The following is a 57671-nucleotide window of genomic DNA, read 5'->3' as shown; positions in this document are numbered from 1 at the left end:
GATCGGTCGCCTTGCTGAGGCCAGCGAAGCTCATCGCCGTGCCCGGCACCGCCGCGCTCGGCTTGGTCAGGAAGTGATCGAGTTCCTCCGGCGTCCAGGTGCCGCCATGGCCGGCCATCGGCGCCGAATAGCCGAAATCGCCGATCGAGGCGACCTGACGGCCCACCACGCCGTAAAGCGACGGACCGGTGGCATTCGCGCCCGGTTCGATCTTGTGGCAGGCTTGGCATTTCTTGAAGATCTTGGCGCCCTTGCCGACATCGGCCGAAGCCAGCATCTCCTCGAAGCTCATTTCCGGGGCGGCTTCGGCGGGCTCGTTGGACGCCGTTTCGATCACATAGGAGGCAGCACCATGCGCTTCCGTGTGATAGATCCCCTCGGCCCCCCATTTCGCCAGCAGAAGCACCAGAAAGGCCCCGAGAACACCGGCAGCGGCTTTGGTCACTGTCATTGTGTCAAACATGTTCTCTTGTCCAATCTAGCTGTTGTTCTAGCTGCACCGATTTGTCTAAGGCTTCCCCTGCCCTCTGGCAAGGTATAGGACACGCCTCCAAAGACCCAAATTATTCGATGTTGCAGGGAAACCAAGCCATGACAAACCGCATCGCCTTCCAGGGGGAGCCCGGCGCCTATAGCCACGAAGCCTGCCGAAAGGCCCGGCCCGACATGGAGGCCCTGCCCTGCCGCACCTTCGAAGACGCGATCGAGGCGGTGAAGTCGGGCCAGGCAGATCTGGCGATGCTGCCGGTCGAGAACTCCACCTATGGCCGGGTGGCGGATATCCACACGCTGCTGCCGCAATCGGGGCTGAAGATCATCGAAGAGGCCTTTGTGCGGGTGCATATCAACCTGCTGGGCCTGCCGGGCACGCAGCTCGCGGACATCACCCATGCGATGAGCCACACGGTGCTGCTGGGCCAGTGCAAGGAATTCCTGCACGCCCATAACATCCGCCGCATCACCGGCGCCGATACCGCCGGGTCGGCCCGGCAGGTGTCCGAGGACGGCAAGCGCACCACCGCGGCGCTGGCCAGCGAACTGGCGGGTGAGATCTACGGGCTCGACGTGCTGGCGCGCCATATCGAGGATCAGTCGAACAACACCACCCGCTTCCTGCTGATGTCGCCCGAGGCCGATTTCTCGCGGCGTGGCAAGCACGGGATGATCACCAGCTTCGTGTTCCAGGTGCGCAACATCCCCGCCGCGCTCTACAAGGCGCTCGGAGGCTTCGCCACCAACGGGATCAACATGACCAAGCTGGAAAGCTATATGGTCGCCGGCTCCTTCACCGCGACGCAGTTCTATGCCGACATCGAGGGCCACCCGGAGGATCCGATGGTCAAGCTGGCGCTGGACGAACTGGCCTATTTCACCAACAACGTGACCATCCTGGGCGTCTACCCCGCGGCGGCCGAGCGCGCCTGAACCGGTCGCAAGACAGGAAAAGCTGAAAAATCCGGCACGATTTTATCGTTTTTCCTGAAGGACTTTCAAAGCCGCCGGCAGGCCCGTCACCGGTCCCGGCGGCCAAAGGCTTTGAATTTTCACACTCCCGCCCCCACCGCACCGGTTTCGCACGATACGGTGCTGCGACGGCAGGCCGCAGTTTTCCTTGCCTAATGAACCGGGCTGTCCGTAACCTGAAGGCCAGGGAAAACAAGGCCCGCCTGTCCTTCTACGTCGCATCGAAGGGGGCATTTCAGGGCGCAACGGGGTAAGGCGACCGGTTTCATGTATGACGATCAGGTTTCTTCTGAACGGAGAGACTGTTGAGCTGTCGGATGTCGCACCGACGCTCACTCTGCTGGAGTGGCTGCGCGAGACGCGCGGGCTGACGGGCACCAAGGAGGGCTGCAACGAGGGCGATTGCGGCGCCTGCACGGTGATGGTGCGCGACGGCGATGGTGCCAGGGCGCTGAACGCCTGCATCCTGTTCCTGCCGCAGCTCGACGGCAAGGCGGTGCGCACGGTCGAGGGGCTTGCCGGCCCCGACGGTCAGTTGCACCCGGTGCAACAGGCGATGGTGGATCACCACGGCAGCCAATGCGGGTTCTGCACGCCCGGCTTCGTGATGTCGATGGCGGTGGCGCATCTGAACGGAGAGCGCGACCATGCCACGGCGCTCGCCGGCAACCTCTGCCGCTGCACCGGCTACGCCCCGATCCTGCGCGCAGCCGAGGCGGCGGCGGGCCTGCCCGCACCTGACTGGCTCGACGATGACGCGCCCGCCCCCGCGGGCGACGCCTTTCGCCCCGGCAGCGCCGATGAGCTGGCGCAGCTCTATGCCGCCCACCCCGAAGCCACGCTGGTGGCCGGCGCCACCGATGTGGGCCTCTGGGTGACGAAAGCCCTGCGCGACCTTGATCCGGTGATCTTCCTGGCCGGTTGCGACGATCTGAAACGGGTTGAAGTCGGCGCCGACGACATCCGGATTGGCGCGATGACCGACATGAACGCGGTGCGCGCGGCGCTCGCGCCGCATTTCGCCTCCTATGCCGAGATGATCCGCCGCTATGCCTCGGCCCAGGTGCGGGCGGCGGCGACGATCGGCGGCAATATCGCCAATGGTTCCCCCATCGGGGACAACCCGCCGGCGCTGATCGCGCTGGGAGCGACATTGCATCTGAGAAAGGGCGACGCGCGGCGCAGCCTGCCGATCGAGGATTTCTTCGTCGACTACGGCAAGCAGGACCGCGCCGCCGGCGAATTCGTCGAGGCCGTCAGCATCCCGCGCCAGCCCGACCGGCTGAAATGCTACAAGCTGTCGAAACGCTTCGATCAGGATATCTCGGCCGTCTGCGGCTGTTTCAACATCACCGTCGAGGACGGGGTCGTCACCACCGCGCGGATCGCCTTCGGCGGCATGGCGGGCATCCCGAAACGCGCCCGCCATGTGGAAAGCGCGCTTGTGGGGCACCCCTGGGAGGCTGGCACCATCCGCTTGGCCGAGACCGGCTTCGACGCCGATTTCGCCCCCCTTTCCGACATGCGCGCCAGCGCCGCCTATCGGCTGGAGACCGCGCGGGCGATGCTGGAGCGCTATTTCGCCGAGGATCAGGGCGAGACCGGCACCGTGCTGGAGGTGAGCGCATGAGCGTCACCAGCCCCCTGCCCCATGATGCCGCCCGCCTGCATGTGACCGGCGCCGCGCGCTATATCGACGACATCCCGACGCCGCGCGGCACGCTGCATCTGGCCTTTGGCCTGAGCCCGGTGGCCCGCGGCGCGCTTGAGGCGATGGATCTGACCGCCGTGCACGCCGCCCCCGGCGTCGTCGCGGTGCTGACGGCCACCGATCTGCCCTTTGCCAACGATGTCTCTCCCTCGGTCCATGACGAGCCGCTGCTGGCCACCGACCGGGTCAACTACCTCGGCCAGCCGCTGTTCCTGGTGGTGGCCGAAACCCATATGGCGGCGCGCAAGGCGGCGAAGCTGGGCGACATCCGGATCACCGAGGAGACGCCGATCCTGACCATCGACCAGGCGCTGGCCGCGAACAGCCGGTTCGAAGGCGGCCCGGTGATCTGGCAGAAGGGCGATGCCGCCACCGCCATCGCCAAGGCCGCGCATATCGTCGAGGGCAGCTTCGAGATGGGCGGACAGGAGCATTTCTATCTGGAAGGCCAGGCCGCGCTTGCCCTGCCGCAGGAAGGCGGCGACATGGTGGTCCAGTCCTCCACCCAGCATCCGACGGAAATCCAGCACAAGGTGGCCGAGGCGCTCGGCCTGCCGATGCATGGCGTCCGGGTCGAGGTGCGGCGGATGGGCGGCGGTTTCGGCGGCAAGGAAAGCCAGGGCAATGCGCTGGCGGTCTCCTGCGCGGTGGCGGCGCGTCTGACGGGGCGGCCCTGCAAGATGCGCTATGACCGCGACGACGACATGATCATCACCGGAAAGCGGCACGATTTCCGGATCGTCTATCGCGCCGGTTTCGATGAGGACGGCCGGATCGAGGGGGTGGAGGTCATCCAATATGCCCGCTGCGGCTGGGCGATGGATCTGTCGCTGCCGGTCGCCGACCGCGCCATGTTGCATGCCGACAGCGCCTATCTGCTGCCCCATGCCCGGATCGAAAGCCACCGGCTGAAGACCAATACCCAAAGCGCCACCGCCTTTCGCGGCTTTGGCGGGCCGCAGGGCATGCTGGGGATGGAACGGCTGATGGATCACGCAGCCCATCAACTGGGGCTAGAGCCGGTCGAGTTGCGGTGGCGGAATTACTACGCCGAAGCGCCGGGGGGCTCTGCCCCCCGCACCCCCCGGGATATTTCCAGCCAGGAAAAAGGGGGGCGCGGCGCCCTGCCCCAGACCACGCCTTACGGGATGGAGGTGGAGGATTTCGAACTGCACGGGATCACCGCCGCGCTGCTGGAAAGTTGCGACTACGCGGCGCGACGGGCGTCGGTGGCGGAATGGAACGCGCAGGGCGGCGCGATCCGCAAGGGGATCGCCTTTTCCCCGGTGAAGTTCGGGATTTCCTTCACGCTCACCCATCTCAATCAGGCGGGGGCATTGGTGCATGTCTATCAGGACGGCTCGATCCACCTGAACCATGGCGGCACCGAGATGGGGCAAGGTCTGTTCCAGAAGGTGGCGCAGGTGGCGGCGAGCCGCTTTGGCGTCGGGCTGGAGGCGGTGAAGATCACCGCGACGGATACCGGCAAGGTGCCCAATACCTCGGCCACGGCGGCGTCGTCGGGGTCTGATCTGAACGGGATGGCGGTGAAGCTCGCCTGCGACGAGCTGCGCGGGCGGATGGCGGAGTATCTCGCCGAACAACATCAGGCGGCGCCGGAAGAGGTGCGGTTCGAAGCCGGCGAGGTGCGAATCGGCGGTGCGGTGCTGAGCTTCGCCGAGGCCGCCCAGCGTTGTTACCAAGGGCGCGTGGGCCTCTCGGCCACCGGCTTCTACAAGACCCCCAAGGTGTCCTGGGACAGGGTCAAGGGACAGGGGCGGCCGTTCTATTACTTCGCCTATGGCGCGGCGGTGACCGAGGTGGCGGTGGATACCCGCACCGGCGAATACCGCATCCTGCGCGCCGATATCCTGCATGACGCCGGCACCAGCCTGAACCCGGCGCTGGACAAGGGCCAGGTCGAGGGCGGCTATGTCCAGGGCGCGGGCTGGCTGACGACCGAGGAACTGGTCTGGGATGACAGGGGGCGTTTGCGCACCCATGCGCCCTCGACCTACAAGATCCCGGCGTTTTCCGATCAGCCTGACATCTTCAATGTCGCGCTCTGGGACGGGCGCAACCGGGAGGAGACGATCTATCGCTCGAAAGCAGTGGGGGAGCCGCCCTTCATGCTGGGGATTTCCGCCTTTCTGGCGCTGAGCGATGCGGTGGCCTCCTGCGGCGGCGCCTATCCGGCGATGGATGCGCCGGCGACGCCCGAACGGGTCTGGGCGGCGGTGCGGAGGGTGCGGGGATGAGCTTCGCGCTCGACGCGCTGACGGCCGCCGTGACGGCCCATGGTCGCGTCACCCGGGTGGTGATCGCGAGCCTCAGCGGCTCGTCCCCGCGCGAGGTGGGGGCGGCGATGCTGGTCTGGGGCGATGAGGCGAGCGGCGGACAGTCGGGTACCATCGGCGGCGGGGCGCTGGAATATGCCGCAGTGCAAGCGGCGCGAGGCCAGCAGGTGGCGCGGCGTCTGACCCGCCATGCGCTGGGGCCGGAGCTGGGGCAATGCTGCGGCGGGTCGGTCACGCTGCTGTCGGAAATCTATGACGCGGCAGCCCTCGCGACGCTGGAGGGCGAGGTGATCGCCCGGCCGGTGAGCGGGGATGGCGCCCTGCCGCTGAGCGTTCGGCGTTTGCTCGACCGCGCCCGGGCGCGCGGCGAACGGCCCGAACCGCAGCTGATCGACGGCTGGATGATCGAGCCGGTCAGCCGCCCCACTCGGCAGCTCTGGATCTGGGGCGCCGGCCATGTCGGGCGCGCGCTGGTGTCGGTTCTGGCGCCGCTGCCCGATCTGGCGATCACCTGGGTCGACACCGGGGCGGAGCGATTTCCGCGAGAGATTCCAGCCGGTGTCACGCCCCTGCCTGCCGCACAGCCGGCCGATCTGGTCCGCTATGCCCCCTCCGACGCCGAACATCTGGTGCTAACATATTCGCACGCCCTGGATTTTGAGGTGTGTCACCGGCTACTTTCCCACCGGTTCAGCTTTGCGGGGCTGATCGGATCGGCTACGAAATGGGCGCGATTCCGATCGCGGCTGGCGGCGCTGGGGCATGGGCCCGAGGTCATCGCCCGCATCACCTGCCCGATCGGAGAGCCCGGCCTGGGCAAACACCCGCAACAGATCGCCATCGGCGTCGCGACGCAGCTTTTGCACCGCGCCGCCACGGCCGCAACGGAAACGAGGGAACGCGCGTGAGCCAGCCGCTGTTGAGCTTGAAGGGGCTGACTAAAGCCTATCCCGGCGTGATCGCCAACAACGACATCTCCTTCGACATCGGCGAGGGAGAAGTGCACGCGCTTTTGGGCGAGAACGGCGCCGGGAAATCGACGCTGGTCAAGATGATCTACGGGCTGGTGAAGCCCGACAGCGGCAGCATGACCCTGCGCGGCGCAGCTTACGCACCGACGGAGCCGCGCGCCGCAAGGGCCGACGGCATCGCCATGGTGTTCCAGCACTTTTCCCTGTTCGACGCGCTGAACGTGGCCGAGAATATCGCGCTGGGGATGGAAAACCCGCCGGCCCTGCGCGATCTGGCCAGCCGCATCCGCGAGGTGTCGGAAACCTATGGCCTGCCGCTCGACCCCTTCCGCACGGTGGGCGATCTCTCGGCCGGCGAACGCCAGCGGGTCGAGATCATCCGCTGCCTTTTGCAGGATCCGAAGCTTCTGATCATGGACGAGCCGACCAGCGTGCTGACGCCGCAGGAGGTCGAAATCCTGTTCAAGACGCTGCAGAAGCTGAGGGCCGAGGGCACTTCGATCCTCTATATCTCGCACAAGCTTGAGGAAATCCGCACGCTCTGCGACACCGCCACCATCCTGCGGCTGGGTCAGGTGGTGGGCGGCTGCATCCCGCGCGAGACCACGGCGCGGCAGATGGCCGAGCTGATGGTAGGCACCAGCCTGAAGACACCGGAGCGCAGCGGGCGCAACCTGGGGCCGGTGGCGCTGGATATCACCGGACTGTCGGTGGCCTCTCCGGCGGAATTCGGCACTGCGCTGAAGAACGTGCATCTGATCGTGCGGGAGGGCGAGATCCTCGGCATCGGCGGGGTGGCCGGCAACGGGCAGGAAGAGCTTCTGGGGGTTCTCTCCGGCGAAATCCTGACCGAGGCCGGGGCGGTGAAGATGACCGGCCAGCCGATCGGGAGGATGGGCCCCACGGCGCGGCGCGCGCTGGGGTTGCTGACGGCGCCCGAGGAGCGATTGGGCCATGCCGCCGCCCCCGACATGAGCCTGACTGAAAACGCGTTGCTGACCGGCGTGGTGCGCGAGAAACTGGAAAGCCACGGCTTTCTGAAATGGGGCGCGGCGCGGGACTTCGCCGAAAGGATCATCCAGGCCTTCGACGTGCGCACCCCGGGGCCGGAGAATGTGGCACGGTCGCTGTCGGGCGGCAACCTGCAGAAATTCGTCATCGGGCGCGAGGTGTTGCAGGATCCGAAGGTGCTGGTGGTGAACCAGCCGACCTGGGGCGTCGATGCCGCCGCCGCCGCCGCGATCCGGCAGGCGCTGCTGGATCTGGCCGCCGGCGGCGCGGCGGTGATCTGCATCAGCCAGGATCTGGACGAGTTGATGGAGATCGCCGACAACTTCGCCGCGCTGAACGAGGGCCGACTGAGCGAACCGCGTCCGACGGACGGGCTGAGCGTCGACGAGATCGGGCTGATGATGGGCGGCGCCCACGGGATGGAGGTGGCCCATGTCTGAGACCTGGCACCGAAGTCCGCCTCCGGCGGCCGTATTTGAAACGAGAAGAAGCCCGACGGGAGCATGCGCATGATCCGGCTGGAGAAGAGACCGCAGCCGTCGCGTGCCTGGTCGCTGGCAACGCCGCTGCTGGCCGTGGCGGCGACGATGATCTTCGGCGGGCTGCTGTTCGCCGCGCTCGGCAAGAACCCCTTCGTCTCGATCGAGACGATCTTCTGGGAACCGCTGTTCGGCGAATTCTCGTTCTACTACCGGCCGCAATTGCTGGTGAAGGGGGCCCCGCTGGTGCTGATCGCCATCGGCCTGTCGCTGGGTTTCCGCGCCGGCATCTGGAACATCGGGGCGGAAGGCCAGTACATCATGGGGGCGCTCACCGGCGCGGGGGTCGGGCTGGCCTTCTATCCGCTCGAGGCCTGGTATGTCTTTCCGCTGATGGTGATCGCCGGCGCGCTTGGCGGCTGGGCCTGGGCGATGATCCCGGCGCTGCTGAAGGTGAAATTCGGCACCAATGAAATCCTCGTCTCGCTGATGCTGGTCTATGTCGCCGAGGAGCTGCTGGCCTCGATGTCGCTGGGGCTTTTGAAGAACCCCGAGGGCTTCGGCTTTCCCGGCAGCCGCAACCTGAACGATTATGCCGCCGGCAATAGCTGGATCCAGCAGGACATCGGCCTGCATTGGGGCGTCGCCGCCGCGCTGATCGCGGTGATCTTCGCCTATATCCTGCTGAACCGTCACATGCTGGGGTTTCAGATCCGGCTGAGTGGGGAGGCGCCGCGCGCCGCGCGCTTTGCCGGCGTCAACCCGGCGCGGCTGATCCTGCTCTGCCTCGGGCTGGCCGGGGCGCTGGCCGGCATGGCGGGGCTGTTCGAGGTCGCGGGCCCGGCGGGGCAGGTCAGCATCGACTTCAACGTGGGCTATGGCTTCACCGCGATCATCGTGGCCTTTCTGGGCCGGCTGCATCCCTTGGGCATCCTGCTGGCCGCGGCGCTGATGGCGCTGACCTATATCGGCGGCGAGATCGCCCAGGGCAATCTGGGCCTGCCCGCCGCCGCCATCCAGGTGTTCCAGGGGATGCTGCTGTTCTTCCTGCTGGCGCTTGATCTTCTGACCAACTACCGGCTGCGCCTGACCGTGCGAGAGGGGAACTGAGATGGATTTGAGCGGTATCAACCCGGTCCTTCTGATCGCCTCGCTGATGGTGGCGGCCACCCCCCTGCTGCTGGCGGCGATCGGCGAGCTTGTCGCCGAGAAGGCCGGCGTCCTGAACCTCGGGGTCGAGGGGATGATGATCGTCGGCGCGATCAGCGGCTTCGCCGTTGCGGTCGAGACCGGATCGCCCTGGCTGGGCTTTCTGGCGGCGGCGGCCGGTGGCGCGCTGTTGTCGGCGCTTTTCGCCATCCTGACCCAGGCGGCGCTGGCCAACCATGTGGCAAGCGGCCTGGCGCTGACCCTGTTCGGGCTCGGCCTCAGCGCCTTGATCGGGCAGAGCTATGGCGGTCAGAAGCCCCCCGCCGTGGCCAAGGTCGATCTCGGCCCGCTGACCGATCTGCCGGTGGTGGGACCGATCCTCTTCGGTCACGACCCGATCCTCTATCTCGGCCTGGCGCTGGTGGTCGCGGTCTGGGCGGTGCTGAAATACTCGCGCATGGGTCTGGTCCTGCGGGCGGTGGGCGAAAACCACGACGCGGCCCATGCGCTGGGATACAAGGTGGTGCGCATAAGGGTTCTGGCGATCCTCTTCGGCGGCGCCTGCTCGGGCCTGGGCGGCGCCTACATCAGCCTGATCCGGGTGCCGCAATGGACCGACGGGATGACCGCCGGGGTTGGCTGGATCGCCCTGGCGCTGGTGGTCTTCGCCAGCTGGAAACCCTGGCGGGTGCTGGCCGGCGCTTACCTCTTCGGCGGCGTCACCGTGCTGCAGCTCAACCTGCAGGCGGCAGGGATTGCCATTCCTGTCGAATACCTTTCCATGTCGCCCTATGTGATCACCATCATCGTTCTGGTTCTCCTGTCCCGGGACAAATCCAGCGCGCCGGGGTCTCTGGGTCGGATTTTCCATGCCTCGTCCTGATGACGGGCCAATAGCAACGATACGAACGAAGGGAGCCTTTTCGTATGAAACTTAGCAAACTGCTTGCCGGCGCTGCGCTGGCGATCGGCCTGGCCTCGACCGCCATGGCCGAGGAGAAGACCAAGGTCGGCTTTATCTATGTCGGCCCGATCAACGACGGCGGCTGGAGCCAGCACCACCACGAATCCGCCAAGAAGATGGCGGAGCATTTCGGCGACAAGGTCGAGATGGTCTATCAGGAAAGCGTGCCGGAAGGCGCCGATGCGGAACGCGCGATCACCCAGATGGCGCTGCAGGGGGCGGATATCATCTTTACCACCTCCTTCGGCTATATGGACGCGACGCTGAACGTGGCCAAGAAATTCCCCAAGGTGAAATTCGAACACGCCACCGGCTATAAGACCGCGCCGAACATGTCGGCCTATTCCGCCCGCTTCTATGAAGGCCGCGCGGTTACCGGCTTCATCGCCGGCAAGATGACCAAGACCAACAAGATCGGCTACATCGGCTCCTTCCCGATCCCGGAAGTGATCCGCGGCATCAACTCCACCTATATCCACGCCAAGAAGGCCAACCCGGACGTCAAGATCTCGGTGATCTGGCTGAACACCTGGTTCGACCCGGCGAAAGAGGCCGACGCCACCCAGGCGCTGATCGACCAGGGCGTCGACGTGGTGCTGGCCCATACCGATTCGACCGCGCCGCTGGCGGTGCTGGAAAAGAACGGCGGCTATGGCTTCGGTCAGGCGGCCGACATGATCGAATTCGCGCCGAAACCGCGGCTGTCCTCGATCATCGACAACTGGGCGCCCTATTACATCCAGGAAGTCCAGGCGGTGATCGACGGCAGCTGGACCAGCCATAACGCCTGGGACGGCATCAGCACCGGCATGGTCGGCATTGGCGAGATCACCGACGCGGTCCCCGCCGATGTGAAGGCCGAAGCCGAAGCGCTGAAAGCCTCGATCGCCAAGGGCGAATACCATCCCTTCACCGGCCCGCTGAACAAGCAGGACGGCACGCCGTGGCTGGCCGCGGGCGAAGTGGCCGACGACGGCACGCTCGCCGGCATGAACTTCTATGTCGAAGGCGTCGACGGCACCATCCCGCAGTAAGCCGGGCTGACGCGACACGCATCAGGCCCCGGGCGGTTGCCACCGCCCGGGGCCTTCGTCTTTCTCGGGCCTTCTTCTTGGGTTTGGCAGGACGGCGGGGCTTTTCCCGACGGCGGTCCCGTGCCAGTCTCTCGCTCATGACCGATATGAAAACCGATATCCTGATCGTTGGCGGCGGCATCGCCGGGCTCTCTGCCGGGGCGCGGCTCGCCCCCCATGCCAATGTCACCCTGCTGGAGGCGGAATCCGCCACCGGCTATCATAGCTCGGGCCGGTCCGCCGCGCTTTACGAGGCGAGCTATGGCAAGCCCGCCATCATGGCGCTGGCCCGCGCCAGTGGCGAGTTCTTCCTGAACCAGAGCGATTATCTCAGCCCGCGTGGGCTGATGCTGGCCGGCCGCGCCGATCAGGCCGAGGACTTTGCCACCGAATGCGCCGAAATGGGGATGCAGCGGCTGAGCCCCGCCGAGGCGCTGGAGCGGCTGCCGATCCTGAACCCCGCGGTCGCCCCCCTGGTCGGCTACAGCCCCGAGGCCTGGGATATCGACACCGACCGGTTGATGCAGGATTGTGCCAAAACCATCCGCGCCCATGGCGGCCGCATCCTGACCAAGTCGCCGGTCACCGCCATCACCCCTGGACCTCGCTGGCGGGTGACCACCCCCGAGGCCATCCACGAGGCCGATCTGGTGATCAACGCCGCCGGCGCCTGGGCCGACCAACTGGCCCAGATGGCCGGCGTCGCCCCCATCGGCCTCACCCCCATGCGCCGGTCGATGGCGCGGGTCGCCGCCCCCGAGGGACTGGATCCCGCCCCCTGGCCGATGGTCTTCGGCGTGCACGAGGAATGGTACATGAAACCCGATGCCGGCGCGCTTCTGGTATCTCCGGCGGATGAGGAGCCGACCACCCCGCACGACGCCTGGGCCGACGACATGGTACTGGCCGAAGGTATCGCGCAATACGAGGCCTTCGTGACCCGACCGGTGACGCGGATGATCTCGAACTGGGCGGGGCTGCGCAGCTTCGCCCCCGACCGCACCCTGGTGATCGGCGCCGATCCGACGGCGCAGGGGTTCTTCTGGCTGGCCGGACAGGGCGGCTATGGCTTTCTGACCAGCCCCGCGGCCAGCCAACTGGCCGCCGATCTGATCCTGGGCCGGGCGCCGCAGTTGGAGGCCGATATCTGCGCCGCACTCAGCCCGGAAAGGTTCGCCAGATGACCGGGCGTCTGACCCTGCCCGACACCGCCAGCATCGCCAACCAGACTGAGGGCGGCAAGCTGGTCGCCCCCTCGGCCAGCCGCAACCTGGAACCGATCGCGGCGCTCTTGGCGAAAGAGGCCCCCAGCCGCGGCCGCGCGTTGGAGATCGCCAGCGGCACCGGCCAGCATGTCGCGGCCTTCGCCGCACGCCTGCCCGGGCTGCATTGGCAGCCGAGCGATCCCGACCCCGTCCGCCGCGCCAGCATCGACGCCTATGCCACCGAAAGCGGCCTGAGCAATATCGCCGCCGCGCTCGATCTCGACGCCGCCGCTCCGGGCTGGGGCGCGCGACTGGCCGGGCAGAACTTGATCCTGCTGGTCAACCTGCTCCACCTGATCCCGATGGACTGGGTCAAGGTGCTGATCGCCGAGGCTGCCCATGCCCTCGCCCCCGGTGGGCGCTTCATCCTCTATGGGCCATTCCTGCGCGACGGCAGCCTGACCAGCGACGGCGACCGCGCCTTTCATGCCAGCCTGATCGCCCAGGATCCCCGCATCGGCTATAAGGAGATCGCCGATATCCTGGCGCTGCTGCGCGCTGCGGGCCTGTCGGTCATCGACTTGCAGGAGATGCCCGCCAACAATCTGGCTGTCGTCGCGGAAAGACCGGCTTTCTGATCAAGATCAATGTTCCACCGGCTCCGCCATGATCAATGGGGCAAAACCTAACTGTGAAAGGCATCAAAATGAGCTGGAAAGACAAGATCGCCGAAACCCGCAACGGGCTGCGCAACTTCAATGGCGCCAATCCCGAGGTGATGCGCGGCTTTGGCGCGCTTGGCAAGGCGGTCAAGGAAGGCGGCGTGCTGGAGTTCAAGGTGAAGGAATTCATCGCGCTCGGCATCGCCGTCGCCGATCGTTGCGATGCCTGCATTGGTTTGCATGTCGAAGCGCTGGTCAAGGCCGGCGCCACCCGGGAAGAGGTGGCCGACGTGCTGGGCATGTGCATCCAGATGGGTGGCGGCCCGGCGATGATGTACGCGGCCAAGGCGCTCGAATGCTATGACGAGCTGAGCGCCGCCGCCTGACCCGGGCTTGCCGGCCCCGGCTTTCGGGCGCCACTGCGCCCGAAGTTCCCGGCGGGCTGGCGCACCGAAGTCACCTCGAAACCGCTCTCCGCTTGCCGGCACCTCAGGTGTCGGAACGCGCGACGGATCTGAGCGTCCCCCAGCAGGCGCCCAGAATCAACAGGGGCAGCACGAAGAGCTTGAAGACGAAGATGGCGAGAATGGCAACGAAACTGCCGACCATCTCGTCGGCGCGGGTGTAGAGGTTGCGCGCCAGTTCCTGATACCGTTCGATCTCTCCCAGGGCAGACCGCAGACCGGCGCCCAAGCCGCCGGCCTCGACCGCTCCGCTCGCCGGATCGTCGACCTGCGCGGTGATGTCCTCGATCACCGCCATGTTGCGATCCCAGGCCGCCTGCGTCATCGGATCGGCGATCAGCCCCGAAAGGACGAAGGCCAGCGGCAGCATCACCGCAAGGGCACCGCCGTACCATCCCAGACGCCGCGCCGGGCCCCGCAGCGCCCCCCGCCCCAGCGCCGCCAGCCCGCACCCCAGCGCCAGCAGGCCGAAGCCCACCGCGCCGACCGGGGCCATCGCCACCGACAGAACGCCGGTCGTCACCATCAGGGCGAAGACACCACCCGCCACCCGTTCGACCGTGTCGTCGATCGGCTCCAGCAGCTTCAGCGGTTGCGCGGAGCCGGAAACCACCATCGACCCGCCGACCTCGATCTCCTGCGCGGCGGAGAGCACGGCGTTCAGCGTCCGCAGGGTGACATAGACCCCCGCGCTCGCCACCGCGACACTGCGGGCATAGCCCTCGGCGCGCCGGGTCAGCGGGTTGCTGTCGTAATAGGCCGCCGCAATCAGCGCCAACCCTGCCAACAGGGCCAGCGCCAGCCTGCGGAAGGCGCCCCCCGCCTCGGCCGTCGGTGCGGCTTCTCTCGTTCTTCGGGTCATAGGGGCTGTCCTCGGTGATCGTCGCATCCCGGAGTCGGTTCAGCATCTTCACCTGAAGCCGCATACCCGGCAATGCCAGTTCGGGACGCACCTCGCTCATGCCGATCAAGCGTCCGGGAGCCACCGCAGCGTCTTCTCTGCGACAAGCCTCTCACCCGAGGCTCCCGCAGGCGCCCCGCGCCATCACGCCCCCTCCCCCCTTGCGGGAAGGAGGCCGGAGAGAACCTGAGGTCCGATCAGACGATCTTGCCGGGGTTCATGATGTTGTCGGGATCGAGCGCCGCCTTGATCGCCGCCATGTACCGCAGCGCCGGGCCCAGCTCCTTGTAGAGATAGGGCCGCTTGCCCTGGCCGATCCCATGTTCGCCGGTGCAGGTGCCTTCCACCGAAATCGCTAGATCGTTGAGCCAGCCAACGAATTCCTCGGCTCGGGCGATCTCCTCGGGGTTTTCCATGTCGATCAGCGGCAGGCAATGGAAGTTGCCGTCGCCCACATGGCCGACGATCGGGGAGATCAGCCCCAGATCATCCGCCTTGGCCGCCGCCGCGCCGACGCATTCCGCCAAGCGCGAGATCGGCACGCAGACATCGGTCGACAGCCCCTTGGCGCCGGGGCGCAACCCGTGGCAGGCCCAATACATGTCATGCCGCGCCTGCCAGAGCTTGTTGCGCTCTTCGGTGCTGGTCGTGGCCTCGAAGCCGGTGCCGCCGAATTCCTCGGCGATCGACCCGAAGGTCTCGGCCTGCTCCAGCACCCCGGCCTCGGACCCGTGGAACTCCAGCAGCAGCAGCGGCGTCTCCGGCAGGTCGAGCTTGGAATAGGCGTTTGCCGCCTTGACGCTCAGCGCGTCCAGCAGCTCGATCCGCGCCACCGGCACGCCGTATTGGATCGTCATCATCACCGCCTGGCAGGCGGCATCGACAGATGGGAAGGAGCAGCGCGCCGAGGAAATCGCCTCGGGGATGCCCTGCAGGCGCAGGGTGATCTCGGTGATCAGCCCCAGGGTGCCTTCCGATCCGACCATCAGCCGGGTCAGATCATATCCGGCCGAACTTTTCTTGGCCCGGGTCGCAGTGCGGATCACCTCGCCGTCGGGCATCACCACCTGCAGCGCCAGAACGTTGTCCTTCATGGTGCCGTAGCGAACCGCATTGGTTCCCGAGGCGCGAGTCGCCGTCATCCCGCCGAGCGAGGCATTGGCGCCCGGGTCGATCGGGAAAAACAACCCCTGATCGCGCAGATGGGTATTGAGCTGTTCGCGCGTCACCCCGGGCTGGATGACGCAATCGAGATCACCCGCATGCACCGCGAGAATCTGATTCATCTGGGTGAAATCGACCGAAATGCCGCCGGCGGGCGCGTTCACATGGCCTTCCAGCGAGGTCCCGGTGCCAAAAGGGATGACCGGCACCTTATGTTCGGCGCAGACCTTCACCAGGTCGGACACCTCTTCGGTGGACTGCACGAAAACCACCGCGTCGGGCATCTGGTTTTCGATATAGGTCGTGGTGTGACCGTGCTGTTCGCGGATCGACAGGCCAGTTTGGCAACGATCGCCGAAGCGTTGTTTCAGAATGCCGACGGCGGTTTCGATGCCGGTTTCGTTGCGCGGCAGCGCGGTTGCTTGCACCATGTCTTTCACTCCATTTCGCGGCCGGACAATAACCGGTTTCGCCCCCCCGTCAATCGGCGCGCCGGGCCGGAACCTGGCCGCGTCTCACTCGCCCAGGGCGATCCCCTCGCGGCGCGGATCGGCGCCCCCCTTCAGCGTCTCGCCGATCTCGATCGCGTGCAAACCGGAATTCAGTTCCTTCGGCGCCACCTCATAGCCCATCTGCTCCAGCTCAGGCCCCAGCGCCTCGATGCCGCTGCCGGCCTCGAGGTCATAGCTGCCGAAGCGGTTGACCGCGTGCGGCATCGCCACCGCCTGCTGCACGTCGCGACGCCAGTCGATCCAGGCGATGATCGCCTGCGTCACATAGCCGATGATGCGGCTGCCACCGGGCGAACCGATCGCCAGCACCGGCTTGCCGTCCTTCATCACGATGGTCGGCGCCATCGACGACCGCGGCCGCTTGCCCGGCTCCAACCGGTTTGCGATCGGCACCCCATCCTTCTGGGTCCGGAAGGAAAAATCGGTGAGTTCGTTGTTCAGGAGAAACCCGCGCACCATCAGCCGCGAACCGAAGGAATTCTCGATCGTCGTGGTCATCGACAGCACGTTGCCATAGCTGTCGACGATGGAGATATGCGAGGTCGAAGGCAGTTCGATCGCCTCGTCATCGGCCCAGAGCATCGCGTGATCGAAGGCGGGATTGCCCGGCGCCACCTCGGGGAGGGCATCGTCGCCCGCCAGCAGCTTGGCTCGTTCAGCCAGATAGGCGGGGGCGATCAACCCCATGGTCGGCATCGGCACGAAATCCTCGTCCGCCATGTAGCGGCCCCGATCCGCGAAGGCGAGCCGCGAGGCATCGCCGATCAACCGCCAGGCCGCCGGATTGTCCGACCCCGGCATCGCGACGGTGTCGAGCATGCCGAGGATCTGCCCCACCGTCAGCGCCCCGGAAGACGGCGGGCCCATGCCGCAGACCTCATACGCGCGATAGCTCACGCAGACCGGCGCCCGTTCCCGCACCTGATAAAGCGCCAGGTCGATATCGGAGAGCACCCCGGGATTGCCCTCGGCTCCCTGCACCGCACGGACGATATCCTCGGCGACCGGACCACCATAGAAGGCGTCAGTGCCTTTCTCAGCCAGAAGCCTCAAGGTGTCGGCATAGGCGGGATTGGTCAGCAGCTGCCCCTCGGCCAGCGGCTTGCCATTGGGCAGGAAGTAACTGGCGGTCTCGGGAAACCGGGCCAGCCGCTCGGCATCGTCATCGACAAGCGCCGCCAGGCGTGCCGAGACGGCGAAACCGCCCTCGGCCAGGTCAATCGCCGGGCGGAAGAGATCGCGCCAATCCGCCCGGCCCCAGCGGCGGTGCGCCTCGGCCAGCAGCGCCGGCGTGCCCGGGGTGCCGACGGATCTGCCCCCCACCACCGCGTCATAGAAGCTGAGCGGCTGGCCGGTGGCGTCCTGAAACAGCCGCGGCCGCGCCGCCAGCGGCGCCGTCTCGCGCCCGTCGAGGGTCGTGAGCTGACCGCTCGCCGCGTCATACCAGACCAGGAAGGCGCCGCCGCCCAGGCCGGAGGATTGCGGCTCGACCAGTCCCAGCACCGCCTGCGCCGCAATCATCGCGTCCGCCGCGGTGCCCCCCGCGCGCAGCACCGCCGCGCCGGCCTCGGCCGCATGCGGGTTGGCGACCGCGATCATCCAGTGCGCGGCCTCGACCGGCCGGCCGGCCGCCTTGGCCGCCAGCGACGCCGCCACCGCCGGAGAGATCGCGGCGAAATCGCCCTTGGTCGCGATCTCGGGCGCCACCTTGTCGGCGGCCTGCTGCGCCAGGAGCGGCGACGCAAAGAGCAGCCCGGCGAGACAGACAATGGTGAAACGACGCATGGGATCTCCTCCCCTTCGATGGACTGGCGGAGTGTAGCGAAACAACCGCCGCTGGCAATCCGTGGCAACCCTCCAGCCCGCAAGCGCCAGGCGCTTCAGCTTACGGTCGCGCCATACTCCGCAAGAAGATCGTATCGCGCGCCCTTGGGATGCAGGGTGGAGCGATAGAGGCCGAAGCCCAGCACCGGCACCTCTGGCAGCGGCGTCTCGCCGAACCGGGTGATGAAGCCGCGCAGCGCCTCGGCCTCGCGCGGGCCGCCGGTGTTCAGACGGGCCAGGGTCACATGGGGGTGGAAACGCTCCTTCGGGGGGACAAGTCCGGCACGGCGCAGCGCGCGGGTGATCTCGGCCTGCAGCGACATCACCCCGGGATCGGCGGCGACATCGGCGAAGACCACCCGAGGCCGCAGCCCGCCAAAGGTGCCAAGCCCGGTGAACCGCAGCGTGAAGGGGGGAACGGCAAGGCGCTCAAGCTCCTCATGCAGCGCCTCAAGCGCCGCGTCAGGCTGATCGCCAAGAAAGGCCAGGGTCAGATGCAGATTCTCCGGCGCCACGGGGCGGCCGAGGGGCAGCCCCGTCTGCAACCGGGTCAGCGCGGCGATCGCCTGATCAGACAGGGCGATCGCCAGGAAACACCGCATGGCCGCGGGTTACAGCATGCCCGGTACGACAAGATCGGGCGGCCGGTGGCCGTCTTCGAAGGTCTTGATGTTGATGATCACCTTCTCGCCCATCTCGATCCGCCCCTCGATGGTGGCCGATCCCATATGCGGCAGCAGCACCACATTGGACAGATCGCGCAACGTTGCGGCGACATCGCTGCCGCGCTCGTACACGTCGAGCCCCGCCCCGGCGATATTGCCGGCGCGGATCAGCCGGGCCAGCGCGCTTTCGTCGATCACCTCGCCGCGCGAGGTGTTGACGATCACCGCCGAGGGTTTCATCAGCCCCAGCCGGCGCGCGTTCAGCAGGTGGAAGGTGCTGGGGGTCGAGGGGCAGTTGACGGAAATCACGTCCATCCGCGCCACCATCTGGTCGAGGCTTTCCCAATAGGTGGCCTCCAGCGCCTCTTCGATCTCGGGACGCACCCGGCGGCGGTTGTGATAATGCACCTGCATGCCGAAGGCCGCGGCGCGGCGCGCCACCGCCTGGCCGATCCGCCCCATGCCGAGGATGCCAAGCCGCCGGCCACTGATCCGCCCGCCCAGCAGCGCGGTCGGCGCCCAGCCGGTCCATTCGCCCTTCTGCATCAGGGCGAGCCCCTCGGGGATGCGGCGGGTGACGGCGAGAATCAGCGCCATGGTCATGTCGGCGGTATCGTCGGTCAGCACGCCGGGCGTGTTCGACACCAGCACGCCGCGCTGCCGCGCGGTGGCGACGTCAATGTGATCGACCCCGGCGCCATAGTTGGCGATCAGCTTCAGCCGTTCGCCCGCCTGGGCGATCAGCCCGGCGTCGATCGAATCGGTCAGCGTCGGCACCAGAATATCGGCCGTCCTGACGGCCTCGACCAGTTCCGCACGGGTCATCGGCGTGTCATCCTCGCGCAGACGCACATCGAACAACTCACTCAGCCGGGTCTCCACGGCTTCCGGCAACCGTCGCGTGACGACAACACTCAGTCGTTCTCTTGGCACTTCTGCTCCTCCAAAGCTTTCCAACCAGCCTGCGCCATGGCATCGTGGCGCAGGAACAGCCGGGGCACAAGAACCCCAAGCGCATATGACGCAGGCTTTTTCATCCGAGGCGAAAGAAAATTGCGGGCAGGCCGTCTTGACTAGGGCATTAGGTATCACGCGCCGCACTCTGGCGCTTCTGGCATTCAGCTTTCTCGCCCTGCCGGCGCAGGCGGAAGATCAAAAGCTGGGGCAGGAGACTCACCTGCCGCTGCCGCGCTATGTCTCGCTGAAGACTGACGAGGGCAACGTCCGCCGCGGCCCGTCGCTGACCCATCGGATCGACTGGGTGTTCACCCGCCGCGACATGCCGCTGCAGATCACCGCCGAACACGGCCACTGGCGCAAGGTGCAGGATCGCGACGGTGCCGGCGGCTGGGTGCATTACGCGCTGCTGTCGGGCGTGCGCACGGTGCTGGTCGAACAGGACATGACCCCGATCTACAACCGCCCGGATCCGCAATCGCAGCTGGCCGCGCGATTCGAACTGGGGGTGATCGCGCGACTCGGCGAATGCACCGCCGACTGGTGCCGAATCTCGGCCGGCGGCTATCGCGGCTGGACGCTGAAGACCAACCTCTGGGGCGTCGACGCCGACGAGATTCGCGACTAACCCCACCGCCCTCCCCCGTATTTCCAGCACTGCCGCCGGCGCCTGCAGCCGCGCGGTTCCAGGTAATGTCTGCACCGGATCCCGCACGGAATGCCCGAGATAAATTTCTCCTGTCAGAAGTCGAAATTTTTTCAAGATGGGCCTTGAACCCGCCAAACAAGCCGCGTAGATAGCCGCTCACTGTTGGGGTGTAGCCAAGCGGTAAGGCAACGGTTTTTGGTACCGTGTACCGTAGGTTCGAATCCTACCACCCCAGCCATTTCCCTTAATATGTGGCGCGCGCCGAAGATTGGAACCTGCCGGGTCCAACTCGGCATCTTGGCCGAACAAGACTGGCGCCCCATGCCATCCTGAGCGCCGCGGAGTTCTGTCGCGCAAATGGCGTGAGGGATTCATCTTGCGAATCCAGCGTGATAGCTGGGCGGCATCAGCAGACCAACACCCCCGACCTGCAAGACCAGAAACTGGCCCGCCGATACCTAAGCGCTCAAGCGCCGGGGCTCGCTGATGATCTGACTCGCGCCCGAGATGAGCCGCGACGCCACGCCGACCGGCGAGCGTCACCGGCAGCAGAGCGATAACGATGCCGCCAATCACACCTGTCTTTCGACGAAGATCTTGTTCGGTATGGCGCCCCGCCTGACGCCCCTGTCTGTGAACATCCCGACCGTGGCGCCAAGGGGGCCGCGGCACCTGCTGATCGACAGCGCAGGCATCAGGGGCGAGCGGCCTCGGGCAAGCCTGGCGGCCCCGAACGGCGACTCTGCGGCGGCGGTTGATGGCGCGGGACCTCGACCGCGAGATTGCCGAGCTTCAGCTCCGCACCGCCGTCCGGACCGGCGACACCGCCCTCAGCTTACCCGTCACTGACGGTCGCGGGATAAAAGGCTGTCCAGAGCGATCTGCGCCAGGGCGTCATGGTCCAGCCCGCCCGCGCGACCCGCGGGCGATCAGGCGATGCCGTCACGCCTGATTGCCCCCCCGCCAGAGATGCAACGGGAGGGCGCGTTCTCTCATCCGTGTGAAGCGGGGCGCGACCTATGCCCCCGCCTTCGCCACCGCGATCAGCTCGGTCGCTGATTTTCGAAGCAGCGCCTGGTCAGAGCCGCAGACAAAGAGGGTCACCCCCTTGGCGTGCCAGGCCGGGATTTGCCCGGCCGCGCCGACGAACAGGCCGATGGCCACCCCCGCGCGCTTGCCGGCCGCGATCACCCGTTCGATGGCGGCGTCCAGCTCGGCCGAGGGGAACCCGACGCCCATGGATTGCGACAGATCCGCCGGCCCGATGAACAGCAGATCGACATCCTCGCAGGCGGCGATGTCGTCGAGGTGTTCGAGCGCGCTCGCGTCCTCGATCTGCACCATCACCACGCTCGTCTCGTCACTGGCGGCGCGATAATCGGCGATGCTCATCCCGCCATAGTTCCCGGCCCGGGGCGACGGCGACAGGCCGCGCTTGTTGCGGGCAAAACGCACCGCATCACACACCGCCTCCGTCGCCGCCCGGTCCAGCACGTGCGGCACCATCACCCCGGTCAGCCCGAGATCAAGCAAGGGCGCGATCCAATCCGTGCCGGCGCCCCATCGCCGCGACAACAGCGGCAGACCCACCGCGCGCCCTGCAAGGGAAAGCATGTCGAGATGCCCCAGCTCGATGGGGGCATGTTCCTGATCGATCACCGCGAAATCGAGGCCGGCAAGCCCCATGATCTCGACCACATGGGGCGACGGCGTCTTGATGAAACTGCCGACCAGAAGGTCACCGGCGCGAATGCGGGCTCTGAGGCTGCCTGTCATCTCCATCCCCTTCCGTCAGCCGTTCAGACCGATGACATCGGCGGCATTGGTCGCCACCATCGCGTGGATTTGCGCGTCGGAATAGCCGAGCGCGAGACAGGTCGCGACGGCGTTCTGGAAACCTTCCAGCGGCGTCAGCGTCCCCACCTGCCCGAGATCGGAGCACAGAATCGTGCGTTCCGGCCCGACAAGATCAATGAAGACCTTCAGCTCTTCCGTCGTCCGGGTCCTGAACTTCGAGCCTTCGAGGAAGAAGGCCAAAGAATGCTCGACCTGCGCGCCCATGTCGGCGAGTTCGAGCGTGTCTTCCAGCGAGGCGCCGACGATGTCCTCGGGGTGGGTGAAGATCAACCGCTCGACGCCACGCCGTTTGGCTTCGGCGAAGATCTTCTTGGTCTCGCTCACATGGATATGTCCGCTTGCCAGCGCCAGGCCCGTCGCGGCGCAGACGTCCAGCACGTCCAGCAACTCGGGCAGCATCCGCCCCTCGTCATCAAACAGCGCGACCCCGCTCGCCGGGCGGATTTTCTGCGTCGACGCGGGATGCGACCAGCCCGAGGTGACTTCCCATTTCAGGTGATTCTCGGCGGCCAGCGTCGGCAGCCAGACGATCTTGCCATCCATCGCCGCGGTATGCTCCACCGCATAGGGGTTCAGCCCGCCCACCACGTTGTTGAGCACGATGCCCGAGAAGACCTGCGTTTCAAGTTCGGGGAAGTGATGCTGGATCATCGTGGCGCACATGACGCCGGAATAATCGTGATCCTTGGTCACCACCGCGGCGAAACCCGCCTCTGACAGCATCCGCGCCAGCTCCAGATGATCGACCGCACGCGGGGCGATCGACGGCCCGCTGTGCACATGCGGGTCTACCGCACCTTTCAGGATCTCGGCGATCCGCGCCTCTTGCTCAAGCGCCTGCGTGTCTGAAGTTGTCATGGGGTCTCCTCCCGGTTGCAGTGCGATTCCGTCGGTCCTGGCCGCGCAATCGCTGGGGCGCAGGTTCGCCGCGCCCTGGTATGATTTGTTCTTGTCCCGCTCAGCGGGATCATGTTCTATTATTTTTCGTAATCAGCCACTGTCAAGCGGTGAAGTTGCGGCCGGCATGCCAATGCCGCCGCAGTTGCGCGGTGGTGGCGCACAGATGTAAGACCTTGGCGAAGCGCGAAATGTGAGGAAAAGCCGATGCCCGATGGAGAAAAGAAAACGATGGAAGGGCTTCAGTCCGTCATTCTCACGATGCAGATCGTCGAACATGTGGCGCGCACCGGAAAGGGCGTCGGCGTCACCAGCCTGGCCACCGCCTTGGGCACCAGCAAAAGCCGCATCCATCGCCATCTGCAAACGCTGGTTCAACAAGGGTATGTGTTTCAGCACGAGGACTCGGAACGCTATGACATCGGGCACAAGCTGGTCTCGCTGGGGCAGGCGGTGCTCGATAACACCGGGCTGATCGGCGCGAGTCGCGATGCACTGCTGGAACTGCGCGACCAGCTAGGCCATTCCGCCGTCGCCTCGCAACTCACGCCCGAAGGCATGCTGGTGATCGCCACCGTGCGCGGACCGTCACCGATCGAGATCGGGGTGCGCGTCGGCTCCCTGCTGTCGTTCCACGGCTCGGCCCAGGGCAAGGTGGCCACCGCCTTTTCCTCGCCCGCCTTCCAGCGGCGTGTCCTGAGCGGCGATCTGACCGCCTATACGCCGCAGACGATCACCAACCCCGACACGCTCGCCGCAGAATTCGCCGAGATCCGGAAATGCGGCTGGGCGGTGGCCCCCAACCAGGCCGCATTGGGGCTGAACACGCTGGCAAGCCCGATTCTCGATGGCTCGGGCATGGTCTGCGGCACCGTCGGCATCGTCGATCTGACGCAGTCGCTTGGCGCGGAGCCGGCGCCCGGCCATGTCGAGGCAGTGCTGGAAACAGCCCGCAAGATCTCGGTTCTGATGGGGCATTCCGGCGTATTGCCGCTGGGCTGATCGTTCCAGACCAACCCCTTAGAACAATCCGCCCCGCCCTGCCCCGGATCATCCTGCTGATGTCCGGCCGGGAAAATCATGTCCGCACGTCACCGCCAACGCCCTCCGAAAACCGCAGCAGCAGGACACCGGGCGAGAGGGCTTGACAGTCGGAATACTCCACCAATATGTTCCGTTGCTAAGAACGATGTACCGCTTAGAGGAACATAAGCGGCGGAACGGTCTGGACGGGAGGACATGGGAGGAGCGCTCGCAAGAGCTGGTGGAGCGGAAAATTCGTTCCGGCTCTCCCGATCCCGCACCAACGTGCCGCATGAAACCGGCGAGCCGAGATCCCGACGTGACCGGGGGAGGGTATCGCCTGAAAAGGAGATCGGCTGCCGACAGGGCAGCCGGGAAAGGGAGAAGATGTACGACAAATCCGATCCGCGCGCGTCACTGGCCGCGACAAAACCCGGGAACATGCTGAGCCAGACCGGATTGGTGGCCAGCGAACAGGCCGGATATTTCTACGAGACGGCGCCGCAGATCGACGACGCCACTGGCAAGACCTGGCTTTACCGCGGGCACAACTTCCTGGTGGCCTATACCCTGGCCACGGCGGGCAGCACCTTTGCCCGCAGCGCGCAGCCCGACGAATATTGCGTGCTGCTGCCGAAAGCAGGCGCCGAGATCGAGTGGAACGGCGAGACGACCGTTATTCCCGGCTGTTCGATCGCCTTCGTGCCGCCCGGCGACAGCAAGGTCACGCTGCGCGACGGGGGCGAGCTGGTCCGGCTGTTCACCACCCGGAACGAGGATCTGGCCGAGGCCTGCGCCAACGCGCGTGGCTATGACATTCCGCGCAGCCATATTCCCGCGTTCGAGGCCTGGCCCGAACCGAAGGACGGCTGGGCCGTGCGATCCTATTCGCTCGACGTGGCGCCGGAAGCCGGACGTTTCGGCCGCATCTTCCGCTGCACGACGTTGATGGTGAATGTGCTCGACCCGTTCGACGGCCCGCGCGATCCGTCCAAGATGTCGCCGCATCACCATGACGATTTCGAACAGGGATCGCTGGCGCTGTCGGGTCAGTTCACCCATTACCTGCGCTGGTCCTGGACCAGCGACATGGCCGATTGGCAAGAGGACAAGGCGCTTGAGATGGGAGCGCCGTCGATGCTGGTGATCCCGCCGCCGGTCATCCATACCACCCGCGCCACCGGCTCTGGCGCCAACCTGCTCGTCGATATCTTCAGCCCCCCGCGCGAAGATTTTTCGGCCAAGGCGGGCTGGGTGCTGAATGCCTCGGATTACCCGATGCCGGGCTGAAAGCCCCGCAAGCAATGAGATCGGATGGCGCATCTCGCGCCATCCACCGGGACTGAACATTTCTCAGGGAGGAGACGACCCATGATCATCACCAGAAGAACCCTGTTGCAGGGCGCCGCCGCCATGGGCGCGACGCTGGCAACCCCCTATGTCGCCCGCGCCGCCGGCCGCACCATGCGTTTTGCCCATGCCGCGAACGAGGTGCACCCGGGCCATATCATGGCCACCAGCTTTGCCGGCGCGCTGGACGAGTTGATGCCGAGTGCCTTCAACGTCCAGATCTTCCCCAACCGCCAGCTTGGCGACGACAAGCAACTGCTTGAGGGCAGCGTCGCGGGGATGATGGATGTGGTCGCCGTGTCGGGCGTGCTGATCCCGCTGGTGACCGGCCGGCCGGCGATGAACGCCTGGCAGATGCCGTTCCTGGTGCGCGACTACGATCAGTTCGGCGAGCTCGCTCTCGGCGATGTCGGCCAGAAGATCCTCGACGATCTGCGTCCCGCCGGGCTGGTGGGCCTTGCTACCGCGAACACCGGCCAGCGCAATTTCCTGTCGGCGAAAAATGCCGTCTCGAGCATCACGGATTTCTCCGGCCTGAAAACCCGGATCGTTCCCGTTCCGCTGCACCAGCAAATCTGGGAAACCGTTGGCGCCGCTCCTGTGGGGCTGCCCTACGGCGAGATCTACGGCGCGCTTGAAACCGGGGTGATCGACGCGGTGGAGATCAACGTCTCCTCCATGCTGGGCGAAAACCTCTGGGAGGTCGGCAAGCATTTCACCCTCACCGGGCATTATCCCTGGCACATGGCGACGCTGATGTCCGAACGCTATTGGAACGGCCTGAACGACGAGGAGAAGGCCGCCGTGACCGAGGCCGGACGCCGCTCGGTCACCACCACGCTGAACTATGCCAAGACGCAGGATTTGGAAGGGCGCGAAGAGCTCAAGTCCAAAGGGGTCGAGATCATCGAGCTGAGCGATCTCGACGCGATGCGTGCCCGCGTCGCGAATCTGACCGCCGAATGGTCGGCGAAGGATCCGCTGATCGCAGAGCTGGTGACTGCCGCCGGTCAACAACCGGCCTGACGCCGCGATCCCGCGGAAGAGATGATCTTCCGCGGGCCGATTTGACGAGAAGGAATTAGAAGAATGCAGGACAGGACCGGGACGCTCTCCCGTTTCGTCTCCGCCTATGTGCGCCTGATCCGTTTCCTCGCCGGGTTCTGCATGGCGGCGATCGTGGCGATCATGCTGGCGCAGGTGTTCTATCGCTACATCCTGGGCGGCAGTCTGATCTGGGCCGAGGAGCTGTGCCGATACCTGTTGATCTGGCAGACCTTTCTCGTTCTGGGTCTGGCCTATTCACGCGGCGAATTCGTGACGCTGGACTTCCTGCCCACGATGCTGAGCCCGCGCCACCGCTGGCTCCTGCGGGCGGTCACGGCTCTGCCGATCCTGGCCTTCCTCGGGCTGATGTCCTGGTTCGGCTGGGAGTTCGCCTCTCGCTTCGACCGGCAGACGATCCCCGCGTTCGACTTCATCTGGACGGCGCTGTCCGGCGAGGCGCTCGGCCTGTCGATCCGCTATGTCTATGTCAGCGTGACAGTGGGACTGGTGCTTCTGGCGGTTCACGTGATCGCCGATCTCATCAGCACCTTCCGCTCGGACTTCCTTGAAAATCAGACGGCCATGCCCGCCTAGCGGCGACGGAGACGACATGAGCAGCTTCTTCCTTCTCTTCGCCGGGTTCCTCACCTCCGGCATTCCCATCGCGCTGGCGCTCGGTATCGCCGGCACCGCCTATCTTTATCTTTCGGGCAACGGCATGATGGCCCTCATGCTGCCGCAGCGGATGATCGCGGGGGTCGACCAGTTCGTCCTGTTGACCATCCCCCTCTTCCTGCTGGCCGGAGCCCTGATGAATGTCGGCGGCGTGACCGAACGGATCGTCACCTTTGCCCGCGCCATGGTCGGCCACCGCCGTGGCGGCATGTCCTCGGTCTCGATCCTCTCGTCGGGCTTCTTCGCCGGCATCTCGGGCAGCGCCGCCGCCGAGGCTTCGGCGCTCGGTTCGATCCTCATCCCCTCGATGTCACGCCAGGGCATGCCGCCGGCCTATGCCGCCGCCCTGATCGCGGTCAGCTCGGTCATGGGGCCGATCATCCCGCCCTCGATCACCATGATCATCTACGGCGTGCTCTCGGGCACCTCCATCGGGCAGCTGTTCCTTGCCGGGGTGGTGCCAGGCATCGGCATCGCCGTGGGGCTGCTGGCCTATGCAAGCTGGCGCGCGCGTCGCGACGGCTTTCCGATCACCCCCAAGATGAACGCGCGCGAACGCATTGCCGCCACACGCCGCACCCTGCCGGCGCTGATCCTGCCGCTGATCATCCTGGTCGGCATCAAGGCGGGCATCTTCACCCCGACCGAGGCCGCCGCCGTGGCCGTGGGCTATGCTCTGATCATCGGCTTCATCTATCGCGATCTGACCCTGCAACGGGTCTGGGACTCGCTGGTGGCAACCGCGCTGGTCTCGACCTCGATCCTTTTCATCACCTCGATGGCAAGCATCGTCTCCTTCGTGTTCACCCTCGAACAGGTGCCGACACTGATTGCCAACGCGATGCTCTCGATCTCGGAAAACCCCTGGGTCATCCTGCTGTTGCTCAACATCTTCCTGCTGATCCTCGGCATGTTTCTCGAACCGATCTCGATCCTTATCCTGACGATGCCGATCCTGATGAAGTTCCAGATGATGATCGGCATGGATCCGGTGCAGTTCGGCACGGTCGTCGTGCTCAACGTGGTGATCGGCATGGCCACGCCGCCGGTCGGCATCCTGCTGTTCATCACCTCGGCCATCTCCGGCGAACCGGTGGTGAAGGTGATCCGCGAGGCACTGCCATTGGTCGGGATTTGCCTGGTGGTTCTGGCGTTGATCGCGCTTGTGCCGCAGCTCGCCCTCTTCTTCCCACGTTTCCTGAACTGAGGTCTGTCATGACCGATCGCAGAACCGTCCTGATCGTCGTGGCCCACCCCGAGCCGACCTCGTTCAACCATGCGCTGGCACATGGGGCGGCCGAGGCGCTGCGCCGCGCTGGGCATGATGTCACCATCTCGGATCTCGCGGCGGAAGGGTTCCGCGCCGATCTTGGCCCGCATGACGTGACGCAACGCGCCGCGGAAGACCGCTTTCACGTGCAGGCCGAACAGGCCAAGGCCGCGCGCAACGGCAGCTATGCGGCAGACATCCTGCGCGAACAGCGCCGGGTGGCAGAGGCCGACAACCTGATCCTGCAGTTCCCGATCTGGTGGGGCGGTCCACCCGCCCTGCTGAAAGGCTGGATCGACCGGGTGCTGAGCTATGGCTTCGCCTATGTCGATGGGCGGCGCTTCGAGACCGGCCTGTTCCACGGGCGTCGCGCGATGATCAGCGTGACCACCGGCGGCACGCGGGAACGGTTTTCCGAGGCGGGCGCCTATGGCCCGATCGAACCTTTGCTGATGCCGCTCCAGCGGCTGACGCTGCAATACATGGGCTTCGATCTCGCCCCGCTGCAGGTCGCCTATGGCGCCCCGCGCACGACGCCCGAAACGCGCGCGGACTACATCGCCTCCCTCGCCCGCGCCGCTCTGGACATGGCGGCCCAGCCGGTGACACGCACGAACGCCTGGCGGACCGCGCTGGACGAGGTCGTCGATCAGGCCTGGTCAAGCCGCGCCTAGACCGCCGATCGGCGCCCGATTGCGACTGTCCCAGGCCCTCGGGCACCTAGTTCAGCCAGACGCCCGCGAAGACCACCACCAGGCCGGCCAGCAACAGCGCCACGCGCAGCCCCAGAGGCCGCCGTCCGATCAGCCCGTGGGAGATCAGCGCCAGCCCCAGCGCAATCCTGAAAAAGGCGAAGATCGCCCAGAGCGGTTCCTCGGTCAGCATCAGCACGCCGGGGTTCGCCACCATCCCCAGCGGGATGACATAGAGCCCCACCCCCAGCGCCATCGCCGTGGTGGCGACCTTCACCCAATTCTCGCCGATCATGCCGGCGGCGATGAAGACCGCGCCGCAGACCGGCGGGGTGATGGTGGAGAGAAGCGCGAACCAGAAGACGAAGAGATGCGCCTGCAACGGCTCCAGCCCCAGTTGCATCAGCGCGGGCCCGGCGACCGAGACGCAGATCACATAGGCCGCGGTCGTCGGCACCTCCATCCCCAGCACCAGGCAGGCCATCGCCGTCAACAGCAGCGAGGGCCAGAGCATCCCGCCCGAACCCGAGAGGATCAGCGAGGTGATCTTGACCCCGAGGCCGGTGACCCCGAGCACCCCGATCACGATCGAGGCGCAGAGGATGATCGAGGCGATCATTGCCACCTGACGGGCCGAGCTGAGCAGCGCCGAGACCAGCCGCCGCCCGGTCTGGCCCAGATCGAAGCGCAGACGGCCGTCGATGAAGAGCAGCAGCGCGCCCGCAAGGATCGACAGGCAGGCGGCATATTGCGGCGTATAGCCCAGCCCGAACATCGCCAGCATCAGCACGGTGAAGGGCACCAGGAAGAACAGCGAGGTGACGATGACGTCGCGCTTCTCGGGGCGATCCTCGGCGGCGATGCCCTTCAGCTCATAACGGGTGGCATAGGCGTTGATGCCGACCCAGACCGCCCAGAAATAGAGGATTGCCGGCAGGATCGCCGCGGCCATGATCTGGGTATAGGGGGTGCCGGTCAGCTCGACCATCACGAAGGCCCCGGCGCCCATCAGCGGCGGCATGATCTGCCCGCCAGAGGAGGCCACGGCCTCGACCCCCGCGGCCAGCCGCTTGGGATATCCGAGCTTGGTCATCGCCGGCAGGGTGATCGCCCCGGTGGAGGCGACATTGGCACTGGCGGAGCCCGAGATCGAGCCGAAGAGCGCCGAGGAAAGCACCGAGACCTTGGCCGCCCCGCCGGTCAGCCGGCCGGCCGCGGCGGCGGCCACATTCATGAAGCCCTGCCCGGCCTCGCCCGCGTTCAGCACCGCGCCGAAGATCACGAAGATCGCCACCACCCCCACCGACACGGCGGTGAGCGAGCCCCAGAGCCCGCCCTCGGCAATCGTCATGGTGCCCAGGAAGGATTCCACCGGGGTGCCGGAATGGCCGAACTCTCCGGGGATGTGCTGACCCCAGAGCGCATAGGCCAGCGCCACCACCGCTGCCAGCGGCAGCGGCCAGCCGATGGCGCGGCGGGCGGCCTCGATCACCGTCAGCAACAGCACCACGGCGACGCCGATCTGGAAACGGCCTTCGAGAAAGCCGTATTGATCGCCCAGCATCTGATAGTTCAGCGCGACCCAACCGGCGGCGCCGACGCCAAGAACCGTCAGCACCGCGCCGGAGATCATCGCCCAGCGGCCACGCACGCCAAAGAGAAAAATCCAAGGCAGCACCACCGCCATATGCAGCGGCCGGCTGACCAGATTGGGCACCAGACCCCAGAAGATCAGGCCGATGTGATAGACCACCAGAAGCGCCGCCAAGGCGATCCAGATGGCCCGCGCCCAAGCCGCCTTCGGCAATTTCTCTTCCGGTTCCATAGGTGCCCCCACGTTCAAGGCCATTCAAATGAAGAGGCCGGGCAATCCGCCCGGCCCGGTCGTCGTTCTGAGCGCAGGATTTATTTCTGCGCGTCGGTCAGGGTGAAGCCTGCCTCTTCGTAATAGCGGATCGCGCCCGGATGCAGCTTGCCGGTGATATTGGCCATCAGCCCCGCGTCGACGCCGTTCCACCAGGGCGCGGTCTCGCCCATCTTCGCCTTTTCTTCCCAGAAGGTCTTGGTCAGCGCATAGGCGGTGTCATCGTCCATCTTGGTGGTGGCATAGGTCACCACCGGCAACGAGGTGGTGACAACATCGCTGTCCTGCCCGGCATAGGTGCCGGCGGGGATGACCAGACGCGCGCGCTTGGTGGCGGCGACCTCCTCATCCGTCATCGACAGCAGCGTCACCCCGGTCGAGGCAGCGGCTTCGACCACGTTCGGGGCGGGAAAGCTGCCCGAGGTGACGAAACCGTCGATCTGGCCGTTCTTCAGCGCCGGCACGGCGTTCGACAGCTCCACATCGGCGATCTTGACCTTGTCGGTCAGCCCGAAGAGCTGAAGATATTTCTCGCCTTCCTTGGCGCCGAAAGTGCCCTTGCCCACCAGGATGGTCTTGCCGGCGAGACCGGGGAAATCGGTGACGCCGCTGTCCTTCGACATGACGAAATGCATGGTCAGCGACGGCAGCGGGAAAAGCGCACGGATTTCATCGAAAGCGGGGCTGGTCTTGCCCTCGAAATCCCCCTTGCCGGCCTGCGCGGCGGCGACCAGCGCCGGGGGCGAGGTGAAGACGTAATCGCCACCGCGGGCGCGCGTCTCCATCACGTTCTGGGTGCTGCCCTGGCTTTCCTCGATGGTGACGATCACGTTGCCGTCGCTGCCGGCCTTCATGGCCTCGGCGATCTGCACGCTCATCTGATAATAGGACGACCCCGACTTTGCCGCCTTCAGGGTCACGCGGGTTTCGGCCTGGGCCGGCAGGGCGATCAGCGCCGCAAGGCCCGCCGCCAGCATGGATTTGGTAAAGAATTTCATCTGATGGTCCCTCCCGGTCTCAGCGCGGGCGACTAAAACACCGCCCTCGCCAGATGGTCAAGGTTACTCCGCCGTACCGCCCGGGCCGAGGCTGCCGCAGGGCGGGCCTTTTTGGCGGCGCGCACGGCGGGCGCGGGATCAATAGGTGACGGTCACCACGATGGTGTCGGAATAGACCCCCGGCGAGGGCGTGGCTTGCGGCGGCACCCGACCATAGACATCGAAACTTGCCGCCGTGCCCGAACCGACCCCGGGCTGCGGCATCCCGTTGGCGGCATTGCCCCATGGCAGGGCGCGGGCCGCATCGCGATAAAGACCATAGCTCACCCCCTCCCCTCCGGGGTTGCGCATGATCCGGCTGGTCGGGCCGCTGCCGTAGAGCCCGTTGTCGAGGTTGATGTCGAAACTGGTGCCGGCGGTGCAGCGTACATCGAGACTGCTCTGCGCGTCGATGTTCGACGTCAGCAGCGACACCGATCCGAAATTCAGATCATTGGCCGTGACCACACATTCGGGCAGCACCGTCGCCCGCACCTCGAAAGAAAAGGTGGCGGTGCGCGACACGCAGAACAGCAGCAGGTTGCAGGTTCGGTAATCGACCCGCACGTCGATGATGTCGCGATCGAACAGTGACGCATAGCTACCCGGCACCACGCTGGTCTGATTGCCGAGGACACGGCCGTAGACCGGCACCGTGGTCGTGCCGGTCCCCAGCAGAACCGCGGAAAACGTGCTCAGCGCGAAAGGGGTGCCGCCGTAGGAGCCATAGGTCGATCCCACGATGCTGGTGCGCGACGCGTCCTTGTAAAGCTGGTAGCTCAGCGTGCTCGCGGTGGTCAGGCTGTTCATATAGCGCGAACTGGAATCGGCGCCGGCCTCGCCCGATCCGATGCTGATATTGCCGGAGATCGACCCCAGAAGGCCGATCCCCAGCAGATAGCTGCAATCAATCGTCAGCAGACCGGAAACATCGGTGCTGGCGGGGCCAAGCACGTCGACGACGCCGAAATCGACATCTGTCATCGAGAATTCGCAGCCCTGCGCGCGGGCGGCGGCGGACCACCCCAGCAGCAGCGCCAGCGCCATCAAAAGCGCGGTCAGCCTCGCCCGGACCGCGCTTAGAGACATGACACCCCCCCGATCTGGGTGATCGTACCCGGAGTGGGCGTATAGGGAAACACGGCGTGACAGCTCGTGTTGTTGAGGAAATGCACGGTTACCCCGTTGTTCGCCCCCGGTGTCAGCCCGGAGAGATAGAGCTGCCCGTCGTAGCCGACCAGGAACTCCCCTCCGGTGGCATCGAGCCGCGCGGTCAGACCGACGGGCACCGGCGCGCCATCTGCCCCCACCAGCGACACCAGGGCCGTCTCGGCCGAGGTGTCGACACCGAAGTCGACCCGCACGCCGCTCTGTTCCGCCGGGCGGATGACCTGACGGGTGCTTTCCACCGTCGCGTCGAGCGGCAAGCTGCCGGCGTCGATCGAAAGCTGGTTGCCCTCCCAGGCGCGCAGATCGGGGACCAGCAGCTTGCCGCCCCGCCCGGTGGTGCCGACGACACGGTTCTCGTGACGCACCTCCACCCCTGCCGCACCAGCGTCCACCACGGCGAAGGAATCGTCGATCCAGCGCGACAGGAACACCCCGCCGCCGCCCAGAACCAGGGCGCCGTTGGCACGGGCGCCCAGGCTCGGGTCGCCCCCCGACAGACGCGCCGCCAGATCGAGCCCGGCATAGCGGAAATCCCGAGAGGCCGAGGCATAAAGATCGGTCTGGTCGCTGTTGGCCAGTTGCAGTCGCCAATCCCAGTCCGGCGCATCATGGCCGGCCCGCCGGGTCAGATAGGCCGCCTGCCGTGGCGTGCCGCCGCGCGTCTCGATCCGTCCGCCGGCCGAGCGATAGCGCCCCAGCGGCACATGCAGGCTGACCCCCAGCGCGTATTCGTCGCCATCGTTGCCGTCCAGCGCGATGCCGGTCAGGTTCAGGGTCTGCCCACCCCGCAGGGTCTTGGAAAAGGATGCCCCCAGACTGGTTTCCTGATCGCCGTCGAACCGCTCGGTATCGGCGTAGAACAGGTTCAGCCCCGCGCCGTGGCCGCTAAGCGGAATGGCCAGCGACAGCTGGCTCAGGTTCCTGGTCTGCGAGACGGTGGGCAGGCTGCTGGTATCGACGCTATAGCGCGCGATGTCGTAGAAATCGCCATTCATCTGCAACCGCCGCCCCGACACGGCCAGCCGGCCAAGATCGAACCGGCCGGCGACTTCGGCCAGGTTGCCGTCCCCCTTGCCGGACTGGCTGTTGGCCATGGCCAGTTCGACCGTCCCCAATTGGCCGACCGCAAAGGTGGCGCCGCCGCCGACCAATTGCAGGTCATTGCCATATTCGGCGTGCATCGACAGGGTCAGCCGGCTGGTCAGACCGAAACGCAGCGAGGCCGAGCCAAAGGAGTCCTCCCCATAGTGGTCGTCCTGGGTCCCTATGCCCAGCCGCGGCCGACCATAGGCCAGCGCATAATCGACCAGCCCCGGCCGCAGCAGATAGGGCGAGACCATGAAGGGCATGCTCACCGCGGTCTCGCGGCCCGAGGCGTCCCGCACGATGATCCGCGCGTCGCCGGTGCCGGTGGCGATCGGCAGATCGGTCAGCAGGAAGGGCCCCGCCGGCACCTCGGTGGTATAGCGGCGCAAGCTGTCGGCATAGACATCCACCGTCGAGGGCACCGCTGCCGAACCGGAATAGCTGGGCAGCGCCAGCGTCACCAGATCGGGCCTCAGATCGAAGTTGCGCCGGACCAGCACTCCGCCCAGCCGGACGGAATTCGACCAGTTCGGCCCGCGGGTGATGACATCGCCAAGCTGCATCTGCAGCGCCATCCCGGACCAGGAGCTGCGCCAATAGGTTTCCAGTCGCCGCGCCACCGAGGCATCGCCCGACAGGTCCGAAACCGCCTCGCCATGATGAAAGATCCCGATCGGGGAATAAAGCCGCCCCTCGAACACCCCCGAGGCCAGCGGGTCGGTCGCGGTGCCACTGTTCTGCTCCCAATCGAGCCCGAGATCATAATTCAGCACCGCGCCAAATCCTGCGACCGGCCGCTCGCGATCCTCCTCCGCCTCTTCCGGGCCCCGGGCGTCGATCACCCGGGCGGCCCGATGCGCCGCGCCGGCGGTGACATGCAGCGTCTGCCCCGGCTCGTCGAGCACCCAGGTCAGATCCGGTGCCGCGATCAGCGGCACATCGACACCGTCGCGACAGCCGCCGCGCGCGGGCTTCAGGCCGATCCGGCACAGCTCTCCGGCATCGGCGCTGAGCGTTCCGTCGGCATTCTGCACAAAGCGCCCGATCAGACCGGTGGGCTGATCGTTGATGAAAACCTCAAGATAAAGCTCGCGAGCCGGTTGTCCCCAGACGACCGAAGCGGCAGCGATCGCCACCACCGCCGCAACCCCAGTCCTCAGCCAGAATGAAACCCCGGCGCGCCATCGTTCAGCGCGCCGAGACAGAAGCATGATAGTCACCCGCCGCCGTCATCGCGCTGAGTGTCAGCCCGCTGCCGATCCCGGAGACCGCCCCCAGTGGCCAGCGCATCGTCGCGCCGCCCAGCACATAGCCGAACAGCCCCGTCTTGCCGTAGACCCGGCTGCCGCCCCGGCTGAGCCGCAGATCGACCAGCCGCAGGTTCTGCTGACCGCTGTTCCTTGCCTCGAGATAGGCGCCGGCGCCGCTGCGGCGCACCGACCAGGCGACCTGTGCCTTGGTGCTTCCGGGCGCGGTGAAAAACACCGGAATGCTGAGGCGGGTGGCGAAATCCACCGTGCCCGATCGTTGCCGGCTCATGTCGGGCACCTCGTCCACCAGCACGCGATAGGCCTCTTGTCCGCGCACCTTGGACTTGGTGGTGCGGACAATGCGGATCGACTGTTCTCCCCCCGGACGAACCTGGGTGATCGGCGGGCTGACCACCACATCGCGGGTCGGCACCAGCCGGTCCTCACCCCCGGTCTGATCCCAAAGAAACACCCGCGCCTGCACCGTGATCGGCTGCTTGCCGATGTTGCGCAGGGTCAGGCTGGTCTGAGCGCCAGGCGCCTGTACCTCGAGCAACACCGGGGCAACCCGCAATCCTTCGGCCCGGGCCGGCGCCACCGCGGCCCCCAGGAGGCACGCGAGAACCAGAGAATACCACAGCAGCAGCATCCGCATCGCCGGCTTCTCCTTCCTCTGGACGAGGATCAAAACGTGACCGTGACCGTGATCGTATCGGTATAGGTCCCGGCGGCCGGCGTCGTCTGGATCGGCACCTGGCCATAGACCGTATAGGTCTGCCCGGTCCCGTCACCGGTGCCAGTCACCACATCGGAACCGGGGGTATTGCCCCAGTTCACCGTGCGCGAGGCGTCCGAGAACAGCGTGTAGTCGACATAGGGGCCGCTCGCCGAAGCCTGCATCTTGCGGGTGGTCGTGGACCCTCCGGTCGACTGGCCCTCGTTCAGGCCGATCGAATAGCCGGTGCCATTGGTGCAGGTGACCTCAAGATCGGTCGTCCCGTTCACCGCCGCGGTCAGAACGCCCTGCGTCCCGAAGTCGAGCGTTTGGGTCGATGTGACCTGGCAATCCGCCTGGATCGTGATCTGAACCCCGAAAGTCGCGGTCGCGGTATCCGCCGCGGCCTCTTGCTGCGGCACGAGCAGCATAATGAACCCTGCGCCGACCATCAGGCCGGCATGGAAAACTCTTGGCATCAAACTCACCCTCAAATTTATGCTTTTTTTACAGCATAACACCACACACCTCATACGTGTAAAGATTCCATTTTTGCGATTTGAAAAATAGATGTTCAGTTCTCATGTTTAGGATTGAGTGCAGAAAATAGGTAATGAACTCTGACACTTACAGCCTTTACGCGAAGTCAAGCACCGACAACGCCCGACGCTTCCCCAGCGTCATATCGAAAAACACATACATTTCCTAAGGTTGCAATCTCTCGACGATCTTACCAAGGAGAATGGCGCCCTTCGGCCCCGAGATCGCGGAGCCACCCTGCGCAATGCTGGCGACGTCAAACGGCCGCCCCCTGCGCAGGGACGGCCGTTTCAAAACGTCACATTTCCACGGTGAGACATGTGGCCCCAGGGCCACAGACGTCAGTGGATCGTCGGGTCGAGCTTGTCGCGCAGCCAGTCGCCCAGAAGCGAGATGGCAAGCGTGGTCATCACGATCACCACCGAGGGCGCCAGCATGATCCAGGGCGCCCGGGTGATATATTCCCGCCCATAGCCCACCATGTTGCCGAGGCTGGTCATCGGCGGCTGCACCCCGAGGCCCAGGAACGACAGGCCGGATTCCAGCAAGATCACCTCGGGAAACACCAAGGTCATCGACACGATGAGAGTCGAGGCGATGTTGGGCAGGATGTGGCGCAGATAGACCCGGGACGGCCTGGCCCCCAATTGGGTCACCGCCGTGGCATAGCCCTGGGCCGAGGCGGCAATCGCCAGGCCGCGGGCTATCCGGGCGTAGCGTTCCCAACCGTAAAGCCCCATCAGCCCCACCAACAGCGGCAGCGAGTTGCCGAAGAAGGCCAGTACCGACAGCGCCAGGATCAGGAAGGGCATCGCCGCCTGGAAGTCGGCCAGCACCAGCACGATCTGTTCGACGAAGCCGCGGAAATGCGCCGCCAGAAAGCCCAGCGTGGTGCCAAGAACGGCCGAGATCAGCGTCGCCCCGAAGGCGATCAGCAGCGACACCCGGATCGAGATGATCAGCCGCGACAGCACGTCCCGGCCCAGCTCATCAGTGCCCAGAGGGTGGGCGAAGGACTGGAAGGGTGCCACCAGACGGTATTTCAGATCGAGCGCGGTGAAGGAATGCGGCGCCAGCCAGTTCGAGAAGATGGCGACCACCAGCATCACCGCGACCCAGAAGATCGAGACGCCGACATACCAGGGCAGATCCAGCCGGCGGCGCGCCGGTTCAACGGGGACAGAGGAGGCAAGCATATCGGTCATGGCTCAGGCTCCCGCGCGCGCGCCCTGCCGAAGCCGGGGGTCGAGCACGCCATAGAGGAAATCAACAATCAGGTTCGAGGTCACCATCGAGGCGGCGACCAGCAGCAGCAGGCATTGCACCACGGCCAGATCGCGGTTCGACACCGCCACCACCAGCAGCCGCCCCACCCCGGGCCAGGAGAACACGCTTTCGACCACCACGGCGCCGGCGATCAGGCTGCCGACCAGAAAGCCCACCAGCGTCACCGTCGGGATCGCGGCGTTCGGCAGCGCATGGCCGCGCACCACCGCCGCCCAGGGCAACCCCTTGGCCGAGGCGGTGCGGATGAAGGGACGGCCCAGCACCTCGAGCATCGCCGAGCGGGTGAAGCGCGCCAGCGCGGCGGCGCCACCAAGGCCCAGCGTGATGATCGGCAGGATCGCGTGCATCCAACTGTCCCGCCCGCCCGAGGGCAACCAGCCGAGGTTGACCGAGAACACCAGAACCAGCGCCAGCGCCAGAACGAAGCTGGGCACCGCGAAGCCGAGAACGGCGGTCACCATGACCGCGCGGTCGAACCCCTTGCCCTGATGCAACGCCGCATAGACGCCGGCGGGAATGCCGATGGCCAGCTGCAACAGCAGCGCGGGAATGGTCAGGGCGAGCGTCGCCGGGATCCGCTCTCCCACCAGCTCGATGGCGGACCGGCCGTCGCGCATCGAGATGCCCAGATCGCCGCGCAGGATGGCGTGAAAATACTCGACGTATTGCACCAGCACCGGCCGGTCGAGGCCCCAGTTGTGGCGAAAGGCCTCGATCGCCTCGGGCGGCGCCTCGGGGCCGAGGATGATGGTCGCCGGATCGCCCGACAGGCGCAGCACGATAAAGGCGAAGGTGACCACCAGCGCGATGGTCAGGGCGGAGCGCAACAGGCGCGTGACGAAATAGCGGATCATTCTGCGGCCATCCCTGCGGGGGTTGTGTCATTGATCAGGTGGCAGGCGGCGCTGCGCCCCGAACCGATCCGGCTGAGCGCCGGGGTCTCCCAGCGGCAGCGATCCTGCGCCACCGGGCAGCGCGGATGAAAGGCGCAGCCGGTCGGGCGCGCGGCGGGATTCGGTGGCTCTCCGGTCAGGATCACCCGCTTGCGGCGCTGCGCCCCTGGCGTCGGTGCGGCCGAGACCAGCGCCTGGGTATAGGGGTGCTGCGGATCGCGCAGCACCTCTTCGGCGGTGCCCTCTTCGACGATATGGCCCAGATACATCACCGCGACGCGCTGGCTGATCTGGCGCACCACCCGCAGGTCGTGGCTGATGAAGATCATCCCCAGCCCGCGTTCGGCCTGCAGGTCGATCAGCAGATTGACCACCTGCGCCTGGATCGACACGTCAAGCGCCGAGACCGGCTCGTCACAGACCAGAAGCTCGGGATCGGTGATCAGCGCGCGGGCGATCACCACCCGCTGCCGCTGACCGCCCGACAGTTCGTGCGGGAAGCGGCGGCCGTGATCCTCGGACAGGCCAGTCAGCTCCAGCGCATGGCGCACCCGATCGGCGCGCTCGGCCTTGCCGCCGATCCCATGGATATCCAGCGGCTCGGCGATCTGGTCTGCCACCGGCAGCCGGCGATCGAGCGCACCGAGCGGATCCTGAAACACCATCTGCGCCCGCTTGCGCAAAGCGCGCCACTCGGCCGAGCCGAGCGCCGGCATCGGGGCGCCGCCAAAGGCCACCCGGCCGCTGTTCGGCGCCTCGAGCCCCAGCGCGATCCGCCCCATGGTGGATTTGCCCGAGCCGCTTTCGCCGACGATGCCCAGGGTTTCGCCCGGGCGCACCGCAAGCGAGACACCGGCCACCGCCTGCACGCCCACCGGGGTGCCGAACAGGCCCTTGCGGCTCATGTAGGTGCGGGTCACGTTGTCGAGCGACAGAAGCGGCGCGGTCATGCCGTCACCTCCGATCTTGCGGTTTCGGCAGGCAGCACCGCCGCGACCGGCTGCAGGTCAAGCTCTGCCGCGCGGGCACAGGCGATGCGGCGCCCCGGTTCCATCCGGCGCAGCTGCGGCATCTCGCCCAGACAGGCGGGCGCGGCATGGGCGCAGCGGGGTGAAAAGGCGCAGCCCGTCGGCATCCGCCGCGGATCGGGCACCACGCCCGGGATCGCCACCAGCCGGCGCGGCGCATCCAGCGTCGGCAAAGCGTCGATCAGCCCGCGGGTATAGGGATGGCGCGGCGCATCGAACAGCTCGCGCGCCGGCGCCTCTTCGACCACGCGGCCGGCATACATCACCGCCACGCGATCGCAATTCTCGGCCACGACGCCCAGATCATGGCTGATCAGCACCAGCGCCATATTGGTTTCGCGCCGCACCAGCTGCAGCAGATCGAGGATCTGCGCCTGGATCGTCACATCGAGCGCGGTGGTGGGTTCGTCCGCGATCAGCAGATCGGGATTGCCGGCCAGCGCCATGGCGATCATCACCCGCTGGTTCTGTCCGCCCGACATCTCGTGGGGATAGGATTTCAGCCGCCCGGCCGCATCGGGAATGCCGACCAGCTCCAGCAGCCGCTTGGCCTCGGCGTCGATCGAACGCCCCGACAGGCCGCGATGCAGCGCCAGCGCCTCGCCCAATTGGCGGCGGATCGTCAGCACTGGATTGAGCGCCGAGGCCGGATCCTGAAAGATCATCGCCACGCGCCCGCCGCGCAGATGCTCGATCGCCCCGATCGGCGCCTCAAGCAGGTTTTCGTCGTCGAGGGACACCCGCCCCTCGACAACAGCTTTTTCAGGCAGCAGCCGCAGGGCCGCCAGCCAGGTGACCGACTTGCCGGACCCGCTTTCGCCGACAATGCCCAGCGCCTCGCCGCGGTGGATCGCGAAATCCACCCCGCGCACCGCCGGGGCGCCGTCGAATGCGACCCGCAGCCCCTCGATCCTGATCAACGGCCCTGCCATGGCTCAGATCGCGAAGTTGCCGGGGCCGAAGTCCATGGCGAAGGCCGGCGAGGCCTTCCACTGGATCGACTTCGGCTTGGCGGTGAAGGTCGCGTTCTGGTGCAGCACGGTATAGGCCGGATCCTCGCGTTCGCAGATCACCAGCATCCGCGCGAAGGCCTTGCGGCGGGCGGCGCGATCGACCGAGGTTTCCAGGAATTCGCAGAGCTGGTTCATCTCGGCGTTTTCCCATTCGCCGATCTGCTGCTGCTGGCCGTTCGGCCCGTGCTGGTTGACGATCGAGGAGACCGGATCCGGGAAGGGGGCAGAGTTCGACCAGTCGCGCACGGCACGGGTATCGCCGCGTTCCATGATCTGGGCCCAGTTTTCCTTGCTTTCGATCTGCACGTTCAGACCGACCGACTTCCACATCTCGACCAGCACCTGCGCGGTGGCGACCTGGTTGGTGTAATAGTTGCTCAGCAGACGATAGGGGATCGGATCGCCCTTATAGCCGGCGTCCTTCACCAGGCTCATCGCCAGTTCCGGGTTGAACTCGGGCACGGTCCAGTCGGCGATGAACATATCGGCGTAATAGGGCCATTGCAGACCGGCGGGCACCACAGTGCGACCGGCCCAAAGGCTGTCGACGATGGCCTGACGGTCGATCGAATGGGTCATGGCCCGGCGGATGCGCGGATCGACCAGTTGGGCGTGATGCTTGTCGAAGACGGTCAGCCGGTGGTTCGGGATGGTGCCGCCCTGAACCTCGAACCCGGCGTTGCTTTCAATCTCGCCGATCAGATCCGGCGGGATGTCGCAGGCGAACTGGTATTCGCCCGACAGCAGACCGTTCACCCGGCTGGCGACTTCCGGCACTTCGACGAAGCGGATTTGCTTCAACGGCGGCAGGCCGCCCCAGTAATCGTCATGCGATTCCAGCAGCAGTTCGGTGTCGGGGGTGAAATGTACCACCTTGTAGGGGCCGGTGGTGACGGGTTTGCGGGCCCAATCCAGGTAAGAGGCGCTGTCCTCCCAGCCACGGCGCGACATGATGTCGGAGCCATAGCGCAGCAGGCGGCCTTCCATGGTGACGTCGGGCGTCGCGTTGTAGAACCGCACGGTATACTTGTCGACGGCTTCGACCCGGGCCAGATCGGGCCAGGCGCGGCGGGCGACGGCGGGGACTTCCGGCGGCAGTTCCTTGCCGGCGCGCGGCGTCGGGATCTGCTCGAATGCCTTGATCGTGTTACGGTTCTTCGGCTCGGTCTCGCCGAACATACGTTCGCGCGAGAAGGTGAAGACCACGTCATCGGCGGTCAACTCATCGCCATTGTGGAACTTGACGCCTTCGCGCAGCTTCAGCTCGACGGTCTGATCGTCGATCCGTTTCCACTCGGTCGCCAGCAGCGGCTGGGCTTCGAGCTGGCCACGCAGGTTGCGCCCGATCAGCGATTCCCAGATCGAGCCGAAGAACACGCGTTCACCGACGTTCGACTGTTCACGCAGAACATCGAGCGTGTTGGAGTTGGTGATCTTCTGGACGGCGATGGTGATCGACGGGCGCTCGGTCTGGCCAATGGCGAAACGCGGCAGCACCAGCGAGCCGGCGGCGGCGGCGCCGGTGCGCAGCACCGAACGACGAGAAATCAGCATGGGTTTGTCCCCTTGGTCTGTCCGAATGGATGGGAAATGCAGAATGCTCCGCTCCACTAGGACCCCGAGGTGACGCCGGGGTGAAACCGGGGTGACAGGGAGGTGACGTTTCTGGCACAGAAACTTGACAGATGACGCGAATGATCGCCACGAGGCAGCAGAATCAAAAATGCGCGCCGGAGCGATCCGGCGCGCATTCTGTTCAGATCGTCGGCACCCGGCCCCGGATCAGCGCCGATCGGCGCGCAGCCGGCCGAAGTTCTCGCGGTGGATCTCGTAATGGCCGTCGATGAAGTTCTCGAAATGCACGAGACAGGCCTCGTCATCGGCCAGGATGACGCCGTATTGCCCCGGCCCATCCACCAGCCGCACATGGCCCGGCGCGCTTTCCAGATGCAGCTTGGCGCTATAGTGGCCGCCGGCGATAGTGGTGAAGGGAATGCCCTGCCAGTTGGCCGTCGTGGTGATATGGACATGCCCCGAGATCACATGGCGGATGTCGGGATGGGTCTTCAGCACCGCCAGCAGCTTTTCCGGCTCTTCCAGGCGGATCCGGTCGACCGGCATCTGCAGCTTGGCGACATGGTGATGCAGCACCACGATCACCGGCATGTCCTTCGCCTCGTCCAGCCGCGCCTGCAGCCAGGCCAGCCGGCTGTCGCAGATGCGACCGCCCACCAGCCCCGGTTCGGTGCTGTCGAGCATGATGATGCGGAACCCCTTGGCATCGACCACCTTCTGGACAAAGCCGTTCTCGTCGGCATAGCCGTCGCCGAAGACCTCCAGGAAGGTCGGCCGGTCGTCGTGATTGCCCAGCATCAGATGGGTGTCCATCGTCAGCGGGGCGATCAGGTCGGGTAGCCGCACATAGGCCTCCGCCTCCCCCAGATCGGCGAGATCGCCGGCCAGGATCACCATATCCGCATCCGCGTGGCGCGTGTTCACGCTCTCGACCGCCTGGCGCAGACGCTGGGCGGTGTCGAGGGTGTTGGAGATCTCGCCTTCGGGAACGAGATGCAGATCGGACATGATGACCAGTTTGAGCGTCATTGGGCGAGACCCCGTTCTTCCAGATAGCGCATGGAGGCAGGGATACCGGATTTGTCGCGCAGCTCAAGCACCAGATGCGGCGTCGCCTCGATACCGTTCAGCGCCCGGAACACCGCGTCCCAGCGGATGGTTCCCTCGCCCAGCGCCCAGTGGCGGTCGGCATAGCCTTCGTTGTCCTGCAGGTGGACGTGGTGCAGCAAATCCGCGGCAGAGGTCACATAATAGTCAACCGGCGGAGCGCCGTTGGTTTGATGGGCATAATGCGCATGGCCGGTGTCGATGGAAATCTTCAGCGCCGGCGAATCGAAATGCTCGACCAGACGGCGACGGTCCATCGGGTCGATATCCTCGATGTTCTCCATCACCAGGGTCACGCCGATGTCCTCGGCTCGCTTGACGGCGGCGCCGATGGTGGCGCGGGCATTGTCCATCATCCGGTCGCGGGCGCCGGGCTGGTTGTCGAGGTTGTTGAAATCCCAGGTGGTGTAGGGCGAATGGATCACCATCTGCGTGGCACCGACGGCGGCGCAGACGTCCAGCCCCTGATCCATCCGCCGCGCGACCAATTGCTGAAAGCCCGGATCCATCGTGCCGATGGTAAAGCCCCAGAACGGCCCGTGAATCCCGACCCGGCCGTTGTGACCGTCAAGCAGCCGGCGCGCCTCTTCGGCCAGCGCGCTCCAGTCGCTGTCCAGCACCTCGGCGGTATGGAAGGACTGCAGTTCGACATCGCGGTCCTTTTCGAACAGCCAGTCGCGATAGGTCTCAAGTTCGGCGTTGCGCAAAGCCGCGCCGACGACGGGGAGTGTCATTCCGGTCTCCTTGGAATTTGAATGCGCCGCCTCCCTAGATCGGCTGGATGACCGCAAGATGACAGGCGCCCGCATTTCGCGGGCGGTCATGCAAGTTTCCGTCATCATCGCGACTCGGCCAGGGACCGCCGCCCCGCCCAGGCGCAGGCCTCAGAACAGCCGGCCGGGGTTCATGATCCCCTTGGGATCGAGCACCGCCCGCAGCGTCTGGCTGAGCGCGATTTCCTCGGCAGAGAGGATCTGCGGCATATAGCTCGCCTTCGCCATGCCGATCCCGTGTTCGGCCGCAATGCTGCCGCCAGCCTCCAGCACGCCGGAGAGCACGATCTCCTTGATCCGCGCCACATCTTCCGGCGCGATCCGGCCACCGCCGGCATCGACCACCCCAAGATGCAAGTTCATGTCACCGAGATGACCGAACCACAGGCAATGCAAGCGCGGGAAAACCTGCCTCAGGGTGGCGGTCAGATGCATGATCAGATCGTCACTGCCTTCGGCCAGCAGGCTGACATCGAAGCTCGCCATCGAGGCAAAGGCCTGCGGCAACCCCTCGTTGGCCTCGCGCAGAGCCCAGAACTCCTCGATCTGGCGCAGGCTCTGGGCGATCGCTCCATCGGTGATCAACTCCTTTTCGAAGAGCTGCTCCAACACCTCCTGCAACCCCTTGCGCAGCGGCGCCTCCTCGGCTCCCTCGATCTCGATCAACAGGGTCAGCCCGTCGTCCCTGCTGTTGCAGGGCAAGGGGTCAAAGCCGCGAAACCCACTGGCAAAGCTGTAGTAGTCGGGCCACATCACCTCGCAGATCGACAGCCCGGCCAGGTGCGTCTCAAGCGCCTCCAGCACCGCCAGCGCGTGTTTCAGATCCGGTGTCCGCAGCAGCGCGGTCACCCGGGCAGATGGCGCCGGACGCAGCCGCAGCACCGCGCCGGTCACCACCCCCAGGGTGCCTTCGGCCCCGATGAAGAGCTGTTTCAGATCATAGCCCGTGTTGTTCTTGAGAAAGCCGTTCATCGCGCTCATGACACGCCCGTCGGGCAGCACCGCCTCGAGCCCCAGAACGTTGTGGCGCATCACCCCTTCGCGAAAGGCGCGCATGCCACCGGCATTGGTCGAGATCATGCCGCCGATCTGGCAGGAGCCCCGCGATCCGATATCGACCGGAAACATCATCCCCTTGGCTGCGGCCGCTTCCTGCAATTGCGCCAGGGTCACACCGGCTTCGACCCGCGCGGTGCGCGCGGCGGCGTCGATCTCGGGCTCGGCCGCCATCCGGTCCAGGCTGATCACCACCCCCTCCGCCAGAGGTGCCGCGCCGCCGACAAGCCCGGTTCTCCCCCCCTGCGTCACCACCGGCACCCCCCGTGCCGAACAGATTTCCAGGGCGCGCGCCACCTCCTGCACCGATCCAGGACGCAGCACCGCCAGCGGCACCACCGGCTCGCGCGTCGTCCAATCGGTCAGATAGGCACGATTCGCGGCATCGCCAGGCTGCACCACCTGCGGCCCCAGAGCAGAAAGAAGAGCGTCCAGAGTCATTTTACCTTCCCCAATCGGGCACAAAACATCCGGTCACCGCGCAGAGCCCATGACAGGCCCCACCGGTGTTAAAGCCGACCATTCCCTCCCCGCGTCCGATCGTGGGAGGTGCGGGCTCCTGGTCTTGCCGAGGCTCTCGCAGTGAGTGTCCGCGGCGAGCCGCCGGCGCGCTCACCATAGCCAGCGCGTCGCCTTTGGTGAAGGTGATTTAGGGAAGGCGCGCCGATTGCTTCGCAACGTTTCAGGCCGGCGCGACAGGAAAACCAGGCCCCGGCAGGACAATGCCCGCCGGGCCGGAGATCATTCACGGCTCAGCGCCACCACCGGATCGAGCTGCGCGGCCGAGCGGGCGGGCAAGAAGCCGAAGGTAATCCCAATGAGGGTCGAGGACAGGAAGGCGACAGCGATCGCCGTCCCCGAAAAGCTCAGCCGGATAGCGTCGCTCAGATAGCCGACCAGCGCGCCGCCCAGCAGGGCGCCGAGAATGCCGAGGATACCGCCGACCAGGCAGACCAGCACCGCCTCGATCAGAAACTGGCTGATGATGTCAGACCGCCGCGCGCCGATGGCGATCCGCACCCCGATCTCCTTGGTGCGCTCGGTGACCGAGACCAGCATGATGTTCATCACCCCGATGCCGCCGACGATCAGCGAGATCACCGCGATCATCGCCACCAGCAGCGTCAGCGTCTGGGTCGTCGAGGTGATGGTTGCGCGGATGGTGTCGCTGTTGGTCAGAAAGAAGTCCTTGGTGCCGTGCCGTTCCAGCATCAGCGCGGTGATCTCCTCCTGCGCCAGGGTCATGTCGTAATCGTCGATCACCCGGACCTCGATACTGTCGACATTGTCCTGCCCAGAAACCCGCGCCATCGCGGTGGTATAGGGGATCCAGACGTTCAGCGAAGACGGGCCAAAGGTTGCCCCGGTCGAGCGCACCACGCCGATCACCCGCACCGGCACCCGGCCCAGCAGCAGCACCTGGCCGATCGGATCGGTCCACTCATCGAAGAAGGTGTCGCGGGTGTCCTCGTCGATCACCGCGACCTGGGACAGGTCGGTCACATCCTGCGGATCGAAGACATCGCCGGTGACGGTGACGTAATTGTGGACCTGGAAGTAGTCGCCGCTCACCCCCTTGATCGAGGCCGAGGCCTCGACATTGCGATAGATCACCGAGGCGGTGTTGGCGACCGCGGGCGAGACGCTGTCGGCGAAGTCCTGCAGGGCCAGCGCATCGGCATCCGTCGGCATCAGCGTCTCGATCTTGGCGGCATCGCGCGCCCCGAAGCCCGACCCCGCCCGCACGGTGATCGTATTGGTGCCAAGCGAGCTGATGTTGTCGAGCACCTTCTGCTGGGTCCCATTGCCCAGGGCCACCACCAGAACGACCGAGGCAATGCCGATGATGATCCCCAGCATGGTCAGGAAGGACCGTACCCGATGCGCCAACATCGCGGTCAGCGCCATCGAGAAGGCCTCGCGCAGCCGCCGCAACAGCGCCCCGGGCCGCGCCGACCGATCCGGCCGATCGAGCCGCGGCGTCTCTTCCGGGCGGGCGTCGATCTTGCGGTTATCGGCAATCACCCGGCCGTCGCTGACCTCGATGATGCGATGGGCATGGGTGGCGACATTGGGATCATGAGTGACCATCACGATGGTATGGCCGCGCGCGTTCAGATCCAGCAGCAGGTCGATCAGCTCGGCGCTGCTCTTGGTGTCGAGCGCCCCGGTGGGTTCGTCCGCCAGGATCACCTCACCACCATTCATCAGCGCCCGCGCCACGGAAACCCGCTGTTGCTGGCCGCCCGACAACTCGCTCGGCCTGTGGTCCAGCCGGCTTTCCAGCCCGAGCTGCCCCAGCAGCTTTTCGGCCCGCTCCCGGCGCGATGCGCGCCCCTCGCCGGTATAGATCGCCGGCACCTCGACATTACCGACGGCGTCCAGATCGGGTAGCAGTTGATAGCGCTGGAAGATGAACCCGAAGTGTTCGCGCCGCAGCCGCGCCAAGGCATCGGGGTCCAGCGCGCTCACATCCTCGCCGGCGAACTTATAGGTGCCCGAGGTGGCCCGATCGAGACAGCCGAGGATATTCATCAGCGTCGACTTGCCCGAGCCGGAGGCGCCGACGATGGCCACCATCTCGCCGGGGTAGATGTCGATATCCACGTCGCGCAGCACGGTGATCGTCTCGTCGCCAGCCTGGAAACTGCGCGAGATCCCGCGGGCGGAAATCAGCGGTTCGGCGGTCATCTCAGAACCCCATCGGCGAGCGCATGCGGGTGCCGGAGGAGGTTGCGGTCGTCACCGCCATCCCGGTCACCACCCGATCCCCCGCGGCCAGACCCGACTTGATTTCCGCCGTCACCTTGTCGTTCAGCCCGACTTCGACCGCCTGCGCATGGGCGGTCTTGCTGGCCGCATCCCAGACCTCGACATAATAGCCGCCGTCCGAGCTGCGCTTGAGCGAGGCTGACGGCACCGTCAGCACCCCTTCGGCCTTGTCGAGCACGATGGAGACCTGGGTGGTCATCCCGATCCTGAGCAGATGTTCGGGGTTATCGACATCGAGCAGACCGTTGTAATAGATCGCCTTGTCGGTATTGATGGTATCGCTGTCCTCGATCTCGGAGGGCGCCGGCTCCACATCGCGCACCGTGGCTTCGAAGTGCTTCTCCGGCTCGCCCAGAATGGTGAAACTCACATCCTGCCCAGGATGGACATGAACGACATCGGCCTCGGAGATTTCGGCCTTCACCACCATCTGATCCAGATCCGCCAACTTCACGATGGTCGGCGCGGTCTGGATGGCGTTCACGGTCTGGCCCTGCTGCACCACTATGGCGACCACGGTGCCGTCGATCGGGGCGGTGATCTTGGTGCGCGCCAGCGCGATCTTGGCGGTCGAGACGGTCACTTCGGCGCTCGACTTCTGCGCCTCCAGCGCCTCCAGTTCGGCCTTGTCGACCAGCATCTCGGACACTGCGGTTTCGACGTCCTCCTGCGAGACATGCTGCTGCTCGGCCAGTTTTTTCTGCCGGTTGAGATTCAGTTCCGCCTTGCGCAGACTGGCTTTCTTGGCGGCGATCTGCGCCTCGATATTGGCCAGGTCGGCCTCGGCCTGAAGCACCTCGTTCTCCTGATCCTGAGAATCGATCTGGGCGATCAGGTCGCCCTGCTTGACCTCCTGGCCGAGCGACACCGCCAAGGTTTCGATCTGTCCCGACACCCGGGCACCGACGCTGACCAGTTGCTTGGCCTCCATCACCCCCGAGGCCAGAACCGTTTCCGTCACATTGCCGACTTTCACCGCGGCGGTTACCGGCACAGTCTGGGTCTCTCCTGACCGATAATACCACCAGCCCCCACCAACCGCTGCGACAAGCCCCAGAACGATCAAAAAACGTAGAGATTTCTTCATGCTATTTGCCTGCTCGCTTGGACGGATCATTATGTCGCCAATTGGTTATACGCCCCGCTCCCGGGCTTCCGTCACTGTTTTCGCAAAAAAATCCTGCCCCGGCAGCCCGCCTTTCCCACGCCCGGACAACGGGCGGATGCCCTGGCCTGTCGGCACCATCCGCAGAATCCGGCTTGATGTCTCGGGGGCTGGCCGCTAAAAACCCGACATAAACAGTCAAGATCATCCGCGCCTTCAAGCCAGACGCCAGACGTGCCGGGACATTGCCATCAGGAGCATGTGCATGCCTACACCGCCTGTCGCCACACCCGACGAGATTCTGGAAGCTCGCGCCGCCAATCCGAAAATGCGCGCCCGTGACCTTGCCGCCTCGCTCAAGGTGACCGAGGCCGCGCTGGTCGCCGCCAATGTCGACCGCACCGTCACCCGCATCGACGCCAACCCCGACGCCCTGATCCCGGCGATCGAGACCATCGGCGAGGTCATGGCCCTGACCCGCAACGAAAGCGCCGTGCACGAACGCACCGGCAGCTATGAGAACTTCAAGTCCGGCCCGATCGCCGGCATGGTGCTGGGCTCGGAAATCGACCTGCGCATCTTCCCCACGCATTGGGCCAATGCCTTTGCCGTGGTTGAGGACGGCGACCAGGGCACCAAGCGCAGCCTGCAGATCTTCGATCACCATGGCGACGCGGTGCACAAGGTGCACCTGAAGCCCGCCTCGGATGTCATGGCCTTCGAGGCGGCGGTAAAGACGCTCGCCACTGGCAACGATGATCGCACCTATGCCACCACGCCGCGCCCTGCCCCCGAAGGCGTCCAGGTCCGCGAGGACAATCTGGAAATCCTGCGCAAGGAATGGGACCGGATGACCGATACCCACCAGTTCCTGCGGCTGACCGCCAAGCTGAAGTTCAACCGCCTCGGCGCCTATCGCATGGCCGGCGCCCCCTATGCCGAGAAGCTGAGCAATGACAGCGTCTCGCTGATGCTGGAGCGCGCCGCCACCCAAGCGGTGCCGCTGATGATCTTCGTCGGCAACGCCGGCTGCATCCAGATCCACAGCGGCCTGGTGCAGACCATCAAGCCGATGGGGCCCTGGCAGAACGTGCTCGACCCCCGGTTCAACCTGCACCTGCGCGCCGATCACATCGCCGAGGTCTGGCGGGTCCGGAAGCCGACCCAGCGCGGCCCGGCGATCTCGGTCGAATGTTTCGATGCTGAGGGTCAGCTGATCCTGCAAAGCTTCGGCGTGCGTCAGGAGGGTGGCCCCCTCGCCTGGAACGACCTGGTCGACGGGCTGCCCAAGCTGGAAGCGGCGGAGGCGCTGGCATGATCGCGCGTCGCGCCGCCTTGGCGGCGCTTCTCGCCTTCGCGCTGCCCCTGCCGCTGATGGCCGAGCCGACCCAGCGGGTGATTGGCGTCGGCGGCTCGGTGACCGAAACCATCTATGCGCTTGGCGCCGGCGACCGTCTGGTCGCCCGCGACACCACCTCGACCTATCCCGAGGCCGCGACCGCCCTGCCCGACGTTGGCTATATGCGCCGGCTCTCGCCCGAAGGAGTGCTGTCCGTCGCCCCCGATCTGATCATCGCCGAAGAGGGTGCCGGCCCGGCCGAGACGGTGCAGATCCTCGAAGAGGCGGCGATCCCCTTCGTCACCATCCCCGCCGCCCGGGACGGCACCGGGGTGGCGGCCCGGATTCGCGCGATCGGCGCGGCGCTCGGGCTCGACGACAAGGCCGATGCGCTGGCCACCGAGGTCGAAGGCAAGATCGCCACAGTGGTCGACGCCTCGGCCAGGGCTGCCGAACCCCCGGTTCGCGTGCTCTTCATCCTGTCCGCCGCCGGCGGCCGGCTGATGGCCTCGGGCACCGGAACCGAAGCCGATGCGATGATCCGTCTCGCCGGCGGAATCAATGCCATCGAGGGCTTTCCCGGTTACAAGCAACTGACCGACGAGGCCGTGCTCGCAGCGCAGCCCGATGTCATCTTGATGATGGATCGCGGGACTGGCAGCGACCACGGCACAGCCGGGGTGCTGGAGCATCCCGCCATCGCCATCACCCCGGCCGGTCAGGCCAAGCGGCTGATCGCGATGGACGGGCTCTATCTGCTGGGCTTCGGGCCGCGCACCGCCGATGCGCTGGCCGATCTTCACGCCGCACTCTACCCCGAGAAGGGCTGACCCGTGGTCGCGCTGAGCGAGGCCCCCGTCGCCGGCGACCGCCGCGGACGGGCGCGCCGGGCCACCTGGGCCCTGACGCTGCTGACCCTGCTGGCGGCCTGGGGCTCGCTGGCGACCGGTGCCTCGGGCATTTCGCTGATCGACGCGCTTGGCCGGCTGATCTCGGGCGAGGGGTTGAGCCTGCAGGAACAGGTGGTGCTGTGGCAAATCCGCCTGCCGCGTCTGGCGACCGGGCTGTTGGTGGGCGCGTCGCTCGCCGTCTCGGGGGCGGTGATGCAGGGGCTGTTCCGCAACCCGCTGGCCGATCCCGGGCTGGTCGGCGTCGGCGCCGGCGCCGGTCTGGGCGCGGTGCTGGCGATCGTGCTGGGGGGCTTCCTGCCGGCCGCGCTCGCCGGGTGGCTGGGGACGCATACGGTGCCGATCGCCGCCTTTCTCGGCGGCTGGGCGGCGACGCTGATCCTTTATCGCGTGTCGACCCGGGCCGGGCGCACCTCGGTCGCCACCATGCTGCTGGCCGGCATCGCGCTGGGGGCGCTGGCCGGCGCGGCGACCGGCGTTCTGGTCTATGCCGCCGATGACCAGCAGCTGCGCGATCTGACCTTCTGGAACCTCGGCTCCCTCGCCGGGGCGAGCTGGGCGAAGCTTTCGGTCGCGGCGCCGATCATGCTGATCGCCATGCTGGGCACGCTTGGCCTGGCGCGCGGGCTGAACGGCCTGGCCCTGGGCGAGGCCGCGGCGGCCCATATGGGCATCCCGGTCCAACGGATGAAGAACCTGGCCATCCTCTGCGTTGCCGCCGCCACCGGCGCGGCGGTCGCGGTCTCGGGCGGCATCGGCTTTGTCGGCATCGTGGTGCCGCATCTGCTGCGCCTCTCCACCGGGCCGGATCATCGCCACCTGCTGCCCAATGCCGCGCTGCTTGGCGCGGCGCTGCTGGTCGGCGCCGACATGATCGCCCGCAGCATCCTTGCGCCGGCGGAACTGCCGATCGGCATCGTCACCGCGCTGATCGGGGCGCCGATCTTCCTGTGGATCCTGCTGCGCCGGCGCGGCCTTCTGGACCTGTGAGGCCACCATGATCGAGGCGACCGATATCCACGTCACCCTTGGCAGCCGCAGGGTGCTGAACCGGCTGGCCTTTCAGGCCCACCCCGGACAGTTGACCGCCATCGTCGGCCCCAACGGGTCAGGCAAGACCACGCTGATCCGGGCCCTGACCGGAGAGATCGGCTTTGCCGGAGAGTTGCGGATCAACGGCATCGACCCCAGCGGGCTGAAACCCTGGGACCTGGCACGGATGCGCGGCGTGCTGGCGCAATCGACCCAGCTTTCCTTTCCCTTCACCGTCTTCGAGGTGGTGCGCCTGGGCGCCGAGGCCGGTGGCTACGTGGGCCAGGCCGCCACCGCGATGACCCGCGCCGCGCTGGCCCGGGTCGATCTGGAGGGCTATGAGGGCCGCCCCTATCAGGAGCTGTCGGGCGGCGAACAGCAGCGGGTGCAACTGGCCCGGGTGCTTTGCCAGGTGTGGCAGGCCGACGGCCCCGAGGGGCCGCGCTGGCTGTTTCTGGACGAACCGGTCTCGGCGCTCGACATCGGGCATCAATTGCAGGTGATGCGGCTGGCGCGCGACTATGCCCGGCAGGGCGGCGGCGTGGTGGCGGTGATGCACGACCTGAACCTGACCGCGATGTTCGCCGACCGGATCGTGCTGATGGAGGCCGGAGAGGTCGCCGCCGCCGGCCCGGTCGCCCAGGTGCTGCGCCCGGACATCCTGTCGCGCGTCTACGGCTGCCGGCTGAGCGTGATGAGCGCGGCGACCGAGCCGAAGCTGTTGGTGGTGCCGGTGACCGAGGCCCCCGCCTGAGGTCCTCGCCGGATCAGGCCCCGAGCCAGAGGGTGGTCGCCCCGGCCAACAGCACGGCGGCATAGACCGCCAGCACCCGCAGGCCGAAGGGCACGCCGCCGATCGCCAGCGCGATGCCCCCCTTCACCACGGTATTGACCGAAACGGCGATCACGATCGCGCGGGCCGCCACCGAAAGCGCCAAATCGCCCTGGCTCAGCTTCGCAACCGAGATCGTCAGCGCATCGACATCCGTCATCCCGGAAAGCGCCGCCGCCGCATAGACCCCGCCCGCCCCGAACCAGAGCTGGAAGTAATGAGTGCCGAGCAGTACCACCACCAGCACCGCGCCGAAGGACAGGGCGGTGCCCAGCGCCAGCGGGTTCGTCACCCCTTCGAGCGTGGAACTGGCCTTGCGCTGCTTCCGCGCCGAGACCGCAAGCAGCCCGGCGCCGGCAAATCCGGTCGCGGCCATCGCCCCGAGCGGCAGCATCAGGGCGTCCCACAGGTTGGGCGAAAACACCGTGCCGACGACCAGCACCCGCAGGAAGGTCATCGCCCCCGCCAGCACCACCCCGATGGCAAGCGATGGACCAAGCCGCTGATCGCTGCGCACCAGCCGCGACAGCGCCAGCGTGGTGGAGGTGGAGGAAGCGAGCCCACCGAAGAACCCCGCGATCACCGCCCCGACCCGGGCACCCGCCACCCGCATGGCGGCATAGCCGAGGAAGGACAACCCCGCCACCAGCACCACCGCCCACCAGAGCTCATAGGGATTGAGCGCCCCACCTGGCCCGAAGCCCCGGCGGGGCAGCAGCGGCAGGATGACCACGGAAATCACCGCGAGCTGCACAAGCGCGGCAAGTTCGAACCGACGGATCTGCGCGACCCAGGCATGCAGCACCCGCTTGAGCGCCAGCAGCGCCGTCGCCACCACGGCAGAGGCGGCGGCGGCCTCCATATTGCCCAGAACCGCCGCCGCCCCGAGCACGAAGGTCAGCAGCAGGGCGATCTCGGTGGTCAGCCCCAGATCGTCCTGCCTGCGGCTCTGCACCCAATAGCTCAGGGCGACCAACCCGGTCAGCGCCAGAAAGGCGAACCCGAGGAAGGCGCCGCCGGCGAACAAGGTCAGCCAGCCGCAGACTCCGCCCAAGAGCCCGGTCAGCCCGAAGGTGCGCAGGCCTGCGGCCCGGGTGCCCTCGGCCTCTGTCCGCGCGTGCCAGCCGCGCTCCAGCCCCAAAAGCAACCCGATGGCCAGAGCAAGGCCCAGACGCTGGAAAAGTTCAAGTTCGTCCATCGCCTGGAATCATGCGCCAAAAGCCCAGGCTGCGCCAGTGGCCGCGCGCCGCCCCATATCCCGTCCCGAAACGAAAAGGGGCGGCCCGAAGACCGCCCCGCTTCCTGACAGCGAAGATCGCCCGCTCAGCCACGATAGAGCGTTTTCATCTCCAACTGACGGTGGAAGGTGTAGGAATAGCCCATGATGTCTTTCTGCATCCCGACTTCCAGCGCCGGGTGCCACAGGATGATGATCGGGATGTCGTCCTTGACCATCTCGATCATGCTTTTCACCTGATCCTCATAGGCGGCCTTGTCGGCCTCGTAGCGCGAGGCTTTGACCAGTTCGCCGAACTTCTCGTTCTGATAGGCGCCGAAGTTCCAACGCGAGTCGCCGGTATAGAAGACGCGGAAGAAATAATCGGGGTCGGACAGATAGGAGGTCGATCCCTCGAAGTAGAAGGGAACCTTCTTTTCCTGCAGCAGGGTGCCGAGCTGGCCGGCAGGCACCTTTTCGATTTCGACCTGGATGCCGATCTTGGCCAGTGCCTCTTGCAGCAGCAGCGCCACCGGCTCGGCGATGGTCGACAGCGAGAGGTCATAGGAGAAGGTCGTATTGAACCCGTCCGGATAGCCCGCCTCGGTCAGCAGCGCCTTGGCCTTGGCCAGATCGGTATCATAGCCGCTTTCCTGCGGATAGGCGATGGTGTCAGGCCGCCCCGGCTTGCCGCCGTGCAGCGGCCGGCCCCGACCGAACAGCGCGGTCTTGAACATGTCGTCATAGGGCAGCGCATAGGCGATCGCCTGACGCACCAGCTTGTTGTCGAAGGGCGCGATCTGGCCGTTCATGCCGATGAACTGGAAGCTGGTGGTGGGCACGCCCACGACCTTGACCTTGTCATTGTCCAGCAGCGTCAGAACATCTTTCGGCGGCAGATCCTGCACGATGTCCGCATCGCCCCGCACCAGCGAGGCGACCCGGGTCTCGGCCGCCTGCACGGTCTGCCACAGCACCCGCTGGAAGCCGGGCAGCTTGCCGCTTTTCCAGTCGTCATTGCGGTCGAACAACATGCGTTCGCCGATCTCGGCCTTGGCGACCTTGAAGGCGCCACCGCCGGCCGGGTTGGCCTTGAGCCACTCCATCGCGAAAGGATCCTCGGCCGTCGCGTGCTGCTTGGCCAGTTTCGAGTTGACGATGATCGGATAGGTCAGCGCCAGGTTCGGCAGGGCGAACCGGTCGGGCTGCGGCAGGTCGATCCGCAGGGTCAGATCGTCCACGATCACGAACTGATCGGGCGAGGTCATCGACCCGGTGCGGAACTGCGACACGCCGATGGTGCTGGCGACCACCCGGTCGAGCGACCATTTCACATCCTCGGCCGTGACCGGGCTGCCGTCGTGGAAGGTGGCATCCTTGCGCAGCTTGAAGGTGATCGACTTCTGGTCGTCCGCGATCTCATAGCTTTCGGCCAATTGCGGCTGGATGTCGAAATAGTCGTAATAGCCGACCCCATCACCGGTATCCTTGTAACCGAAGGTCACCAGCCGGTCGTAGACGTTCCAGGTGACCTGGATCGACTGGCGGTTCACCCCGACCGAGATGGTGTCATAGGAGTTCGCAGCCCCTTCGCTGAGAACCCGCAGGCTGTCGGCACGCGATTGCGCATAGGCCCAGGAGCGGGGCAGCATCGTGGCCGCGCCCATGGCGGCGGCGGCGGTCAGAAACTGACGGCGTTTCATTGTCGTATTTCCCTTTCGTTGGACTTCGGGTGCTGGCTCCGGTCTCGCGGCGCGGCGAGGGATCGTCCCCGATTTTGCCCGGCCGCAGTCATGCTCTGGTTTCGCGACTGAGGCAAACGTCGGTTGGATCGCGTTTGTATTATGATTTCTTTTCTCTGGCGCCACCGGAGCCGGTGAACGCGGTCGGCGATCTGCACCGCCGGCCGCAAGGGTATGGTCGTCTCAGAACTTCACCGCGGCGCCGCCCTTCAGACCCAGCGCTGCGCGCGCCTCGTCCGGGGTGGCGATCCGCCCCTTGAGCGCCTCGATGACGCCGCGGATCATGGTGACCTGCTCGGCATTCGATTCCGCCATTTTGCCGGGACCGGCATAAAGGCTGTCCTCCAGCCCGACGCGGACGTTGCCGCCCATGGTGGCGGCCATGGTGGCCATGTTCATCTGGTGCCGCCCGCCGGCCAGCACCGACCATTCGTATTTGCCCGGACCGAACAGCCGGTCGGCGGTTTCCTTCATGAACATCAGGTTTTCCGGCCCCGGCCCGATGCCGCCGAGGGTGCCGACGATCATCTGGATGAAGGGCACGCCCTGAACGAAGCCGCGGTCCATCATGTGCTTGAGATTGTAGAGGTGACCGACGTCATAGCATTCGAACTCGAAGCGGGTGCCGCCCTCGCCCATCTTGGTCATGATGGTTTCGATATCGAGGAAGGTGTTGCGGAAGATCGCGCCGCGGCTGGCTTCGAGATAGCCCTCCTCCCAGTCATAGAGCCATTGGCCCATGTACTTGTCCTTCATCATGTACGAGCCGAAGTTCATCGACCCCATGTTGCAGGAACAGAGTTCAGGCGAGGCGGTGAGCGGCGCGGCCAGGCGATCCTCGATCGACATGAAGGTGGAGCCGCCGGTGGTCATGTTCAGGATCGCGTCGGTCTCGGCCCGGATCGACCGCAGGATATAAAGCCAGGTGTCGACGTCGCCGGTGGGCTGGCGGGTTTCCGGATCGCGCGCATGCAGGTGCAGGATCGCAGCGCCGGCCTTGGCCGCACCGATCGCCTGCTCGATGATCGCGTCCGGCGTCACCGGCAGATAGGGCGACATGGTCGGTGTATGGGTGCCGCCGGTGATGGCGCAGGTGATGACGGTGGGTTTCAGTTTGGCCATATCGCTTACTCCGTATATTCCAGACCGCCGCAGATGCTCATCACCTGGCCGCTGATCGGGCGGCCCGAGGGGCTGCACAGATACATGACCAGATCGGCGATCTCCTCAGGCGCGACCATGGTTTTCATCGACACCGCGCGCAGCGCGATGGCTTCCATTTCCTCATAGGAAATGCCGCGGGTCTCGGCCCGGGCGGTAAAGACGCGTTTGATCCGGTCGCCGGCGACCACGCCCGGGGCGATGGCATTGACGCGGATCTGATCAGGGCCGAGTTCA

Annotated in this window: 50 protein-coding genes, 1 tRNA gene and 1 pseudogene (2 of these 52 cut by a window edge); 24 read left to right on the top strand and 28 right to left on the bottom strand. The window is 66.1% G+C overall.

The window, feature by feature from the left end:
- Positions 1 to 463 carry the 5' portion of a c-type cytochrome gene (locus ACN0V4_RS10240; protein WP_417675666.1) on the bottom strand. The gene continues 41 nt to the left of window position 1, outside the view, so 463 of the gene's 504 nt are visible here — the first part of the coding sequence; its start codon is at positions 461 to 463; its stop codon lies beyond the left edge, outside the window.
- Positions 464 to 591: 128 nt separating this feature from the next.
- On the opposite strand from ACN0V4_RS10240, the gene ACN0V4_RS10235 reads away from it, so the two are divergent.
- The 11 genes from ACN0V4_RS10235 to ACN0V4_RS10185 all read left to right on the top strand — a co-directional run bounded on the left by ACN0V4_RS10235 (position 592) and on the right by ACN0V4_RS10185 (position 13372).
- On the top strand, positions 592 to 1425 hold the full coding sequence (locus ACN0V4_RS10235) for a prephenate dehydratase (RefSeq protein WP_417675664.1): 834 nt from the start codon (positions 592 to 594) through the stop codon (positions 1423 to 1425).
- A gap of 310 nt (positions 1426 to 1735) precedes the next feature.
- Positions 1736 to 3094 carry a xanthine dehydrogenase small subunit gene (locus ACN0V4_RS10230; protein ID WP_417675662.1) on the top strand — a complete coding sequence of 453 codons (1359 nt, stop codon included), beginning with the start codon at positions 1736 to 1738 and terminating at the stop codon, positions 3092 to 3094.
- Complete coding sequence (gene xdhB, locus ACN0V4_RS10225; RefSeq protein ID WP_417675660.1) at positions 3091 to 5433, top strand: xanthine dehydrogenase molybdopterin binding subunit; 2343 nt, start codon at positions 3091 to 3093, stop codon at positions 5431 to 5433. Before ACN0V4_RS10230 ends, xdhB begins: the two co-directional genes overlap by 4 nt.
- A complete protein-coding gene (gene xdhC / locus ACN0V4_RS10220; RefSeq protein WP_417675658.1) occupies positions 5430 to 6380 on the top strand; it encodes a xanthine dehydrogenase accessory protein XdhC in 951 nt (316 codons plus the stop codon). The genes xdhB and xdhC overlap by 4 nt, the downstream gene beginning before the upstream one ends.
- Complete coding sequence (locus tag ACN0V4_RS10215) at positions 6377 to 7894, top strand: ABC transporter ATP-binding protein (protein ID WP_417675656.1); 1518 nt, start codon at positions 6377 to 6379, stop codon at positions 7892 to 7894. Before xdhC ends, ACN0V4_RS10215 begins: the two co-directional genes overlap by 4 nt.
- Positions 7895 to 7963: 69 nt before the next feature.
- Positions 7964 to 9043, top strand: coding sequence for an ABC transporter permease (locus tag ACN0V4_RS10210; protein ID WP_417675654.1), 1080 nt, complete (start codon positions 7964 to 7966; stop codon positions 9041 to 9043).
- Between the two features lies 1 nt (position 9044).
- Positions 9045 to 9965 (top strand): ABC transporter permease, encoded by a 921-nt coding sequence (locus ACN0V4_RS10205; RefSeq protein WP_417675652.1) that lies wholly within the window; start codon positions 9045 to 9047, stop codon positions 9963 to 9965.
- 44 nt (positions 9966 to 10009) lie between these two features.
- Entirely contained in the window at positions 10010 to 11080 is a 1071-nt protein-coding gene (locus ACN0V4_RS10200; protein ID WP_417675650.1) for a BMP family ABC transporter substrate-binding protein, read from the top strand.
- Between the two features lie 146 nt (positions 11081 to 11226).
- Positions 11227 to 12303, top strand: coding sequence for an NAD(P)/FAD-dependent oxidoreductase (locus tag ACN0V4_RS10195; RefSeq protein ID WP_417675698.1), 1077 nt, complete (start codon positions 11227 to 11229; stop codon positions 12301 to 12303).
- A complete protein-coding gene (locus ACN0V4_RS10190) occupies positions 12300 to 12962 on the top strand; it encodes a DUF938 domain-containing protein (protein WP_417675648.1) in 663 nt (220 codons plus the stop codon). Before ACN0V4_RS10195 ends, ACN0V4_RS10190 begins: the two co-directional genes overlap by 4 nt.
- 68 nt (positions 12963 to 13030) lie before the next feature.
- Positions 13031 to 13372, top strand: a complete 342-nt coding sequence (locus ACN0V4_RS10185) for a carboxymuconolactone decarboxylase family protein (RefSeq protein ID WP_417675646.1) — start codon at positions 13031 to 13033, stop codon at positions 13370 to 13372.
- 103 nt (positions 13373 to 13475) lie between these two features.
- Here ACN0V4_RS10185 and ACN0V4_RS10180 read toward each other — a convergent pair whose 3' ends face one another.
- The 5 genes from ACN0V4_RS10180 to ACN0V4_RS10160 form a co-directional block, all read right to left on the bottom strand.
- On the bottom strand, positions 13476 to 14312 hold the full coding sequence (locus tag ACN0V4_RS10180; RefSeq protein WP_417675644.1) for a hypothetical protein: 837 nt from the start codon (positions 14310 to 14312) through the stop codon (positions 13476 to 13478).
- 236 nt (positions 14313 to 14548) lie between these two features.
- A complete protein-coding gene (locus ACN0V4_RS10175; RefSeq protein ID WP_417675642.1) occupies positions 14549 to 15946 on the bottom strand; it encodes an FAD-binding oxidoreductase in 1398 nt (465 codons plus the stop codon).
- A gap of 84 nt (positions 15947 to 16030) precedes the next feature.
- Complete coding sequence (gene ggt, locus ACN0V4_RS10170) at positions 16031 to 17812, bottom strand: gamma-glutamyltransferase (protein ID WP_417675640.1); 1782 nt, start codon at positions 17810 to 17812, stop codon at positions 16031 to 16033.
- Positions 17813 to 17907: 95 nt separating this feature from the next.
- The gene (thpR, locus tag ACN0V4_RS10165; RefSeq protein WP_417675638.1) at positions 17908 to 18453 is read right to left on the bottom strand and encodes an RNA 2',3'-cyclic phosphodiesterase; all 546 of its coding nucleotides are present in this window, start codon (positions 18451 to 18453) and stop codon (positions 17908 to 17910) included.
- 9 nt (positions 18454 to 18462) lie between these two features.
- Positions 18463 to 19449, bottom strand: coding sequence for a 2-hydroxyacid dehydrogenase (locus ACN0V4_RS10160; RefSeq protein WP_417675636.1), 987 nt, complete (start codon positions 19447 to 19449; stop codon positions 18463 to 18465).
- Between the two features lie 136 nt (positions 19450 to 19585).
- On the opposite strand from ACN0V4_RS10160, the gene ACN0V4_RS10155 reads away from it, so the two are divergent.
- From ACN0V4_RS10155 to ACN0V4_RS10145, 3 genes and pseudogenes are all read left to right on the top strand, one after another.
- Positions 19586 to 20101, top strand: coding sequence for an SH3 domain-containing protein (locus ACN0V4_RS10155; RefSeq protein WP_417675634.1), 516 nt, complete (start codon positions 19586 to 19588; stop codon positions 20099 to 20101).
- Between the two features lie 184 nt (positions 20102 to 20285).
- A tRNA-Gln gene (locus ACN0V4_RS10150) sits at positions 20286 to 20360 on the top strand.
- Positions 20361 to 20527: 167 nt separating this feature from the next.
- Positions 20528 to 20865 (top strand): annotated as a pseudogene (locus tag ACN0V4_RS10145) (IS5/IS1182 family transposase); the annotation flags it as partial.
- 274 nt (positions 20866 to 21139) lie between these two features.
- Here the strand turns inward: ACN0V4_RS10145 and ACN0V4_RS10140 are convergent.
- Both ACN0V4_RS10140 and ACN0V4_RS10135 read right to left on the bottom strand, forming a co-directional pair.
- A complete protein-coding gene (locus tag ACN0V4_RS10140) occupies positions 21140 to 21898 on the bottom strand; it encodes an HpcH/HpaI aldolase family protein (protein ID WP_417675632.1) in 759 nt (252 codons plus the stop codon).
- A gap of 15 nt (positions 21899 to 21913) precedes the next feature.
- A complete protein-coding gene (locus ACN0V4_RS10135; protein WP_417675630.1) occupies positions 21914 to 22837 on the bottom strand; it encodes a DUF6282 family protein in 924 nt (307 codons plus the stop codon).
- A gap of 246 nt (positions 22838 to 23083) precedes the next feature.
- Between ACN0V4_RS10135 and ACN0V4_RS10130 the strand changes: the two genes are divergently transcribed.
- From ACN0V4_RS10130 to ACN0V4_RS10105, 6 genes are all read left to right on the top strand, one after another.
- Positions 23084 to 23878 carry an IclR family transcriptional regulator gene (locus tag ACN0V4_RS10130; RefSeq protein ID WP_417675628.1) on the top strand — a complete coding sequence of 265 codons (795 nt, stop codon included), beginning with the start codon at positions 23084 to 23086 and terminating at the stop codon, positions 23876 to 23878.
- A 408-nt stretch (positions 23879 to 24286) separates the two neighbouring features.
- Entirely contained in the window at positions 24287 to 25189 is a 903-nt protein-coding gene (locus ACN0V4_RS10125; protein ID WP_417675626.1) for a hypothetical protein, read from the top strand.
- Positions 25190 to 25270: 81 nt separating this feature from the next.
- Positions 25271 to 26275: a TRAP transporter substrate-binding protein gene (locus ACN0V4_RS10120; RefSeq protein WP_417675624.1), complete on the top strand. Its 1005-nt coding sequence runs from the start codon at positions 25271 to 25273 to the stop codon at positions 26273 to 26275.
- Between the two features lie 63 nt (positions 26276 to 26338).
- On the top strand, positions 26339 to 26890 hold the full coding sequence (locus tag ACN0V4_RS10115) for a TRAP transporter small permease (protein WP_417675622.1): 552 nt from the start codon (positions 26339 to 26341) through the stop codon (positions 26888 to 26890).
- Positions 26891 to 26906: 16 nt separating this feature from the next.
- Positions 26907 to 28178: a TRAP transporter large permease gene (locus ACN0V4_RS10110; protein ID WP_417675620.1), complete on the top strand. Its 1272-nt coding sequence runs from the start codon at positions 26907 to 26909 to the stop codon at positions 28176 to 28178.
- An 8-nt stretch (positions 28179 to 28186) separates the two neighbouring features.
- On the top strand, positions 28187 to 28915 hold the full coding sequence (locus tag ACN0V4_RS10105; protein ID WP_417675618.1) for an NAD(P)H-dependent oxidoreductase: 729 nt from the start codon (positions 28187 to 28189) through the stop codon (positions 28913 to 28915).
- A gap of 46 nt (positions 28916 to 28961) precedes the next feature.
- Here the strand turns inward: ACN0V4_RS10105 and ACN0V4_RS10100 are convergent, their stop codons facing one another.
- The 16 genes from ACN0V4_RS10100 to ACN0V4_RS10025 all read right to left on the bottom strand — a co-directional run bounded on the left by ACN0V4_RS10100 (position 28962) and on the right by ACN0V4_RS10025 (position 49093).
- Positions 28962 to 30758, bottom strand: a complete 1797-nt coding sequence (locus tag ACN0V4_RS10100; RefSeq protein WP_417675616.1) for a TRAP transporter permease — start codon at positions 30756 to 30758, stop codon at positions 28962 to 28964.
- Positions 30759 to 30838: 80 nt separating this feature from the next.
- The gene (locus ACN0V4_RS10095) at positions 30839 to 31795 is read right to left on the bottom strand and encodes a TAXI family TRAP transporter solute-binding subunit (protein ID WP_417675614.1); all 957 of its coding nucleotides are present in this window, start codon (positions 31793 to 31795) and stop codon (positions 30839 to 30841) included.
- A 138-nt stretch (positions 31796 to 31933) separates the two neighbouring features.
- Entirely contained in the window at positions 31934 to 32923 is a 990-nt protein-coding gene (locus tag ACN0V4_RS10090) for a spore coat U domain-containing protein (RefSeq protein ID WP_417675612.1), read from the bottom strand.
- Positions 32914 to 35226, bottom strand: coding sequence for a fimbria/pilus outer membrane usher protein (locus ACN0V4_RS10085; protein ID WP_417675610.1), 2313 nt, complete (start codon positions 35224 to 35226; stop codon positions 32914 to 32916). The genes ACN0V4_RS10090 and ACN0V4_RS10085 overlap by 10 nt, the downstream gene beginning before the upstream one ends.
- Before the next feature lie 52 nt (positions 35227 to 35278).
- Positions 35279 to 35995, bottom strand: coding sequence for a molecular chaperone (locus ACN0V4_RS10080; RefSeq protein ID WP_417675608.1), 717 nt, complete (start codon positions 35993 to 35995; stop codon positions 35279 to 35281).
- 29 nt (positions 35996 to 36024) lie between these two features.
- Positions 36025 to 36534, bottom strand: coding sequence for a spore coat U domain-containing protein (locus ACN0V4_RS10075; protein ID WP_417675606.1), 510 nt, complete (start codon positions 36532 to 36534; stop codon positions 36025 to 36027).
- A 402-nt stretch (positions 36535 to 36936) separates the two neighbouring features.
- Positions 36937 to 37800, bottom strand: a complete 864-nt coding sequence (locus ACN0V4_RS10070) for an ABC transporter permease (RefSeq protein ID WP_417675604.1) — start codon at positions 37798 to 37800, stop codon at positions 36937 to 36939.
- Positions 37801 to 37803: 3 nt separating this feature from the next.
- Entirely contained in the window at positions 37804 to 38736 is a 933-nt protein-coding gene (locus ACN0V4_RS10065; RefSeq protein ID WP_417675602.1) for an ABC transporter permease, read from the bottom strand.
- Entirely contained in the window at positions 38733 to 39725 is a 993-nt protein-coding gene (locus ACN0V4_RS10060) for an ABC transporter ATP-binding protein (protein WP_417675600.1), read from the bottom strand. The genes ACN0V4_RS10065 and ACN0V4_RS10060 overlap by 4 nt, the downstream gene beginning before the upstream one ends.
- A complete protein-coding gene (locus ACN0V4_RS10055; protein WP_417675598.1) occupies positions 39722 to 40735 on the bottom strand; it encodes an ABC transporter ATP-binding protein in 1014 nt (337 codons plus the stop codon). The genes ACN0V4_RS10060 and ACN0V4_RS10055 overlap by 4 nt, the downstream gene beginning before the upstream one ends.
- Before the next feature lie 3 nt (positions 40736 to 40738).
- On the bottom strand, positions 40739 to 42370 hold the full coding sequence (locus tag ACN0V4_RS10050) for an ABC transporter substrate-binding protein (protein WP_417675596.1): 1632 nt from the start codon (positions 42368 to 42370) through the stop codon (positions 40739 to 40741).
- A 228-nt stretch (positions 42371 to 42598) separates the two neighbouring features.
- Positions 42599 to 43420: a phosphodiesterase gene (locus ACN0V4_RS10045; RefSeq protein ID WP_417675594.1), complete on the bottom strand. Its 822-nt coding sequence runs from the start codon at positions 43418 to 43420 to the stop codon at positions 42599 to 42601.
- The gene (locus ACN0V4_RS10040; RefSeq protein WP_417675592.1) at positions 43417 to 44232 is read right to left on the bottom strand and encodes a sugar phosphate isomerase/epimerase family protein; all 816 of its coding nucleotides are present in this window, start codon (positions 44230 to 44232) and stop codon (positions 43417 to 43419) included. The genes ACN0V4_RS10045 and ACN0V4_RS10040 overlap by 4 nt, the downstream gene beginning before the upstream one ends.
- Positions 44233 to 44382: 150 nt before the next feature.
- Complete coding sequence (locus ACN0V4_RS10035) at positions 44383 to 45768, bottom strand: FAD-binding oxidoreductase (protein WP_417675590.1); 1386 nt, start codon at positions 45766 to 45768, stop codon at positions 44383 to 44385.
- Positions 45769 to 46068: 300 nt separating this feature from the next.
- Complete coding sequence (locus ACN0V4_RS10030) at positions 46069 to 48018, bottom strand: MacB family efflux pump subunit (RefSeq protein ID WP_417675588.1); 1950 nt, start codon at positions 48016 to 48018, stop codon at positions 46069 to 46071.
- 1 nt (position 48019) lies between these two features.
- Positions 48020 to 49093, bottom strand: coding sequence for an efflux RND transporter periplasmic adaptor subunit (locus ACN0V4_RS10025; protein WP_417675586.1), 1074 nt, complete (start codon positions 49091 to 49093; stop codon positions 48020 to 48022).
- A gap of 376 nt (positions 49094 to 49469) precedes the next feature.
- Between ACN0V4_RS10025 and ACN0V4_RS10020 the strand changes: the two genes are divergently transcribed.
- The 4 genes from ACN0V4_RS10020 to ACN0V4_RS10005 are packed head-to-tail and all read left to right on the top strand — an operon-like array spanning position 49470 to position 53237.
- On the top strand, positions 49470 to 50522 hold the full coding sequence (locus ACN0V4_RS10020; protein WP_417675584.1) for a hemin-degrading factor: 1053 nt from the start codon (positions 49470 to 49472) through the stop codon (positions 50520 to 50522).
- Positions 50519 to 51373, top strand: a complete 855-nt coding sequence (locus ACN0V4_RS10015) for a heme/hemin ABC transporter substrate-binding protein (RefSeq protein WP_417675582.1) — start codon at positions 50519 to 50521, stop codon at positions 51371 to 51373. The genes ACN0V4_RS10020 and ACN0V4_RS10015 overlap by 4 nt, the downstream gene beginning before the upstream one ends.
- 3 nt (positions 51374 to 51376) lie before the next feature.
- Positions 51377 to 52441, top strand: a complete 1065-nt coding sequence (locus tag ACN0V4_RS10010) for a FecCD family ABC transporter permease (protein WP_417675580.1) — start codon at positions 51377 to 51379, stop codon at positions 52439 to 52441.
- 7 nt (positions 52442 to 52448) lie between these two features.
- Positions 52449 to 53237 (top strand): heme ABC transporter ATP-binding protein, encoded by a 789-nt coding sequence (locus ACN0V4_RS10005; protein ID WP_417675578.1) that lies wholly within the window; start codon positions 52449 to 52451, stop codon positions 53235 to 53237.
- Between the two features lie 13 nt (positions 53238 to 53250).
- Here the strand turns inward: ACN0V4_RS10005 and ACN0V4_RS10000 are convergent, their stop codons facing one another.
- The 4 genes from ACN0V4_RS10000 to ACN0V4_RS09985 all read right to left on the bottom strand — a co-directional run.
- Positions 53251 to 54513: an MgtC/SapB family protein gene (locus tag ACN0V4_RS10000; protein ID WP_417675576.1), complete on the bottom strand. Its 1263-nt coding sequence runs from the start codon at positions 54511 to 54513 to the stop codon at positions 53251 to 53253.
- Positions 54514 to 54638: 125 nt separating this feature from the next.
- Entirely contained in the window at positions 54639 to 56234 is a 1596-nt protein-coding gene (locus ACN0V4_RS09995) for an ABC transporter substrate-binding protein (RefSeq protein ID WP_417675574.1), read from the bottom strand.
- Between the two features lie 222 nt (positions 56235 to 56456).
- A complete protein-coding gene (locus ACN0V4_RS09990) occupies positions 56457 to 57395 on the bottom strand; it encodes a 3-keto-5-aminohexanoate cleavage protein (RefSeq protein WP_417675572.1) in 939 nt (312 codons plus the stop codon).
- Between the two features lie 5 nt (positions 57396 to 57400).
- A protein-coding gene (locus ACN0V4_RS09985; RefSeq protein WP_417675570.1) for an SDR family oxidoreductase crosses the window boundary here: on the bottom strand, positions 57401 to 57671 show its end. It continues 518 nt past the right edge of the window; 271 of the gene's 789 nt are visible here — the last part of the coding sequence; the start codon falls outside the window, past its right edge; it ends in the stop codon at positions 57401 to 57403.

This window comes from Pseudodonghicola sp., from assembly GCF_048268305.1.
Taxonomy (GTDB): Bacteria; Pseudomonadota; Alphaproteobacteria; order Rhodobacterales; family Rhodobacteraceae; genus Pseudodonghicola.
Note: the sequence above shows the minus strand (reverse complement) of the source record. Positions and strands in the feature narration are given on the sequence as shown.

Excerpts from the sequence above, each read along its gene's own strand:
- ACN0V4_RS10235 (WP_417675664.1), top strand. The coding sequence starts at position 592 with ATGACAAACCGCATCGCCTTCCAGGGGGAGCCCGGCGCCTATAGCCAC.
- ACN0V4_RS10230 (WP_417675662.1), top strand. The coding sequence starts at position 1,736 with ATGACGATCAGGTTTCTTCTGAACGGAGAGACTGTTGAGCTGTCGGAT.
- xdhB (WP_417675660.1), top strand. The coding sequence starts at position 3,091 with ATGAGCGTCACCAGCCCCCTGCCCCATGATGCCGCCCGCCTGCATGTG.
- xdhC (WP_417675658.1), top strand. The coding sequence starts at position 5,430 with ATGAGCTTCGCGCTCGACGCGCTGACGGCCGCCGTGACGGCCCATGGT.
- ACN0V4_RS10210 (WP_417675654.1), top strand. The coding sequence starts at position 7,964 with ATGATCCGGCTGGAGAAGAGACCGCAGCCGTCGCGTGCCTGGTCGCTG.
- ACN0V4_RS10205 (WP_417675652.1), top strand. The coding sequence starts at position 9,045 with ATGGATTTGAGCGGTATCAACCCGGTCCTTCTGATCGCCTCGCTGATG.
- ACN0V4_RS10200 (WP_417675650.1), top strand. The coding sequence starts at position 10,010 with ATGAAACTTAGCAAACTGCTTGCCGGCGCTGCGCTGGCGATCGGCCTG.
- ACN0V4_RS10195 (WP_417675698.1), top strand. The coding sequence starts at position 11,227 with ATGAAAACCGATATCCTGATCGTTGGCGGCGGCATCGCCGGGCTCTCT.
- ACN0V4_RS10190 (WP_417675648.1), top strand. The coding sequence starts at position 12,300 with ATGACCGGGCGTCTGACCCTGCCCGACACCGCCAGCATCGCCAACCAG.
- ACN0V4_RS10185 (WP_417675646.1), top strand. The coding sequence starts at position 13,031 with ATGAGCTGGAAAGACAAGATCGCCGAAACCCGCAACGGGCTGCGCAAC.
- ACN0V4_RS10180 (WP_417675644.1), bottom strand. The coding sequence starts at position 14,312 with ATGACCCGAAGAACGAGAGAAGCCGCACCGACGGCCGAGGCGGGGGGC.
- ACN0V4_RS10175 (WP_417675642.1), bottom strand. The coding sequence starts at position 15,946 with ATGGTGCAAGCAACCGCGCTGCCGCGCAACGAAACCGGCATCGAAACC.
- ggt (WP_417675640.1), bottom strand. The coding sequence starts at position 17,812 with ATGCGTCGTTTCACCATTGTCTGTCTCGCCGGGCTGCTCTTTGCGTCG.
- thpR (WP_417675638.1), bottom strand. The coding sequence starts at position 18,453 with ATGCGGTGTTTCCTGGCGATCGCCCTGTCTGATCAGGCGATCGCCGCG.
- ACN0V4_RS10140 (WP_417675632.1), bottom strand. The coding sequence starts at position 21,898 with ATGACAGGCAGCCTCAGAGCCCGCATTCGCGCCGGTGACCTTCTGGTC.
- ACN0V4_RS10135 (WP_417675630.1), bottom strand. The coding sequence starts at position 22,837 with ATGACAACTTCAGACACGCAGGCGCTTGAGCAAGAGGCGCGGATCGCC.
- ACN0V4_RS10130 (WP_417675628.1), top strand. The coding sequence starts at position 23,084 with ATGCCCGATGGAGAAAAGAAAACGATGGAAGGGCTTCAGTCCGTCATT.
- ACN0V4_RS10125 (WP_417675626.1), top strand. The coding sequence starts at position 24,287 with ATGTACGACAAATCCGATCCGCGCGCGTCACTGGCCGCGACAAAACCC.
- ACN0V4_RS10120 (WP_417675624.1), top strand. The coding sequence starts at position 25,271 with ATGATCATCACCAGAAGAACCCTGTTGCAGGGCGCCGCCGCCATGGGC.
- ACN0V4_RS10115 (WP_417675622.1), top strand. The coding sequence starts at position 26,339 with ATGCAGGACAGGACCGGGACGCTCTCCCGTTTCGTCTCCGCCTATGTG.
- ACN0V4_RS10110 (WP_417675620.1), top strand. The coding sequence starts at position 26,907 with ATGAGCAGCTTCTTCCTTCTCTTCGCCGGGTTCCTCACCTCCGGCATT.
- ACN0V4_RS10105 (WP_417675618.1), top strand. The coding sequence starts at position 28,187 with ATGACCGATCGCAGAACCGTCCTGATCGTCGTGGCCCACCCCGAGCCG.
- ACN0V4_RS10100 (WP_417675616.1), bottom strand. The coding sequence starts at position 30,758 with ATGGAACCGGAAGAGAAATTGCCGAAGGCGGCTTGGGCGCGGGCCATC.
- ACN0V4_RS10095 (WP_417675614.1), bottom strand. The coding sequence starts at position 31,795 with ATGAAATTCTTTACCAAATCCATGCTGGCGGCGGGCCTTGCGGCGCTG.
- ACN0V4_RS10090 (WP_417675612.1), bottom strand. The coding sequence starts at position 32,923 with ATGTCTCTAAGCGCGGTCCGGGCGAGGCTGACCGCGCTTTTGATGGCG.
- ACN0V4_RS10080 (WP_417675608.1), bottom strand. The coding sequence starts at position 35,995 with ATGCGGATGCTGCTGCTGTGGTATTCTCTGGTTCTCGCGTGCCTCCTG.
- ACN0V4_RS10075 (WP_417675606.1), bottom strand. The coding sequence starts at position 36,534 with ATGCCAAGAGTTTTCCATGCCGGCCTGATGGTCGGCGCAGGGTTCATT.
- ACN0V4_RS10070 (WP_417675604.1), bottom strand. The coding sequence starts at position 37,800 with ATGACCGATATGCTTGCCTCCTCTGTCCCCGTTGAACCGGCGCGCCGC.
- ACN0V4_RS10065 (WP_417675602.1), bottom strand. The coding sequence starts at position 38,736 with ATGATCCGCTATTTCGTCACGCGCCTGTTGCGCTCCGCCCTGACCATC.
- ACN0V4_RS10060 (WP_417675600.1), bottom strand. The coding sequence starts at position 39,725 with ATGACCGCGCCGCTTCTGTCGCTCGACAACGTGACCCGCACCTACATG.
- ACN0V4_RS10055 (WP_417675598.1), bottom strand. The coding sequence starts at position 40,735 with ATGGCAGGGCCGTTGATCAGGATCGAGGGGCTGCGGGTCGCATTCGAC.
- ACN0V4_RS10050 (WP_417675596.1), bottom strand. The coding sequence starts at position 42,370 with ATGCTGATTTCTCGTCGTTCGGTGCTGCGCACCGGCGCCGCCGCCGCC.
- ACN0V4_RS10045 (WP_417675594.1), bottom strand. The coding sequence starts at position 43,420 with ATGACGCTCAAACTGGTCATCATGTCCGATCTGCATCTCGTTCCCGAA.
- ACN0V4_RS10040 (WP_417675592.1), bottom strand. The coding sequence starts at position 44,232 with ATGACACTCCCCGTCGTCGGCGCGGCTTTGCGCAACGCCGAACTTGAG.
- ACN0V4_RS10035 (WP_417675590.1), bottom strand. The coding sequence starts at position 45,768 with ATGACTCTGGACGCTCTTCTTTCTGCTCTGGGGCCGCAGGTGGTGCAG.
- ACN0V4_RS10030 (WP_417675588.1), bottom strand. The coding sequence starts at position 48,018 with ATGACCGCCGAACCGCTGATTTCCGCCCGCGGGATCTCGCGCAGTTTC.
- ACN0V4_RS10020 (WP_417675584.1), top strand. The coding sequence starts at position 49,470 with ATGCCTACACCGCCTGTCGCCACACCCGACGAGATTCTGGAAGCTCGC.
- ACN0V4_RS10015 (WP_417675582.1), top strand. The coding sequence starts at position 50,519 with ATGATCGCGCGTCGCGCCGCCTTGGCGGCGCTTCTCGCCTTCGCGCTG.
- ACN0V4_RS10005 (WP_417675578.1), top strand. The coding sequence starts at position 52,449 with ATGATCGAGGCGACCGATATCCACGTCACCCTTGGCAGCCGCAGGGTG.
- ACN0V4_RS10000 (WP_417675576.1), bottom strand. The coding sequence starts at position 54,513 with ATGGACGAACTTGAACTTTTCCAGCGTCTGGGCCTTGCTCTGGCCATC.
- ACN0V4_RS09995 (WP_417675574.1), bottom strand. The coding sequence starts at position 56,234 with ATGAAACGCCGTCAGTTTCTGACCGCCGCCGCCGCCATGGGCGCGGCC.
- ACN0V4_RS09990 (WP_417675572.1), bottom strand. The coding sequence starts at position 57,395 with ATGGCCAAACTGAAACCCACCGTCATCACCTGCGCCATCACCGGCGGC.